This is a genomic window from Rhodococcus zopfii NBRC 100606 = JCM 9919, from assembly GCF_001895025.1.
In the GTDB taxonomy this organism is placed as follows: domain Bacteria; phylum Actinomycetota; class Actinomycetes; order Mycobacteriales; family Mycobacteriaceae; genus Rhodococcus; species Rhodococcus zopfii.
Genome location: NZ_BCXI01000011.1, coordinates 1 through 57,155 on the forward strand (window position 1 = coordinate 1; position 57,155 = coordinate 57,155).

56 protein-coding genes and 2 pseudogenes (1 of these 58 running past the window's edge) are annotated in these 57,155 nt (G+C 68.5%); 35 read left to right on the plus strand and 23 right to left on the minus strand.

Going from position 1 to position 57,155, the window contains the following annotated elements; all coding sequences use genetic code 11:
* The first annotated feature begins 137 nt into the window (after positions 1-137).
* A complete protein-coding gene (locus RZ1_RS07680; RefSeq protein ID WP_072810701.1) occupies positions 138-1,478 on the plus strand; it encodes an ammonium transporter in 1,341 nt (446 codons plus the stop codon).
* Positions 1,479-1,591: 113 nt separating this feature from the next.
* Positions 1,592-2,440, plus strand: a complete 849-nt coding sequence (locus RZ1_RS07685; protein ID WP_072810703.1) for an SDR family oxidoreductase — start codon at positions 1,592-1,594, stop codon at positions 2,438-2,440.
* A 14-nt stretch (positions 2,441-2,454) separates the two neighbouring features.
* Here the strand turns inward: RZ1_RS07685 and RZ1_RS07690 are convergent, their stop codons facing one another.
* From RZ1_RS07690 to glnT, 5 genes are all read right to left on the minus strand, one after another.
* Positions 2,455-3,102, minus strand: coding sequence for a helix-turn-helix domain-containing protein (locus RZ1_RS07690; protein ID WP_072810705.1), 648 nt, complete (start codon positions 3,100-3,102; stop codon positions 2,455-2,457).
* A 182-nt stretch (positions 3,103-3,284) separates the two neighbouring features.
* Positions 3,285-4,616 (minus strand): FMN-binding glutamate synthase family protein, encoded by a 1,332-nt coding sequence (locus RZ1_RS07695; RefSeq protein ID WP_072810707.1) that lies wholly within the window; start codon positions 4,614-4,616, stop codon positions 3,285-3,287.
* A 14-nt stretch (positions 4,617-4,630) separates the two neighbouring features.
* Complete coding sequence (locus RZ1_RS07700) at positions 4,631-5,341, minus strand: GltB/FmdC/FwdC-like GXGXG domain-containing protein (RefSeq protein ID WP_072810984.1); 711 nt, start codon at positions 5,339-5,341, stop codon at positions 4,631-4,633.
* Positions 5,342-5,376: 35 nt separating this feature from the next.
* Positions 5,377-6,264 carry a class II glutamine amidotransferase domain-containing protein gene (locus RZ1_RS07705; RefSeq protein WP_072810709.1) on the minus strand — a complete coding sequence of 296 codons (888 nt, stop codon included), beginning with the start codon at positions 6,262-6,264 and terminating at the stop codon, positions 5,377-5,379.
* 49 nt (positions 6,265-6,313) lie between these two features.
* Positions 6,314-7,675, minus strand: a complete 1,362-nt coding sequence (gene glnT / locus RZ1_RS07710; RefSeq protein ID WP_072810711.1) for a type III glutamate--ammonia ligase — start codon at positions 7,673-7,675, stop codon at positions 6,314-6,316.
* Between the two features lie 313 nt (positions 7,676-7,988).
* On the opposite strand from glnT, the gene RZ1_RS07715 reads away from it, so the two are divergent.
* From RZ1_RS07715 to RZ1_RS07740, 6 genes are read left to right on the plus strand one after another with little or no spacing between them, the layout of a single operon-like run.
* Positions 7,989-8,366 carry a cupin domain-containing protein gene (locus tag RZ1_RS07715; RefSeq protein ID WP_072810713.1) on the plus strand — a complete coding sequence of 126 codons (378 nt, stop codon included), beginning with the start codon at positions 7,989-7,991 and terminating at the stop codon, positions 8,364-8,366.
* A 9-nt stretch (positions 8,367-8,375) separates the two neighbouring features.
* Positions 8,376-8,888 carry a dimethylamine monooxygenase subunit DmmA family protein gene (locus tag RZ1_RS07720; RefSeq protein ID WP_238071905.1) on the plus strand — a complete coding sequence of 171 codons (513 nt, stop codon included), beginning with the start codon at positions 8,376-8,378 and terminating at the stop codon, positions 8,886-8,888.
* Complete coding sequence (locus RZ1_RS07725) at positions 8,888-9,880, plus strand: PDR/VanB family oxidoreductase (RefSeq protein ID WP_072810717.1); 993 nt, start codon at positions 8,888-8,890, stop codon at positions 9,878-9,880. The genes RZ1_RS07720 and RZ1_RS07725 overlap by 1 nt, the downstream gene beginning before the upstream one ends.
* Positions 9,877-10,884, plus strand: a complete 1,008-nt coding sequence (locus tag RZ1_RS07730; protein ID WP_072810718.1) for a heme-dependent oxidative N-demethylase family protein — start codon at positions 9,877-9,879, stop codon at positions 10,882-10,884. The genes RZ1_RS07725 and RZ1_RS07730 overlap by 4 nt, the downstream gene beginning before the upstream one ends.
* On the plus strand, positions 10,881-11,357 hold the full coding sequence (locus RZ1_RS07735; protein WP_072810986.1) for a dimethylamine monooxygenase subunit DmmA family protein: 477 nt from the start codon (positions 10,881-10,883) through the stop codon (positions 11,355-11,357). The genes RZ1_RS07730 and RZ1_RS07735 overlap by 4 nt, the downstream gene beginning before the upstream one ends.
* Before the next feature lie 24 nt (positions 11,358-11,381).
* The gene (locus tag RZ1_RS07740; protein ID WP_072810720.1) at positions 11,382-12,371 is read left to right on the plus strand and encodes a heme-dependent oxidative N-demethylase family protein; all 990 of its coding nucleotides are present in this window, start codon (positions 11,382-11,384) and stop codon (positions 12,369-12,371) included.
* A 59-nt stretch (positions 12,372-12,430) separates the two neighbouring features.
* Here the strand turns inward: RZ1_RS07740 and RZ1_RS07745 are convergent, their stop codons facing one another.
* From RZ1_RS07745 to RZ1_RS07765, 5 genes and pseudogenes are all read right to left on the minus strand, one after another.
* Complete coding sequence (locus RZ1_RS07745; RefSeq protein ID WP_072810722.1) at positions 12,431-13,621, minus strand: NAD(P)/FAD-dependent oxidoreductase; 1,191 nt, start codon at positions 13,619-13,621, stop codon at positions 12,431-12,433.
* Between the two features lie 269 nt (positions 13,622-13,890).
* Complete coding sequence (locus tag RZ1_RS31185) at positions 13,891-14,178, minus strand: SDR family NAD(P)-dependent oxidoreductase (protein WP_238071911.1); 288 nt, start codon at positions 14,176-14,178, stop codon at positions 13,891-13,893.
* Positions 14,158-14,520 (minus strand): annotated as a pseudogene (locus RZ1_RS31190) (cytochrome P450); the annotation flags it as partial. The gene RZ1_RS31185 and the pseudogene RZ1_RS31190, both read right to left, overlap by 21 nt.
* Positions 14,521-14,572: 52 nt before the next feature.
* Positions 14,573-14,764, minus strand: a complete 192-nt coding sequence (locus RZ1_RS07760; RefSeq protein ID WP_072810723.1) for a ferredoxin — start codon at positions 14,762-14,764, stop codon at positions 14,573-14,575.
* Between the two features lie 547 nt (positions 14,765-15,311).
* Positions 15,312-15,941, minus strand: coding sequence for a TetR/AcrR family transcriptional regulator (locus tag RZ1_RS07765; RefSeq protein WP_218020448.1), 630 nt, complete (start codon positions 15,939-15,941; stop codon positions 15,312-15,314).
* Between the two features lie 50 nt (positions 15,942-15,991).
* On the opposite strand from RZ1_RS07765, the gene RZ1_RS07770 reads away from it, so the two are divergent.
* From RZ1_RS07770 to RZ1_RS31200, 6 genes are all read left to right on the plus strand, one after another.
* Positions 15,992-17,530 (plus strand): class I adenylate-forming enzyme family protein, encoded by a 1,539-nt coding sequence (locus RZ1_RS07770; RefSeq protein ID WP_072810725.1) that lies wholly within the window; start codon positions 15,992-15,994, stop codon positions 17,528-17,530.
* On the plus strand, positions 17,527-18,303 hold the full coding sequence (locus RZ1_RS07775) for a crotonase/enoyl-CoA hydratase family protein (RefSeq protein ID WP_072810726.1): 777 nt from the start codon (positions 17,527-17,529) through the stop codon (positions 18,301-18,303). Before RZ1_RS07770 ends, RZ1_RS07775 begins: the two co-directional genes overlap by 4 nt.
* Positions 18,304-18,488: 185 nt before the next feature.
* A complete protein-coding gene (locus tag RZ1_RS07780; protein WP_238071906.1) occupies positions 18,489-19,052 on the plus strand; it encodes a hypothetical protein in 564 nt (187 codons plus the stop codon).
* Positions 19,053-19,075: 23 nt separating this feature from the next.
* Positions 19,076-19,336 carry a hypothetical protein gene (locus tag RZ1_RS07785; RefSeq protein ID WP_238071907.1) on the plus strand — a complete coding sequence of 87 codons (261 nt, stop codon included), beginning with the start codon at positions 19,076-19,078 and terminating at the stop codon, positions 19,334-19,336.
* A 117-nt stretch (positions 19,337-19,453) separates the two neighbouring features.
* The gene (locus tag RZ1_RS31195) at positions 19,454-19,600 is read left to right on the plus strand and encodes a hypothetical protein (RefSeq protein WP_238071908.1); all 147 of its coding nucleotides are present in this window, start codon (positions 19,454-19,456) and stop codon (positions 19,598-19,600) included.
* A 17-nt stretch (positions 19,601-19,617) separates the two neighbouring features.
* On the plus strand, positions 19,618-19,782 hold the full coding sequence (locus RZ1_RS31200) for a hypothetical protein (protein WP_238071909.1): 165 nt from the start codon (positions 19,618-19,620) through the stop codon (positions 19,780-19,782).
* A gap of 575 nt (positions 19,783-20,357) precedes the next feature.
* Here the strand turns inward: RZ1_RS31200 and RZ1_RS07800 are convergent.
* Positions 20,358-21,584, minus strand: a complete 1,227-nt coding sequence (locus RZ1_RS07800; protein ID WP_238071912.1) for a globin domain-containing protein — start codon at positions 21,582-21,584, stop codon at positions 20,358-20,360.
* Positions 21,585-21,853: 269 nt separating this feature from the next.
* Between RZ1_RS07800 and RZ1_RS30450 the strand changes: the two genes are divergently transcribed.
* Together RZ1_RS30450 and RZ1_RS07805 are read left to right on the plus strand one after the other, a co-directional pair.
* The gene (locus tag RZ1_RS30450) at positions 21,854-22,030 is read left to right on the plus strand and encodes a hypothetical protein (protein WP_169917884.1); all 177 of its coding nucleotides are present in this window, start codon (positions 21,854-21,856) and stop codon (positions 22,028-22,030) included.
* 335 nt (positions 22,031-22,365) lie between these two features.
* A pseudogene (locus RZ1_RS07805) lies at positions 22,366-22,685 on the plus strand (zinc ribbon domain-containing protein); the annotation flags it as partial.
* A 45-nt stretch (positions 22,686-22,730) separates the two neighbouring features.
* On the opposite strand, the gene thiD reads toward RZ1_RS07805, so the two are convergent.
* On the minus strand, positions 22,731-23,522 hold the full coding sequence (gene thiD, locus RZ1_RS07810) for a bifunctional hydroxymethylpyrimidine kinase/phosphomethylpyrimidine kinase (RefSeq protein ID WP_072810991.1): 792 nt from the start codon (positions 23,520-23,522) through the stop codon (positions 22,731-22,733).
* A gap of 99 nt (positions 23,523-23,621) precedes the next feature.
* Between thiD and RZ1_RS07815 the strand changes: the two genes are divergently transcribed.
* Positions 23,622-25,613, plus strand: a complete 1,992-nt coding sequence (locus tag RZ1_RS07815; RefSeq protein WP_072810992.1) for a S9 family peptidase — start codon at positions 23,622-23,624, stop codon at positions 25,611-25,613.
* Between the two features lie 28 nt (positions 25,614-25,641).
* Here the strand turns inward: RZ1_RS07815 and RZ1_RS07820 are convergent, their stop codons facing one another.
* Together RZ1_RS07820 and RZ1_RS07825 are read right to left on the minus strand one after the other, a co-directional pair.
* Entirely contained in the window at positions 25,642-25,884 is a 243-nt protein-coding gene (locus RZ1_RS07820; protein ID WP_138999133.1) for a hypothetical protein, read from the minus strand.
* Between the two features lie 124 nt (positions 25,885-26,008).
* Entirely contained in the window at positions 26,009-26,449 is a 441-nt protein-coding gene (locus RZ1_RS07825; RefSeq protein WP_072810734.1) for a MarR family winged helix-turn-helix transcriptional regulator, read from the minus strand.
* A 74-nt stretch (positions 26,450-26,523) separates the two neighbouring features.
* On the opposite strand from RZ1_RS07825, the gene RZ1_RS07830 reads away from it, so the two are divergent.
* From RZ1_RS07830 to proB, 11 genes are all read left to right on the plus strand, one after another.
* Positions 26,524-26,892, plus strand: a complete 369-nt coding sequence (locus RZ1_RS07830; RefSeq protein ID WP_072810736.1) for a cupin domain-containing protein — start codon at positions 26,524-26,526, stop codon at positions 26,890-26,892.
* Between the two features lie 39 nt (positions 26,893-26,931).
* Positions 26,932-27,507, plus strand: a complete 576-nt coding sequence (locus tag RZ1_RS07835) for a hypothetical protein (protein ID WP_072810737.1) — start codon at positions 26,932-26,934, stop codon at positions 27,505-27,507.
* Between the two features lie 70 nt (positions 27,508-27,577).
* Positions 27,578-30,235 carry a valine--tRNA ligase gene (locus RZ1_RS07840; RefSeq protein ID WP_174565176.1) on the plus strand — a complete coding sequence of 886 codons (2,658 nt, stop codon included), beginning with the start codon at positions 27,578-27,580 and terminating at the stop codon, positions 30,233-30,235.
* Positions 30,232-31,653: a bifunctional tetrahydrofolate synthase/dihydrofolate synthase gene (gene folC / locus RZ1_RS07845; RefSeq protein ID WP_072810740.1), complete on the plus strand. Its 1,422-nt coding sequence runs from the start codon at positions 30,232-30,234 to the stop codon at positions 31,651-31,653. Before RZ1_RS07840 ends, folC begins: the two co-directional genes overlap by 4 nt.
* A 77-nt stretch (positions 31,654-31,730) precedes the next feature.
* Complete coding sequence (locus tag RZ1_RS07850; RefSeq protein WP_083583587.1) at positions 31,731-32,060, plus strand: DUF4233 domain-containing protein; 330 nt, start codon at positions 31,731-31,733, stop codon at positions 32,058-32,060.
* Between the two features lie 18 nt (positions 32,061-32,078).
* Positions 32,079-32,498 (plus strand): nucleoside-diphosphate kinase, encoded by a 420-nt coding sequence (gene ndk, locus RZ1_RS07855; protein ID WP_072810744.1) that lies wholly within the window; start codon positions 32,079-32,081, stop codon positions 32,496-32,498.
* Positions 32,499-32,886: 388 nt separating this feature from the next.
* Positions 32,887-36,054: a translation initiation factor IF-2 N-terminal domain-containing protein gene (locus tag RZ1_RS07860; RefSeq protein WP_072810745.1), complete on the plus strand. Its 3,168-nt coding sequence runs from the start codon at positions 32,887-32,889 to the stop codon at positions 36,052-36,054.
* A gap of 299 nt (positions 36,055-36,353) precedes the next feature.
* Positions 36,354-36,665: a 50S ribosomal protein L21 gene (rplU, locus tag RZ1_RS07865; protein ID WP_072810747.1), complete on the plus strand. Its 312-nt coding sequence runs from the start codon at positions 36,354-36,356 to the stop codon at positions 36,663-36,665.
* A 36-nt stretch (positions 36,666-36,701) separates the two neighbouring features.
* The gene (rpmA, locus tag RZ1_RS07870; protein ID WP_072810748.1) at positions 36,702-36,965 is read left to right on the plus strand and encodes a 50S ribosomal protein L27; all 264 of its coding nucleotides are present in this window, start codon (positions 36,702-36,704) and stop codon (positions 36,963-36,965) included.
* Between the two features lie 153 nt (positions 36,966-37,118).
* The gene (gene obgE / locus RZ1_RS07875; protein WP_072810750.1) at positions 37,119-38,576 is read left to right on the plus strand and encodes a GTPase ObgE; all 1,458 of its coding nucleotides are present in this window, start codon (positions 37,119-37,121) and stop codon (positions 38,574-38,576) included.
* Between the two features lie 35 nt (positions 38,577-38,611).
* The gene (proB, locus tag RZ1_RS07880; RefSeq protein WP_072810751.1) at positions 38,612-39,712 is read left to right on the plus strand and encodes a glutamate 5-kinase; all 1,101 of its coding nucleotides are present in this window, start codon (positions 38,612-38,614) and stop codon (positions 39,710-39,712) included.
* 22 nt (positions 39,713-39,734) lie between these two features.
* Here the strand turns inward: proB and RZ1_RS07885 are convergent, their stop codons facing one another.
* Positions 39,735-40,562, minus strand: a complete 828-nt coding sequence (locus RZ1_RS07885) for an NAD-dependent protein deacetylase (protein WP_072810994.1) — start codon at positions 40,560-40,562, stop codon at positions 39,735-39,737.
* 72 nt (positions 40,563-40,634) lie between these two features.
* Between RZ1_RS07885 and ligD the strand changes: the two genes are divergently transcribed.
* Positions 40,635-41,597 (plus strand): non-homologous end-joining DNA ligase, encoded by a 963-nt coding sequence (ligD, locus tag RZ1_RS07890; protein WP_072810753.1) that lies wholly within the window; start codon positions 40,635-40,637, stop codon positions 41,595-41,597.
* Here ligD and RZ1_RS07895 read toward each other — a convergent pair.
* From RZ1_RS07895 to RZ1_RS07915, 5 genes are all read right to left on the minus strand, one after another.
* Positions 41,591-42,526 (minus strand): D-isomer specific 2-hydroxyacid dehydrogenase family protein, encoded by a 936-nt coding sequence (locus tag RZ1_RS07895; RefSeq protein WP_072810755.1) that lies wholly within the window; start codon positions 42,524-42,526, stop codon positions 41,591-41,593. The genes ligD and RZ1_RS07895 overlap by 7 nt on opposite strands.
* A gap of 50 nt (positions 42,527-42,576) precedes the next feature.
* The gene (locus RZ1_RS07900) at positions 42,577-42,972 is read right to left on the minus strand and encodes an ectoine synthase (RefSeq protein ID WP_072810757.1); all 396 of its coding nucleotides are present in this window, start codon (positions 42,970-42,972) and stop codon (positions 42,577-42,579) included.
* A gap of 55 nt (positions 42,973-43,027) precedes the next feature.
* Positions 43,028-44,305, minus strand: a complete 1,278-nt coding sequence (gene ectB, locus RZ1_RS07905; protein ID WP_072810759.1) for a diaminobutyrate--2-oxoglutarate transaminase — start codon at positions 44,303-44,305, stop codon at positions 43,028-43,030.
* Positions 44,306-44,349: 44 nt separating this feature from the next.
* Entirely contained in the window at positions 44,350-44,868 is a 519-nt protein-coding gene (gene ectA, locus RZ1_RS07910) for a diaminobutyrate acetyltransferase (RefSeq protein WP_072810761.1), read from the minus strand.
* Between the two features lie 141 nt (positions 44,869-45,009).
* Positions 45,010-47,112: a RecQ family ATP-dependent DNA helicase gene (locus RZ1_RS07915; protein ID WP_072810996.1), complete on the minus strand. Its 2,103-nt coding sequence runs from the start codon at positions 47,110-47,112 to the stop codon at positions 45,010-45,012.
* A 329-nt stretch (positions 47,113-47,441) separates the two neighbouring features.
* On the opposite strand from RZ1_RS07915, the gene scpC reads away from it, so the two are divergent.
* Positions 47,442-48,992: a succinyl-CoA:acetate CoA-transferase ScpC gene (gene scpC / locus RZ1_RS07920; RefSeq protein WP_072810762.1), complete on the plus strand. Its 1,551-nt coding sequence runs from the start codon at positions 47,442-47,444 to the stop codon at positions 48,990-48,992.
* A gap of 25 nt (positions 48,993-49,017) precedes the next feature.
* Here the strand turns inward: scpC and RZ1_RS07925 are convergent, their stop codons facing one another.
* Positions 49,018-49,644, minus strand: a complete 627-nt coding sequence (locus tag RZ1_RS07925) for a DUF3515 domain-containing protein (protein WP_072810997.1) — start codon at positions 49,642-49,644, stop codon at positions 49,018-49,020.
* A gap of 115 nt (positions 49,645-49,759) precedes the next feature.
* On the opposite strand from RZ1_RS07925, the gene RZ1_RS07930 reads away from it, so the two are divergent.
* The 3 genes from RZ1_RS07930 to RZ1_RS07940 are packed head-to-tail and all read left to right on the plus strand — an operon-like array spanning position 49,760 to position 51,971.
* The gene (locus tag RZ1_RS07930) at positions 49,760-50,719 is read left to right on the plus strand and encodes a thiamine-phosphate kinase (protein WP_072810764.1); all 960 of its coding nucleotides are present in this window, start codon (positions 49,760-49,762) and stop codon (positions 50,717-50,719) included.
* Between the two features lie 10 nt (positions 50,720-50,729).
* Positions 50,730-51,251 carry a gamma carbonic anhydrase family protein gene (locus tag RZ1_RS07935; RefSeq protein ID WP_072810766.1) on the plus strand — a complete coding sequence of 174 codons (522 nt, stop codon included), beginning with the start codon at positions 50,730-50,732 and terminating at the stop codon, positions 51,249-51,251.
* A 9-nt stretch (positions 51,252-51,260) separates the two neighbouring features.
* Complete coding sequence (locus tag RZ1_RS07940; RefSeq protein ID WP_072810768.1) at positions 51,261-51,971, plus strand: uracil-DNA glycosylase; 711 nt, start codon at positions 51,261-51,263, stop codon at positions 51,969-51,971.
* Positions 51,972-52,007: 36 nt separating this feature from the next.
* On the opposite strand, the gene RZ1_RS07945 is transcribed toward RZ1_RS07940, so the two are convergent.
* Positions 52,008-52,820, minus strand: a complete 813-nt coding sequence (locus RZ1_RS07945) for an enoyl-CoA hydratase/isomerase family protein (RefSeq protein ID WP_072810999.1) — start codon at positions 52,818-52,820, stop codon at positions 52,008-52,010.
* Positions 52,821-52,937: 117 nt separating this feature from the next.
* Complete coding sequence (gene rpmB / locus RZ1_RS07950) at positions 52,938-53,129, minus strand: 50S ribosomal protein L28 (protein WP_003939060.1); 192 nt, start codon at positions 53,127-53,129, stop codon at positions 52,938-52,940.
* 194 nt (positions 53,130-53,323) lie between these two features.
* Here rpmB and fakA point away from each other — a divergent pair, with 194 nt between their 5' ends.
* Both fakA and recG read left to right on the plus strand, forming a co-directional pair.
* On the plus strand, positions 53,324-55,003 hold the full coding sequence (gene fakA, locus RZ1_RS07955; RefSeq protein ID WP_072810770.1) for a DAK2 domain-containing protein: 1,680 nt from the start codon (positions 53,324-53,326) through the stop codon (positions 55,001-55,003).
* Between the two features lie 41 nt (positions 55,004-55,044).
* Positions 55,045-57,155 carry the 5' portion of an ATP-dependent DNA helicase RecG gene (recG, locus tag RZ1_RS07960; protein WP_072810771.1) on the plus strand. The gene runs 238 nt beyond the window's last position, so the window shows 2,111 of its 2,349 coding nt (coding positions 1-2,111); its start codon is at positions 55,045-55,047; the stop codon falls past the right edge of the window.

Here is a 57,155-nt window from a genome sequence, read left to right on the forward strand (position 1 = left end):
AACGAGATGTTCACCGCGGGCGCGGCCGTGTTTTACACGGACCGTTCACTCTCGGGGAACGGTGATGAACGACATAAGACAGTCGCCGATAGGTGTTCGAGGGACTTCGCCCTCAGGACTGAACAAGGTGGACACGTATGGAAGAGGCAATCGCTGCCGCCGACACTGCCTGGGTTCTCGCGGCATTCACGGCGGTCGCCCTCATGGTCCCGGGACTCGCGCTGTTCTACGGCGGCATGCTCGGGGTCAAGAGCGCGCTCAACATGATCATGATGGTTCTCGGGGGCTTCGCCGTCGCCGGAGTGGTGTGGGTGTTCTTCGGCCCGGCCGCGGTGCTCGGCGACAGCGTCGGCGGTCTCGGGCTCATCGGCAATCCCTTCGCCGACATCGGCCTCGGGTCGCTGCTCGAACCCGACCCCGCAGGCGGGATACCGGCCGCGCTCGTCGCGGCGTTCCACCTGCTCTTCGCGGGGATCACGGTCGCAATCATCGCCGGCGGCGTGGCCGACCGCATGAAGTTCTCCGCATGGATGGCGTTCGCCGCGATCTGGGTCGTGCTGGTGTACTTCCCCATCGCGCACTGGGTGTTCGCGTTCGACGACGAGGAGGCCGGAACCAAGGGCGGTTGGATCGCCAACGTGCTCGGAGCCCAGGATTTCGCCGGCGGTACCGCCGTGCACATGAACGCGGGCGTCGCCGCGCTGGCGCTGGCGATCGCACTGGGCAAGCGCCGCGGCTTCCCTCACGTCGCGCGCCCGCACAGCCTGCCGCTCGTCGTGCTCGGTGGCGGCATCCTGATGTTCGGCTGGTTCGGCTTCAACGGCGGCTCGGCGGGCGGCGCCAACCACACCGCCGGGGTCGTCGTGCTCAACACGATGGTCGCCGCGGTGGCGGGCCTGCTCGGCTGGCTGCTCGTCGAACGCATCCGGGAGAAGCACGCGACCACTCTCGGCGCGATCTCCGGGATGATCGCCGCGCTCGTCGGCATCACTCCCGCGGCCAGCCTGGTCTCGCCGCTCGGCGCGCTGCTCATCGGCTTCACTGCCGGCGCCGTGTGCTTCCTGACCGTCAGCCTGAAATTCAAGCTCGGATACGACGATTCGCTCGACGTCGTCGCCATCCACCTCATGGGTGGGGTCGTCGGCACCCTGCTCATCGCATTCGTCGCAACCGGCGCGGCCCCCGCTGGTATCGACGGCCTGTTCTTCGGCGGCGGCATCGACCTGCTGGGCCGCCAGCTCCTGGCCATGGCCGCGGTGTTCGCCTACAGCTTCGCGGTGACCTGGCTGATCGCCAAGGCCCTCGACAAGACCATGGGTCTGCGCGTCGACAAGGAAACCGAGATCACCGGCATCGACGTCCCGATTCACGGCGAAACCGCTTACGTGATGGACAGTTTCGGTACCAGCGCACCCTCGAAGATGCGTCCGGAGGAGTTCGCTGCGGACCGGGAGGTGGTCGTTCCCGCGGTCAAGTGACACCGTTCCGGGACCCGTCCTGCCGCAACCGTGGCGGGACGGGTCCCGCCGTTTCCGGCACGAGGTCGGTGCGTGAGCGCGCATAATCGGACAGCAGTCGACGAGGAGCTCACATGACTGCACCGGACGCGAAGCCACTGGCCGGAAGAACCATGATCATGTCGGGAGGCAGCCGGGGTATCGGCCTGGCGATCGCCCTCCGCGCGGCGCAGGACGGCGCGAACATCACGCTGATCGCCAAGACCGACACTCCGAACCCGAGGCTGCCCGGCACCATCCACACCGCCGCCGCCGAACTCGAGGAAGCGGGCGGCCGGGTGCTGCCGTTCGTGGGGGACGTGCGCGACGATGACGCGGTCGCCGAGGCCGTGCGCCGGACCGTCGAGCAGTTCGGCGGTATCGACATCGTCGTGAACAACGCGTCCGCGATCGACCTGTCGCCGACCGACCGGATCTCGATGAAGAAGTACGACCTCATGCAGGACATCAACTGTCGCGGAACATTCCTGCTCTCGAAACTGGCGATCCCGTCGCTGCGCCGGTCCGCGAGCGCGGGCCGCAACCCGCACATCCTGACGCTCTCACCACCGCTGAACCTGTCGCCGAAGTGGGCGGGCGGCGCGCTCGCATACACCATCGCGAAATACGGCATGAGCCTGACGACACTCGGCCTCGCCGAGGAACTGAAGGGCGACGGTATCGGTGTGAATTCGCTGTGGCCGCGCACCACCATCGCGACCGCCGCGGTACGCAACCTGCTCGGCGGCGACCAGATGGTCAATTCGTCCAGGACACCGGAGATCTACGCGGATGCCGCGTATCTCGTGCTCACGTCGCCGAGTGCGGAGGCGACCGGAAACTTCTACATCGACGACGAGGTGCTCGCCGCGGCCGGGATCACGGACCTCGACCGGTACCGGGCCGGCGACGGCGAACTGCAGCTCGATCTGTTCCTGGACTGAACCCCCGCGCGGCGTCAATCCTGGTGATTGTCGGGGTACGCGGTCACCGCGAGGAACCGGATGGGAAGGGACACCAGCTCGTTCGGACCGTGGAGGCCCTCACCGTCGAGCAGCAGCGCGTCACCCGGTCGGAGGCGGTACTCGGATTCGCCGTGCCCGTAGAGCATCTCGCCCTCGAGCATGTACAGCAATTCGGTACCCGGATGCTGGAACAGCGGGAACACCTCGCTCGCATCGGTCAGCGTCACCAGCACCGGCTCGAGCCGCTTGTGCTGCCCGCGCAGGCCGCCCAGGAGTTCGTAGTGGTGGCCGACGCGGGTGCCGCGGCCGACGATCTCGGCGCCGGTGCCGGCCTTGACGAACACGGCCTCACGGTGTGTGTCGGCGCCGCGGAACAACGACGTCACCGGCACGTCGAGACCGGCGGCAAGTCGCGCGAGGGTGGACAGGCTGCACGAGGTCTGGGCATTCTCGATCTTCGAGAGCATGGCCTTGGAGATGCCGATCCTGGCGGCCATGTCGCCGACGGACAGGCCGATGGCGAGCCGCAACTTGCGGACCTGGCCGGCGATGGCACGCTCGAGGTCGCCACCGGTGGGGGTATCGCGAGGTACTTCGCGTCCGGAGTTGTCGTGCAGGACGGGCCGATCGGGGCTGCTCATGGCGCTCAGCCTAAACCGTCCGTCCACCGGCAGTGGACGGACGGGCGCGGCCGTATCAGCGGGTGGGCGCAGCCGTATCCGAGCGAATGTACCGCTCACTCGGTTGAAGGAGACGGGCGATACATTCGCTCGGAACGCGGGAGGGCACAGGGAAAGGGAACCAGCGGCGAGGTGCGGCGTGGTCAGAAGGTTGCGCGGCCGGGGATCCATTCGGTGCCGGCGAGCGGCACGCGGGCCATTGCCGCCGATTCGATGGTCAACGCCACCAGATCCTGCGGTTCGAGGTTGCGCAGGTGCGACTTGCCGCATGCGCGGGCGATGGTCTGGGCCTCCATCGTGAGCACCCGAAGGTAGTTCGCGAGGCGGCGGCCGCCCTCGATCGGATCGAAACGGGCCTGCAGCTCCGGGTCTTGAGTCGTGATTCCCGCCGGGTCCTTTCCGTCCTGGAAATCGTCGTAGAAGCCGGCGGCCGATCCGAGTTTCGCGTACTCGGCCTGATACTTCGGGTCGTTGTCGCCCAGCGCGATCAGGGCTGCGGTGCCGATCGCGACCGCGTCGGCGCCGAGGGCCATGGCCTTGGCGACATCGGCGCCGGACCGGATGCCGCCGGAGACGATGAGCTGCACCCCGCCCGGGGTGCGGTGAACACCCATTTCCTGCAGGGCCTGCACCGCCTGGGGCAACGCGGCGAGCGTCGGGATACCGACGTGTTCGATGAACACATCCTGCGTCGCGGCGGTGCCCCCCTGCATGCCGTCGACGACGACCACATCGGCGCCGGCCTTCACCGCCAGCTTGACGTCGTAATAGGTGCGGGTCGCGCCGACCTTGACGTAGATCGGCTTCTCCCGGCCGGTGATCTCCCGCAGCTCGATGATCTTGATGGCGAGGTCGTCGGGACCGGTCCAGTCGGGGTGGCGGCACGCCGAGCGTTGGTCGATGCCGACCGGGAGGGTGCGCATCCCGGCGACACGCTCGGTGATCTTCTGCCCCAGCAGCATTCCGCCGCCGCCCGGCTTGGCGCCCTGGCCGAGAACGATCTCGATTGCGTCGGCCTTGCGCAGGTCGTCCGGATTCATGCCGTACCGAGACGGAAGATACTGGTAGACAAGGCTCTTGGACTGGCCACGCTCTTCGGTCGTCATGCCGCCGTCGCCGGTGGTCGTCGAGGTGCCGACCTCGCTCGCGCCACGCCCCAGCGCCTCCTTCGCCCGGCCCGACAGCGCACCGAAGCTCATGCCGGCAATGGTGACCGGAATATCCAGGTGCAGAGGATACTTTGCGTGCCGATCACCGAGGACGACATCCGTCTCGCACTTCTCCCGGTATCCCTCGAGCGGGTAGCGGGACATCGACGAGCCGAGGAACAGCAGATCGTCGAAGTGTGGGAGCCTGCGTTTGGCGCCCCAGCCGCGGATGTCGTAGATGCCGGTCTCCGCGGCGCGCTGGATCTCGTGGATGACGTTGCGATCGAACGTGGCCGACTCGCGAAGCCCGGGCTGGAACGTGGTCATGATGGTCTCCTCGATCAGTAGGACGACGCGTTGTCGACGTGGAAGTGGTAGAGAGTGCGGGCCGAGCCGTAGCGGGTGAACTCCGCCGGATCGGCGTCGAGACCCGCCTGTGCGAGCAGGTCCGCGAGTTCTGCGAGGTGCTCGGCCCGCATCTCCTTCTTCACGCAGTCGGCGCCGAGGGAGGCGACCGTGCCACGCACGTAGATGCGCACCTCGTAGAGGGAGTCGCCGAGAGCCTCGCCGGCGTCGCCGAGTACGACGAGACGTCCGGCCTGACCCATGAACGCGCTCATGTGGCCGATGTCGCCGCCGACGACGATGTCGATGCCCTTCATCGAGATGCCGCAGCGAGCCGCGGCGTTGCCCTCGATCACCAGCAGCCCGCCGTGTGCGGTGGCGCCGGCGGATTGCGACGCGTCGCCGGTGACGCGCACGGTGCCGGACATCATGTTCTCCGCGACGCCCACACCGGCATTGCCTTCGATCGTGACGTTCGCGTGCTTGTTCATGCCGGCGGCGTAGTAGCCGACGTGGCCCTCGACGGTCACGTCGATGGGCCGGTCGAGTCCGCAGGCGACCGCGTGCTTGCCCTGCGGGTTCGTGACGGTCACGGTCGCGGGCGTCTCGGTGGCGTGCAGCGCGGCGTTGACCTCGCGGGTCGAGGTGGTGTCCAGGTCGTAGACGGTGGCGGTCGCAACGTCCGGTGTCGTCGCTTCGAGTGTCATGGGGTTCTCCTCGGTCGTGGGGGCGTCGGTGGTCGTCAGCGGTGCCACACGTAGACCTGTTCGGGTTCGGGTTCGAAGATGCGGGCGCCGGCGATCCCGGGCAGTCCCGCGAGGGCACGGAACTCCGAAGCCATCGCGACGTACCCGTCGGCCTCGGCGACGATCGCGGGCTTGCATGCGATCGGGTCGCGGACCACGGCGAACGAGTCGGAGGTGGACACCAGCAGCGTGTAGAAGCCGTCGAGGCGTTCCCCGAGAAGCCGCAGGGCCTTCTCCAGATCGGCGCCCTCGGCGAGGTGCTTGGCGACGAACCGCGCGCCCACCTCGGTGTCGTTCTCGCTGTCGAACTGCACACCCTCGGCTTCGAGTTCGCGCTTGACGGACAGGTGGTTGGAGAACGAGCCGTTGTGCACGAGGCACTGGTCGGGCCCGACCGCGAACGGATGCGACCCGGCTGCCGTCACCGCGGACTCGGTGGCCATCCGCGTGTGCCCGACGCCCTGCCAGCCGCTCGCGGCCGGAACCCCGAAGCCCTCGGCCAGTGCGACAGGATCGCCCATGCCCTTGAGCACGGTGACGTCGTCGCCGAAGCCGATGAGCGTGGCGCCGGGATCGACGGCCCGGACCGTGTCGGCGAGCAGTCCGGCGGACACCGGGGCGTGGACGATCGTGGTGGGCGGCAGATCGATGACGCTCACCCGGACATCGAGCGCCTTCTCGAGAGCGCCGGCGAGATCGTCGGCGGCGCCGAGCAACGACACCGATGCGTGGCCGGCGGGGGAGAACGTGGGGTCGCCGTAGAGGGCCACACCGGCGGAATCCGGTCCGCGGTCGACCATCTGGCCGAGCATGCCGGTGAGCAGGCTCCCCAGGTGTGGGTGGAGGGAGGCGTCACGGAGGTGAAGCCCGACGATTCCGCACATATGTCGGTCCCTTTCGAATCGGTTCGGTCGCCGTAGCGGGCGTGGTGGGTCAGAAGGCGGTGAGATAGCTGTCGATCTCCCACGGCGTCACGGTGTTGTGCCAGTGGAAGAACTCCTCGCGCTTGAGGTTCGTGAAGTAGTCGGCGACGCCGGGGCCGGCGGAGTCGAGGGCGCCGGTGACGACCGGATCGGCGGCGAGTGCGTCCATCGCGTGCAGCAGCGTCATCGGCAGTGCGTCATCGGTCGCGCCGTTGCCCGGCTCGCCGGGATCGAGGTTGCGCCGCACGCCGTCGAGGCCCGCGGCGACGGTGGCGGCGGTGGCAAGGTAGGGATTCGCGGAGCCGTCGCCGCCGCGCAGTTCGACGCGGTTGCCGTCGGGTACGCGCAGGTAGTGGGTGCGGTCGTTGCCGCCGTAGGTGGCGTGGCGCGGCGACCAGGTGGCGCCGGAACTCGTCGCGGTCGCTCCCGTGCGCTTGTACGAGTTGACGGTCGGGGCGATGACGCCTTGCAGTGCGCACGCATGGTCGAGGATGCCGGCGATGAACGAATAGGCGGTCGTCGACAGGCCGAGGCCGCGGGGATCGGACGTGTCGGGGAACGTCGAGTTGCCGTCGCTCCACAGCGACAGGTGCATGTGCATGCCGGACCCGGTGCGGTCGGCGAAGGGTTTGGGCATGAACGTCGCGGTCATGCCCCGCTGCTCGGCGAGCACCGAGATGAGATAGCGCAACGTGACGACGCGGTCCGCGGTGGTCAGGGCGTCCGCGTAGTTGAAGTTCTGCTCGAACTGGCCGTTGCCGTCCTCGTGGTCGTTGGCGTAGTTGCCCCAGCCGAGTCGGTTCATCGCCGCCGAAATGGAGGTGAGGTGCTCGTACATGCGGGTGACGTCGCGGGCGTCATAACAGGGCTGGCGGGAGGTGTCGAGGGCGTCTGCGGTGCGCAGCGATCCGTTCTCGTCCTTGTTGACGAGGAAGTACTCGATCTCGGCGCCGACGTTGATCTCGAGTCCCATTTCCGCCGCCTCCGCCAGCACCGACTTGAGGATCACGCGCGGCGCGTACGGCCAGGGTTTGCCCTCGACGTGCGGGTCGCAGTGCACGAGCGCCAGTCCCGGACGGACGAAGGGGATCGGGGTGAAGGAGGAGGCATCGGGGACGGCAACGAGGTCGGGATCCTTCGGGACCTGACCCATCGAGCCGGCGGCATATCCGGCGAACCCGACGCCATCGTTCTGCAGTTCCTCGACGGCCTCGACGGGAACCAGCTTGGCACAAGGCTTTCCTGCGAGGTTGGTGAACACGGCGAGGATGAAGGTGGTGCCGCTGGCGCGGGCGAGGGCGGCGAGGTCGGTGGGCTCGGCGGCGGTGGACGGCAGGCGCATCACGGTGAGATCGGGTGCTTCGAGCGTCATGGGGGCTCCTCGGCTTCGGCTGCATGGTTTCACTAGGTGAACCGGTGTCGAATATAAGGAAACGTTGCTCGCATTGCCAACCCGTTACGCCGAGGTGAGATTGTCGTGAAGCCTCCCGCTTCCGGTTGCGGAACCGGTGTCGCGGTGGGATGCCTTGGCGCCGAGAGGTTTTCGTTACAGGAGTTAACCGGGCCGCAATCGCATCGGATGTTTCATAGCATTACAGTTCGTTTCACGACAGCGATCGGAACTGTCGCTCGTTCCTTCGTCCTTCTTCCGAAGTGGCCGTTCGGCCCCCTCCCGAGGAGTTTCCATGGCAGAGACCTTCATGGTTCCCGCGTTCCGCGTCACCGCAGACTTCTGGAAATCACTGCCGCAGATGCCGGTGGAGGAATTTCCCGGCACCCGCGGCTACATCGACGACGTGTACCCCAACCCCGAGGGGTCGGAGATGGCGGCCGGGTACTTCAAGCTCGAGCACACCGACGCGCCGCTGGACTACCTGTACGAATACGACGAGATGAAGGTCGTTCTCGACGGCGAGTTCCGGCTCGAGAACCTCGACACCGGGCAGGTCGAGATCGCCCGGGCCAGGGACGCGATCTTCTTCCCGAAGGGCTCGCGGATCCGGTTCACCACGCCCGAGGGTGCGCTTGCGTTCTACGTCGGCCAGCGCACGTTCGCCCCGTAAGGAGACTCGATGAGTGTCTGCATGGACACGACCAGCGTGCCGCGCTGGGCGGAGGAACGGGCGGTGTCCGCCGGTGGGCGGGTTATCACCGTGATGTCGTTCGGTGAGGCGGCCACCGAGCGGGCCCGCGCCGTGATCGCGTCCTTCGAAGGCCGCCGGGTGAGCTGGCTGCGTGTTCCCGTCACCTGGGGAGATGCGGCCGAGACGGCACTCGAGCGGCAGCTCGCCGCGGCTCGGGTCGGATGGCGCCTGGTGCTGATCGGCGACGAGGAACCCGTCCTCGCCGCTCGAGCGACGGCTGTCGCCGCGGGTGCGCTCGACGCGGAGATCCTGGCGGAGGTGCTCGGCACCGGGTATCGCCGGCTGTACTGCGCGCACTGCCTGGGCGTCCACACGACGGATGCGGGGATCGGCGAGACCAGCACCTGCCCGAACTGTGACACGGAACTGGTGGTCTACCACCATGTTTCGCGACGTCATGGCGCGTACTTCGGCTACATGATCGACGCGGAGGAGATCTGATGACCCTCGTATCCGATGCCGGCACCGGCATCCGGGGCGGCAGCGCGACCCTGTCCCTGACCGTCACCGACGTGGCCACCGTCGCTGCCGACGTCCGGCACGTACGCTTCGCCGACCCCAGCGGTGCGCCGTTGCCGTCGTTCACCCCCGGCAGTCACGTCGTGCTGTCCTGCGGCGACAACGACGGCAGGCCCCGCCACAACTCCTACTCGCTGACCGGCGCCGAGTTCGAACCGTCCAGCTATTCGATCTCCGTGCGGCTCGACGAGAACGGCCGGGGCGGTTCTCGCTGGGTTCACGACCTCGTGGTGGGCGACATCGTCGAGATCAGCACGCCGCGCAGTGCGTTCGCGCCGGTCCTGACCGCCCGGCACCACCTGCTCGTCGCCGGCGGCATCGGCATCACGCCGATCCTCTCCCACACCCGCGCGGCGGCGCAGTGGGGACGATCGTTCGAGGTGCACTACACCTTCCGCGAGGGCGACGGCCCGCACCTCGACGAGATGCGCGATCTGTGCGGGGACCGGCTGCACACCTACCGCGACCCCGGGGAGTTCTGGGCCGCGCTCGGTCCGGCCCTGCTCGATCGGCCGCTCGGCACCCACCTGTACGTGTGCGGACCGTCGGGTCTGATCGACGAACTCGCCGGTCGCGCCCGCGGTGCCGGCTGGCCGGACGCGCGGATCCACTACGAGCACTTCGGCGTCGGCGATCTCGACCCCGGATCACCGTTCACCGTGCACCTGCGCCACACCGGACTCGACATCGACGTCAAGTCCGGTGTGAGCCTGCTCGACGCGCTCGAGACCCGCGGCGTCGCGGTACCGAACCTGTGCAGGCAGGGGGTGTGCGGCGAATGCCGGATTCCGGTGGCCGACGGCGCGATCGAACACCGCGACCTGTATCTCACTGCCGCGGAGAAGGAGGCCGGCGACTGCATGATGCCGTGCGTCTCCCGAGCCGACGGTCCGCGATTGGAGCTGGAACTATGACCGCCGCAACCGAATCCACTGTCCTACCGGAACGTATCACGCGGTTCCCGTTTCCGTTTCCGCGCGACGTCTACCGGTACAGTACGAATGTCGAACCTGCGGGCACCCGCACCGAGACCGCCGCCGGCGGTTGGGGTGAGCATCCTGTCGACATCGACGGCTTCTACGTCGACGAACTCGCCGACCGCGCTCGCGTGCTCGCCGCCGACCCCGACCGATTCCAGGCGCTGCCGCACATGGACATCGCGCAGTGGGACGCGATGGTCACCCTCATGAGGATGCTCGCCGAGGCATACCCGCGGACGTTCGCGCTCGACCGTGACGGTGACGTCTGGCGATGGAGCAACGTTGCCCTCGATCTCGAGCAGGCCTTCGCCTACGGACAGGCCGCGACCCTGCCCGAACCACCCCTGCTCTACATCGGCCGGCAGATCCAGGAGGACGTCGTGCTGCTCGACCAGCGCGACGGTGCACTCTGGGGCGACGCGGGGCTGGTGACGTCCGCGGCGGACTGGTCGCTGCGCTTCGACGTGGGCATGAGCTTTCTGCAGATCCACGGTCCGGTGCCTCGCATCCACACCGAGGGTGTGATCGGACGGGCGCAGTCGTTCCTTCTGGGACTCCAAGCCGGACAACGTTATCGGCGTACCAACTGGACCCTCACCGTGGATCGACGGCTCGACACCGCGACCGAGACCTACCCCGAGTGGGGGCGCGACCGTCGCCTGCTCGCCGAGGGACCGCTCGACGACGTCGGCCACCGCCTGCATCTGCGGGTCGAGGTGCAGCACCTGATCCGGCTCGGGGCCTCCGGCGCGCTCATGTTCCTGATCCGCACCTACCTGCTGCCCTTCGACGAGATCGCGCTGGTGCCGGAGTGGGCCGACCGGCTCTACCGGGTCCTCGAGGAACTCCCCGAGGACATGGCCGACTACAAGGGCATCACGCGCACCCGCGAGCCCGGCCTGAAGTGGCTGCGTGAATACGGGGGTGTGTGCCCGTGAAGAATTCCGGAATCCTGAGCGGTGCCGTGCCGCCGATCGATCCCGCCGGACGGGTTCACCTGGTGTTCTGCGTCGGAGACTGTGCCGACGCGCGGGCCGCGGCCACGGCGTGGGCGGTCCAGGCGCTGGCCGCGGGCCGTGTCGCGACCGTGGTACCCGCCGCGACGGCCGCCGAGGTGGCACAGTTCGTGCGGCGGTCGTGCGCCGGCAGTCGCGTGCTGATCGCCGGGCCCAGGCGCGAGGCGATGGCCGCGGCCGCCGCGGCGCGCGTCGCCGGTGCCTTGCCGTGCGAGACGACAACTTATATCACTGCAGTGCAAGGGATCGCGTTGTTCTGTCCGCACTGCGGCGAGACCCGCGACGTCGACGCCGAGCCGGGTGCGGTCGTCGCCTGCGGTTCGTGCGGACTCGACCTCGAGATTCGCTCACACCTGTCGGGACATCACGGTACGTACCTCGGTGCCGTGGCCTGACCATTCACCGGAAAGGAAACCATCGTGACCGCTTCCGTCGCCAGCGATCTGTCCTGCCTGCCGTGGCCGTTCCCGGAGGGGGACAAGAACTTCCGCTACGGAGTGAACGTCGAACCAGCACCGCGCCGCACAGTCACCGCGGCCGGCGTGTGGGGTGAGCACATCGTCGACCTCGGTAAGAGCCACGCCGAGTACGCCGAGATGATGGCGCTGCGCCGCGCGATCCTCACCGCGGATCCGGCGCGGGTACAGGTGCTCCCGCACATGACACCGGCGTGCTGGGACCTGATGCTGTACTACATGCGCGAGATGGCGCATTCGTTTCCCGACGTCATGCACCTGGATGTCGACGGGTCCGGACATCGCTGGCGCAACGATGTTCTCGGGATCGATCAGCGTTTCGTCCTCGGCGACGTGACCACGTTGCCCGAGCATCCCCTGGTGTTCATCGGGTGCCAGCTGCCCGACGACGTGCTGCTGGTCACCGAACGGGACGGGCATCTGTGGTTCGACGCGGCCCTGGTCACCTCGTCCGCGGACTGGTCGGTCAAGTTCGACATCGGGATGAGCCTGCACGAGATCCACCGTCCGGTGCCGGGCCTGACCTCGGACGGTGTCACCGACCGCGCCGAGCAGTTCATGCGCAGGCTTACCAGCGACCAGGTGTACCGCCGGGTGAACTGGACGTTCTCGGCCGTCGGGTCGCGCCGCCGCGACACGAGCCTCGAAACGATGCCCGAGTGGATGGACGACATGCCGCGGCTGATCGCCGACGAGGATTGGGGCCGGATCCAGCTGCGGATCGAACTCGAGCACCTGATCCGGCTTCCCATGACCGGGGCGATCGTCTTCAACATCCGCACCTACATGGCGCCGCTGTCGGAGATCGCCCGGATCCCGGAGTGGGCCGAGCAACTCGCGGACATCGTCGAGGAACTTCCCACAGAGATCGCGCAGTACAAGGGCATCGACTCCTACCGCATGCCCGCAATGGCCTGGTTACGCGCCCACTGACCCTCGTGCGCGGTTTCGGTAGCGGTCGCTACCGAAACCGCGCACGGGGCGGGGGTCGGTCAGCGCATCTCGCCCGCACCGACGTAGGGATTCAGGCTCGCCAGTGGCTTGCCCTCGGCGAATCGGGAGTAGCGGAAGTCGTTGCCGTCGACCGCCGGATCGCTGGAAATGCCGTCGAGCAGCAGGTCCGCCGCGAGTCGGCCGACGGCGGGGGAGATCTTGTAGCCGTGCCCGCTGAACCCGACGAGCAGGAACAGCCCCGGCGCGGGGGAGGGGCCGATGATCGGGTTGTAGTCGGGGGTGATGTCGTAGCAACCCGCGTACGACGACGCCAGCCGCGGATCGGGCATGTTCGGCAACAGCCGTTCGAGTTTGCCGATGGCGACTTCGATGTAGTCGTCCTCGGCACGGTTGAGATAGGCGTCGGGATCGGCGATCTCGGGCGACGAGTGGTCGCTGTTGCCGACAAGCAGTTCGCCGTTGGGTTCGCGACGCACGTAGTGCAGGTTCACCAGATCCGAGAACGTCGGGACGTCGGGGGTGGGCCGGCCCTGGTCGACGAGGAGGATCGGTTCGCGCTGGGCCCGGATCGGCAGGTCGACGCCCACGGTCGCGCCGAGGCTCGGCGACCAGACACCGGTCGCGAGAACGACCGTGTCGGCATGGATCTCGGTGCCGTCGGCCAGCTTCACGCCGTACACGTCGCCGCCCTCGCGCTGCAGCAGCGTCGTCACCTCGGAGGACTGGCGGACCCGGACGCCGAGGCTGCGGGCCTTGGTGCCGTAGGCCATTCCGGTCATGTAGGCGTCGCCGTGCCCGCCGAGCGGTTCGTAGGCGAAGGCCGCGAAATCGTCGAGGGCGATCCCGGGCCACAGCCGGCGAACCTCGTCGGCGTCGATGCTCTCGACCGGAACACCGAGGTCGCGGTGCATCGCGACGTTCGCGGCGAGGGGAGCGGTGTTGTTCTCGCCGACCCCGACGATGTACCCGGTCTGCCGAAATCCGATGTCGGTGCCGAAGATCTCATCCGCGCTGCGGAAGACCTGGACTCCGTGCCAGGCCATCGCAGCGAGGGAGGGAACACCGTAGTGGCATCGGACGATACCGCTGGATTTCCCAGTCATGCCGGAGCACAGGGTTCCCCGTTCGAGGACGAGGACGTCGGACTCGCCGCGTTCGGCGAGGGACCATGCCGTGGCCAGTCCCTCGAGTCCGCCGCCGACGATTACTACACGGGCACTCTCTGTCATCGGTCATCCTCGCAGGTTGTTGTTTCTTATCAATCGACAGTGTTGCATGAAAAGAAACACAAGCAGATGACGAAGTGTGACGACGAGGTAAACCCTGTCCGGGGCGATCGCGACCGAGGGTCCGGCGCCACGCCCCACCCCATGGCGACGGTGACGACACCCCCGGGCCGGTCGCGATCCCGGTTAGCGGTGAGACTTCGAATACTCCGACCGCACCTGCATGATCCGCATCTTCGGGATCGGGCCGTAGCTCAACGAGTCCGACATGTTCAGCTGCTTCGCTGCCGCCGCGGCATGAACGTTGTCCTTGGCCGCCTGGGGGTCGCCCTCGAGTTCGTACAGCGTGACCGACGGGCCGCCGTCGGCGTCGGCCGGGCGGCCATGAACGCGCCGCTCGAGGACTGGTTCGCGATCTTGCCGTAACCGCGTTCCTTCATGTACGGCACCACGGCGCGCGTGCACAGAAGCGGACCGGTGAGATTCACGGCGACCGTCTCGAACGTCACATCGTCAATCAGTCCTGGACCGGGGTGAGCGGACAGATACGGATTGAGCACAGCCCGGAACTCGCGATGTTCGGGGTCGTCCATCTCCAGGATTCCGCCCCGGATACCCGATGCCCGGACGGCAATCGGGATCATGAACCCCTTGTGCCCGCGGCGAATCCCCTTGACGTCGTGATCGTTCGAGGTGTCGGCCGAGCGTGCGGGGGCGAATACCGCCTCGCCGCCCGCGGCGACCCAGTGGCCGCCGTGGGTGTCGGACCAGGCCACGGGGCACTTGGAGTGCATCTCCCCGGTGATCTCCGAGAAGTTGTCGCGGTAGTCCGGTGCGTGCCTGTCGAACTGGAAGACGGGTGTTCGGTGACTGGTATCGACGACGGCCTCGTCAGCGCTCACGGGATTGCCCTCTCGTACGTCCGGTAGTGGATGGTGGTGCGGCCGAGCGGTGTCACAGGACGGAGATCGCCTGTTCGGGACAACTGCGGATGGCCTCCCGCGCAGAGTCGGCGAGATGGGCGGGAATGTCGGTATCGACCGCTGTCGCGTGTCCGTCGATGTCGCTCAGCTCGAACAGTGTCGGGGCGGCCACGGCGCACAGTGTGTGTCCCTGGCAGCGTTGTGGATCCACTTCGGCTTTCATTCTGTCCTCCGGATCCTCCGAGCTCTCTTCTCTTGCAACGTATTCAAAGCTCAAGTGGTGACCGACCGAGATCGTCTCGATGCGGAGCGTCGGGTTCCACACCCTGGCGACGGCGCGAGGTTTGCGGCGGTGCAGGTCGCCTTCGACAGCAATGAGTTTCAGTCTCTATGATCAGAATCAACTTCTGGCACAGCAGAATGCCGTATTCTGCCGGTGCGTTGTCGGCAAGGGTCCGTGCATATCGGCCGCTGCGGGTCGTGAGGCCGACGCTGTGTCGGCACGTGTCGACGGCGATGAGAGCGGGGGCATCATCTACCGGTATCGCTGCGGGATCTCCCGACGCGCGAGGTGTCAGGAACGTCCTGAACTGGGAGAGCAGTGTCAGCGCATCGATGTCGCCGGTGCCGTAGCGGTCTGAGAGAGCCGTACCCACCTGTCGGGTGAAGTGCGCGCCAATGCGGGAGTGAACCCCTCGGAGGCCCGCGCAGGCGCAGGGCCGCCTTCCGGCCTTCTCGACGCCAAAAAGTTGGCTTGGCGTGTCGAGTCCCTATCCCTTCACCGACGGTTCGCTGACCTTTTCTGCTGTGTTGTCGGACCTGCCTCGCGCCTGGTCAGCCCACAGGTGGAGCAGGCGGAGCTCGAAACCGTCGTCCTCGCGAAGAATGTGCGTGACTGCCAACCCTCGGAAGAGGACAAAGAGGGATTCGAGGTCGTCCCGCGTTATCGGAGTTCCGTCACCGCCGATACCCGACTGTTGAAGGACGGCACGCATCTTGTGGCCGAATTCGCGTTCGGTGGGGGCGAGTGCGGCCCGAAGGGAGTCGTCGGTGCGGGCGGCGAGCCACAACTCGAGACCGGCAACGAACATGGGTCCGGACATGAAGCGATGGAGGATCTGAACGAGTTCGTCCGGACCTTGCTTCGGCGCCCGCTCCTTCAACAGGGTGGTGATCTGCTCGAGTTGCTCTTCGGCGACATGGTGGATCGCGGCCACCAGTAGGTCCTGCATGGACCCGAAGTGATGGGTCAACGTTCCGCGGGAGACACCGGCGTATGCCTGCACTCGCTGCATGGTGGTGCCCGCATATCCGTGTTCGACCAACGACTTCACGGTCGCTGCCATCAGCGTGGCGCGGGTGGCCTGCCACCGCAGCTGGCGCCTCTTGATTTCCGTCACGCCATACATTCTACTTAGACCGATCAATCGGTCTGTTTTGGAGGATGGCTATGACCCTGGCAGTTGACCTGATCCGACGGGGCGCTGCGCTCCACGCGGATCGCATCGCCGTGCGTTACGGAGACGATCGACTGACCTTCCGGGAGGTGAACGAAGCGGCCAACCGGTTCGCCGCTGTATTCGCCGAGCTGGGAATCGTCAAAGGCACGCACCTGGCGATCCTGTCGGGCAACGGTCTGTGGACCGTCGCGGTGGACTTCGCCTGCATGAAAGCCGGAATCGTGCGCGTGCCGCTCAACGCGCGACTGTCCGTCACCGAACACAAGCGCATGATCGACGGTACGAGAGCGCAGTTCCTGCTCCACGACGCCGCGCTCACCGAACCGGCCGAACAGCTACGCGGCCTTGTCGACGGCCTGATCGTGATCGGACTCGGCGCATCGGCAGCCGGCGGCGGCATCGACCTGCTCGACACCGCCGAGAATGCCTCCACGGACGAACCACACGTCGAGGTGGCGGCCGACGATCCGGTCCTGCTCCTGCATACCTCGGGCACTACCGGCGTGCTGAAGGCAGCGACTCACACCCAAGCTTCGTGGGCGGGGATCACCCGCAACATTCTGTCGAACCTGATTTCTCCGGCGCCGGATTCGGTGATGCTGCATGCGGCCTCGATGATCCATGCCAGCGGAACATTCGTGCTGCCCTATTGGGTACGTGGGGGGACAACAGCAATTCTCGACAAGTTCGAGCCCGAGGGCTTTCTGCAGGCCATCGAGCGGTACCGCGCCACCGAAATCAACCTGGTGCCGACGATGATCGGGATGCTGTTCGCCAGCCCCGCACTCGACTCGGCGGACGTCTCGTCGCTGCGGACTGTGATCTACGGGGCCAGCCCGATGCCCCGCCCTCTGATCCGCCAGGCCATGGACCGGTGGGGGTCGATCTTCGTGCAGTACTACGGTCAGACCGAGATTCCCCTGGCATTGACGGTCCTGACCAAAGAAGACCATCAGGATCCGAGCCTGCTCGGTTCCTGCGGACAGCCGTGCGTCGATGCCGACATCCGCCTCATCGGCGACGACGGCACACCGGTCGAGCCCGGCCAGATCGGCGAGTTCCAGGCTCGGATGCCTTCACGGATGCTCGGCTACCACAACGCTGCCGAGCTGAACGCCGAGATGATCACCGAGGACGGCTGGATCCGCACCCGCGATATGGCCTACGTCGACGAGCGCGGCTACTACCACCTGGTCGATCGCAGCAGTGACATGATCGTCTCCGGTGGTTACAACGTCTATCCACGTGAGGTGGAGGACGCACTGTCCGAGCATCCGGCGGTCGCCGAATGCGCCGTCGTCGGCGCTCCGGATCCCTTGTGGGTCGAGGCAGTGACCGCATTCGTCGCCTTCCGGCCCGGCATGCACGCCACCGAGAAAGAGCTGCAGCAGACAGTGCGCGGGCGCCTGGCCGGATACAAGGTGCCTAAACGCATCCACGTCACCGACACCATTCCCAAGTCCGCGGTGGGCAAGATTTTGCGGCGTGCGCTGCGGGAACCGCTGTGGAGCCGGGAGGTACAGGCATGACGATGCAGTACGGGTCAATTCAGGTCGAGACACGGGATCGCGTGACGACCGTGATCATGACTCGTCCCGAACGCCGCAACTCTGTCGACGGTCCGATGGCCGCGGAGCTCGCCCACGCCTTCAAAGCGTTCGACATCGATCCCGAGGCCGATGTCGCCGTGTTCTACGGCGAAGGCGGCACTTTCTGCGCAGGGGCAAACCTCAAAGCCGTGGGTACCGACGAAAGCAATGTTCTCAGCGAGGACGGCGACGGACCGATGGGGCCGACGCGACTGACCTTGTCCAAGCCCGTCATCGCCGCTGTGGAAGGCTACGCGGTCGCCGGCGGCCTGGAGATGGCCATCTGGTGCGATCTACGGGTCGCCGCATCCGATGCCGTGTTCGGGGTGTTCTGCCGGCGCTGGGGAGTGCCGCTCATCGACGGCGGCACCGTCCGGTTGCCGCGGTTGATCGGCGCCAGCCGAGCCCTGGACATGATTCTGACCGGCCGACCGGTCGGCGCAGCAGAAGCACTCGAGTTCGGCCTGGCCAACCGCGTCGTCGAACCGGGAACGACCCGCGAAACCGCCGAAAATCTGGCTCGGCAGATCGCTCAGTTCCCCCAAACGTGCATGCGCAACGACCGCCGATCGGTCTACGAACAGTCCGGCCGCTCCGAATCCGAGGCCATGGCAGCCGAGTACGCCATCGGCATGGAGTCCTACACCAGCGACGCCGTCGGCGGTGCTGCGCGCTTCGCCTCCGGCGAGGGCCGCCACGGCGCTTTTTCCTGACCCGACCGTCCCCTCGGGGCCGACATCGGTTGTTGAGATGCGGCGGAGACCGGCAAACCGATCCCCAGAGATCGACGACGATCCCTTCGAGTCGAATCCGCCGTCAACATTGGTTTCGGTGCAGTACCCGCGCTCTCCCGGCGCGGGACCGCCGCGCTGTCGGGCAGGCATGTCAAGATCACGCCGTGAACGCACAGACGAGCCCGATCCTGGAGTCGACGGTGGTGCTGGCGATGGACTACGGGCAGTTCTGCCTCGACGGCGGGCTCGGGGACATCGACAACGAGATGGATCTGCTCGAACAGGCCCAGGCGGAGCAGCCCAGCGCCGGCGACGGCAGCATGCTCGTGGTGCTGTGTCCGCACCAGAACAACTTCGAGATGAGCATTGACGTGCAGGTCTTCGCCTGTCGCCCCGCAGCCGACCGATCCGAATGGCAACAGGTCAGCGAAGGCCACCTCGAGATCGACGCGCCCGGGATCCTGAGTTTGTCGTCACCGACCACCGAACCGGTCACTGTCGCGGTGCCGCCGGGACAGTACGTGGTCGAGGTCTCGGGCCGCGGTTTCGTCAACTACGGCTGGCCCGGCTCGACCACCCCGGGGGATGTGTGGCGCCTGCGGTTGTGGCCCGGTGGCGACAGTGCACTCGAACCCGCGCAACTGTGGAACATGCCCGGATACGGCACACCGGAGAACACCGCGACCTCGACGGAAGTACCCGACGGCTCGGGTACGGACCTGTCGTGAACCCGCGGTCGAGGTCTGCGACGGTGACAGTGCTGGTGTTCACCGGTTTCGGATTTCTGTGCGGGATCGCTGGCGCTGCCGTGCTGTGGTGGTACGCCTCCCGCCCGTTCGACTTCTACACCGCCGGCTACCAACCGCTCGACTTTGCTTCGGCCCGCATCGATACTCCCTCCGCCTACGGCTACATGGCTGCTCTGGTTCTCGGTGGGGGCGCGTTGGGAGCACTGGTCGGTGCGCTCGTTCACCGCGCCGGGTGGCTTCTTACTCGGGCCGCATCCCGGTAGTGGATGTGGAAGACCACCTGTCCTCGTTCGGACACGGCCAGGCTTTCGGGACCACCTGCCTCTTGCACGGTGCGTCACTGTGGGCCGACCGCGGGTGCCGACACGGTCGATATCACCGTGGCGGGAACCTCGGAGTCGGTACATCTGCCCGCCGCTGCACTGGACGTGATCCGGGCGGTACTGGCGAACATGGCGGCAGGCCAAGGCGTGATCGTGGTCCCCGCGCATGCGGAGCTGACCACCAGCAGGCCGCTGGGCTGCTGAGTGTCACGCGCCCGCACGTGATCGAACTCCTCGATGCAGGTCTCATCCGGTACCGGCTGGTGGGCCGGCACCGCCGGATCCTGGCGGCGTCGCTGTTCGAATACCGTCGCACGCAGCAGGGCGGAGCCCGCGGCGCCGACGACGACCTCGCCGCCTTGTCCGAGGATTTCGGGGTGTACTGACGTGACCTTCACCGTGCTCCACGACGCGAATGTGCTGTACCCGGACGTGCTTCGGGACGTACTGATCCGCCTGGTCCACGCCGGGTTGGTGCATGCCCGATGGAGGAGGAGCCCTGAGAGGCCGCGATGAACGCAGGGGGATGGTTCACCGCGGCCATGGTTGGTGTCGGACACAACGGGCAGGGCGTTACACAGGTCGCTGTCGGCCGGTAGACACATCGCCGGCCTCAGCCGCAGGCAGAATGCGCCGGATCACTTCCGGACCGACGTCGCTACGACAATCGCGTACGGCTCGACATACCCGAGCGCGGCGCCTACGACCCGCAGGTCACCGCCGGTTGACCCTCGCCCGAACTCGAACGATGGCTGACCCTGGCCGTGGCCCGCTACCACGGCACCGCCGACACGGGACTTGGGCAGTCCCCGGCCGGCCGGTGGGGAGCAGGAAGTTTCCCTCGTCGGGGCGCCGGCGCTCGCGGCGAACCAGCCGGCGGGGCATCGAGCACCAGCGAGAGCGCGGACGAACTTCCGGCTGCGCAACCGGGCGGGTGTTGGTCACGCACGGCGGTCACCTCTCACCGTGGACGCCGTCGACTGTGCCGCGGCCCGTCGGCTCGATGTGAGGGTTGAACGGCCCATCTGATCTGTTCTCGTATGAGTTTCGGCGGTGGTGGGGGGTCTTCCAGGCCGAACCACGATCCCGGCGCGAATGCCTCGTAGTGGATGGTCTGGGGTGCGACACCGGTGGCGACGAGGTCGGATCGGATCGCACGCATGAATGGGATCGGTCCGCACACGTACGTCTGGGCGTTCGTGGGAAGCGGCAGCCCGGACAGCGGGGTCCGGCCGTCGCTGCGGATCTCGTCGTACTCGGTGTAGCGGACGTGCAGGCGCGCATTCGGGAGGGCGCCGACGAGAGAGCTGATCTCCGTGCGGTGGGGTTGCTCGTAGGGGGTCCGATCGATGTGGACCACGTCGATGCTGCGTGGATCGCGCCGGTCCAGCAGGTGACGCAGTGCCGCGATGGTCATGGTCACTCCCACCCCGGCGGAGACGAGCAGCAGCGGCTCGTCGCCGCCGTCGACCACCAGGACCCCGAACGGGGGGGAGACGACGAGGCGGTGGCCGGGGCGTACGCCGTCGCACAGCACGGGGGAGACGAACCCGCCGGGAATGCGTTTGACGGTGATCGCCCACTCGCCGCGGGTGCGGCCGGGGAAGACGGTGTACTGACGGATCTGCTCTCCTCCCTCGGGGAGCGGCACGCGCACGGAGATGTACTGCCCCGGAAGGAAGGCGGGCAGGGGAGAGCCGTCCTCCGAACGGAGGTACAGGGTCGCGGCGTGTGCACCGTCGTACTCGTGTTCGCTGACGATGGTCGTGCGCCAGACGTCGCCCGAAGTGACGCCGGCCCGCTGGTACAGCGCGGTCTCCTGCTCGACGAGCGAGTTGGCCATCAAGGTGTAGACCTCGTGCCAGGCCGCCGCCACCTCCGGCGTGACCGCTTCGCCGAGAACCTCGCCGATGGCGGCGAACAGGTGGGTTCGCACGATCTCGTAATGGGCGGCGCGAACTCCCAGCGAGGCGTGCTTGGCGGCGATGCGTGCCATGACTGCGTCGATGTCGACGGGATCGTCGGAGACGAGCAGGGAGGCGAAGGACGCCACCGATCCGGCGAGTGCTCGCTGCTGGTCGCCGTTGGCCTGGTTGGTCCGGTTGAAGGTGTCGATCAGCGACGGGACCGCGCGGAACAGTCGTTCGTAGAAGACCTGTGAGATGGTGCCGATGTGGGCGCCGACCACCGGCAACGTTGCCTCGACCACCGATCTCGACGTGCTCGGAAGAATGTCGACTCCTCTGCTCGGGGTGGCGGTGCCCGGGCGTGAGGGCGGAATGAAGCGACCGGCCCCGACCCGGTTGCCGATCATGATACGTGTGGGGCTCGTGGGATCTGTTCTGTTACTGCTCACGACCGGTTCGCGAGATGGCAGTGCGGGTGCAGGAGGGACTGCAGGTCAGTGCTGCCGATTCTGCGGTGTGGCCAGCCAGCAGTACGATCTTGGTTCCATCAGTGTGCAGGCTGCCGAAGCAGGTCGCCTTGCAGGTCGTCGTCGACAAGACGAACGATCTCTTCGGCGCCGAGTTGTTCACCGAGTCACAGCTCCCGGAGTCTGTGCAGGAACTTGCGCAGAGGTTGCTCGACTACCGGGACTTGGTCAACGAGACCATGATGAACTCGAAGAAGTAGGTCATGGAATCGCAGGACTTCCAAGCTGCGGTCACCGAGGCGGTCGTCGACAACCGGCCGGAACGATCACATCCGCCGAGTGGCTGATTCGACGACTACTTGCCGATGTCCTCGATCGGCTCGGAGACTTCCTTCCCGTACGGGGCGTTGAGACCGAGGCTTCGGACGCTCACCTGCTTGCCGTCGACGGTGAGCGAGCCGGGTCAGCGGGGGAACTTCCGCAGGTTGTCCGAGTACCACCCGCGTCCGCCCGCGGATACGAAACCGCCCTTGCGGGCGTCGTCCAATTGCGTGAGGCGTTCGCCTCGCCGACGTTTGGGTGAGTTCTCCCCCCCCAGCTCGACTACCAGACCATCTGGTACGGGTCCGTGCGTGTGTGGGCTGACCGGTGGTACCCAAGTTCGAAGACGTGTTCCGGCTGCGGTTCCGCGAAAGCCAAACCGACCCTGGCAGAACGCCTCTACGTCTGCGACAACAACGACTGCGGGTTGCAGATCGATCGTGATCTCAACGCCGCGGTCAATCTCGCGCGTTTGGCGCGGGCGGAGCAGAGTGCCTGCTTCGATGTGGTGGAGCCGACCGTAAGACGACCGCTCCGGCGGCGCTGGTGGCTGCGAAACCTGAAGGAAGCGCCTCGCCGCAAGGCGAGGCTGCCCGACGGAACAGAGCACGCTCACGTTTGCTCACCAGAAGGCAACGGTTACGCGCCCTGCCACACCGTGTCGAACGGGGTGTTCGCCGACACCCGGCCCTTGATGCCGCGGGTAACGAGGTCCTTCGCGATCCGGACGGCCCGGGCGACGTCGGTGCCCTTCGCGAGTTCGGCGGTGATCGCCGCGGCCAGCGTGCAACCGGCGCCGGAGACGCGCTCGCTGCCGACCTTCGGTGCGGACAGCAGTGTCATCTCGTTGCCGTCGAAGAAAACGTCGACTGCATCCTCGCCGGGCAGCTCCACGCCACCCTTCGCCACGACGTACTGCGGGCCGAGATCGTGGATGCGCTTGGCGGCCTCGGCCAGGTCGTCCACGGACTCGATGGCGTCCATGCCCGACAGCGTTTTCGCTTCGAACAGGTTCGGGGTCACGACCGTCGCGTGCGGCAGCACCTGGGTGCGCAGCGCGTTGTCCGTGTCCAGCGCGGCGCCCGGCTCCTGGCCCTTGCAGATCAGGACCGGATCGAGCACCACATGCCGCCAGGACTGCCGGCCCAGAGCCTCGGCGACCACATCGATCGTCGCGGGCGTGCCGAGCATTCCGATCTTCACGACAGCGAGGTCGTGCGCCGCGGTGGCTGCCTGGATCTGGTCGGCAATCACCTCGGCCGGCACCGGGAAGAACCGGTGCCCCCAATTGTTCTCCGGATCGAACGAGACGATGCAGGTCGTGGTACCCACGCCGTACACACCCAGCTGCTGGAACGTCTTCAGGTCGACCTGCAGGCCGGCGCCCCCGGTCGCTTCCGAACCGGCGATGACGAAGGCGAGGTCGACCACAGCAGTGTTCTCCGTTCGAGGTGGGGTCGTGGACGGCGGCCACGATCGCTCGGCAAACAGGTTAACAACCGGGCGGAAGCCGCCATTAGGGTGACGCCTATGACGGCGTTCGAAGACCTCGACGACTACCTCGCGCTGCCTCGTGTCACCGCGCTCGCGCTGTCCCCGGACGGCACGCGCGCGGTGATCGCGCAGTCCACACTCGACGAGAAGTCCACCGCCTACGTCGGCGCGCTGTGGGAACTCGACCCGGCCGGGCAGCGTCCGGCGCGCAGACTCACCCATGGTGCGAAAGGCGAATCGAACCCGGTGTTCACCGCATCGGGCGACCTGTTGTTCATTGCCTCGCGCGGCGGCGAAGACGATCCGGTCTCGCTGTGGCGGCTGCCCGCCGACGGGGGAGAGGCCGAGCAGATCGCGCAGCGCGCGGGCGGTGTCTCCGCGGTACACACCGCGGCCCGCGCCGACCGGATCGTTGTGACGGCAAATGTGCTGGGCCACAACGACAGTGACGACGAGCGCATCCGTACCGCTCGCAAGGACGCCAAGGTGTCCGCCGTCCTGCACACCGGCTATCCCGTCCGCTACTGGGATGCCGACCTCGGTCCCGACCGTCCGCATCTGATCTCCGTCGGTGCCGACGGGATCCTCGGCGACCTCACGCCCGGCATCCGCGGCTCGCTGCGCAACGCCGCACTCGACGTCGCAGCCGACGGCAGCTTCGCCGTCACCACATGGTCGGTGCCCGGCCCGCTCGCCTCCCGCCGGACAACGCTCGTGCGCGTCGATCTCGAGAGCGGCCTGCGCACCTCCCTCGTCGACGACGAGGGAGGCAACGCCACGTCGCCGCGGATCTCCCCGGACGGCACGCGCCTGGCGTTCCTCCACGAGACCGTCACCACTCCCGAGGACCCGCCGCGAATCACGTTGCGCATCTGCGAACTTGCCACCAAGGAGGCGAGGGGCGCGGCCCTCGGCTGGGACCGCTGGCCCACCTCGCTGGCCTGGCTGCCGGACGGCTCCGGCCTGTTGCTCACCGCCGACGACCACGGCCGCGCCCCGATCTTCGCGCTCACCCTCGGCGACGAGGTGCCCGTCCCGCTCACCACCGACGACGCCGCCTACACCGACGTGACGGTCGCGCCGGACGGCAGGTTCGCGTACGCGCTGCGCGCGTCCTACGAGGCGCCCCCGCATCCCGTGCGGATCGCCCTGACCGGCGACGACCGGGGTACCGTCGCCCCGCTGCGGGCGCCGAGCGAGCTGCCGGAGCTCCCCGGCCGGCTCACCGAGGTGCACGCGACCGCCGCCGACGGCACACCCGTGCGCGGCTGGCTGGCCCAGCCCGCCGCTGCCGCCGCGGATACACCGGTGCCGCTGCTGCTGTGGGTGCACGGCGGCCCGCTGAACTCGTGGAACACCTGGTCGTGGCGGTGGAACCCGTGGCTGCTCGTCGCCCGGGGATACGCGGTGCTGCTGCCCGACCCCGCCCTGTCCACCGGGTACGGACGTGACTTCGTGCAGCGCGGCTGGGGCCGCTGGGGCAAGGAGCCGTTCACCGATCTCATGGCGATCACCGACGCCGCCGAGACGCTGCCCGAGATCGACGCCGAGCGCACCGCCGTGATGGGCGGATCGTTCGGGGGCTACATGGCGAACTGGATCGCCGGGCACACCGACCGGTTCCGCGCGATCGTCACCCACGCGAGCCTGTGGGCGCTCGACCAGTTCGCGCCCACCACCGACGCCGCGTGGTATTGGCAGCGGGAGATGACCCCCGAGATGGCGGTGGAGAACTCGCCCCATCTGTACGTCGACAGCATCGTGACCCCGATGCTGGTCATCCACGGCGACAAGGACTATCGCGTCCCGATCGGGGAAGGGCTGCGCTTGTGGTACGAGCTGCTGTCCGAATCCGGTCTGCCCGCGGACGACGACGGCACCACCGTCCACCGCTTCCTGTACTTCCCGAGCGAGAACCACTGGGTGCTCAGCCCGCAGCACACCGCGATCTGGTACCGGACGGTCGAGGCGTTCCTGTCCGAGCACGTGCTCGGCCGACCGGTCGACCTGCCGGAGCTGCTGGGCTGAGATCGGCCGGCCGCCCCCGGCAGGAAGGTCAGGACTTGATGCCGGTGCGCTGGCCCGCCTTCTTCGCCAGTGCCCCGACTGTTTCCTGGACGTGGGGAACGGTCTCCTTGACGACCTTCGACGCCTCGCTCACCTTGTCCTGCACGCCCGCGTTGTGCCACAGGTCTGCGGACTGACCCATCATCTTCTTGTAGGTGCCTCTACCCGACTTCGAGCCGAGGGCGTACCCGGCCGCGGCCGCGCCCGCCGCCAGCATCAGTGCTCGCATCATCGTGGTCTCCCGTTCGTGTCGACCGGCTTCGGGTTTGCGGGGTACCCGGCCGGAGGCGGTTTCACACGCGGGCCGGGCACCGATACACACGGTCACCACGAAGGACGGTCACCACGAAGGGCGGTCACCACGAAGGGCGGAGGCCTCCCGGTGTGACCACCGTCCGCAGCGCGGTGCCCAGGGCTGCGTAGGTTGCAGGATCGAGCCGGAGCTCCCACTGCGCGACCGCCTCCCGCGCCGCGTCGTCCGCGGCCCGCGTGCACGCCCAGCCCCTGTCCGTCAGGCGAAGCAGGCGGGCCCGCGCGTCGGTGGGGTCCGCTTCACGGGTGACGTAGCCGCGCTCGACGAGCTGGTCGACGAGCTGACCGGCGGCCTGCTTGGTGACACCCAGATGTTCTGCGAGGTCGGATGCGGTGGCGTCGCCCGCGCTGATCCGGGCGAAGGCGAATCCGTGCGATGGCCGCACGTCGGTGAATCCGCGCGCGGCGACACCGTCCTGGATGGCGTCGACCAGTTGCGTCGCCGCGCGCAGCACGAGCGCCGGAAGATCCGGGAAGTCGGTCATCCTCCCATCTTGACAGAAAAGTCAAGTTGATTGACTATATAGTCAAGAACGTTGACTATATGAATGGAGCAGAGATGACGGTTCTCGGAATCACGGACACTGTCCGGTTCGACGCGCACGGCAGCACGTTCGCGTCCTATGTGGCATCACGGAACAGCGAGCAGCTGTGCGCCTGGAAGCTGACGGTGCCGCCGGGGTCGCGCGGCGTCGCCCATCGCCCGAGCCGTGACGAGGTGCTCCTCGTCCTCGACGGACTGCTGCACATCACCATCGACGGAACCCCCAGCCAGGTCGAACCCGGGAACGTCGCGCTGGTGCGGGCGGGCGCCGAGGTGGTCGTCGACGGCGGCCCGCAGGGGGCTGGCGTCTGGGTCACGACCACCCCGGGCCTGACCGCGACCCTGAACGACGGCACGCAGCTCACACCGCCCTGGGCGCAGTGATCGCGACAGGGCGGGGCCGCGCATGCTAAGCACGGTGCCGTGACGACGAATGCGCGCGAACGCGACGCCACCCCCCGCTGGTGGCGGATCGTGGTCGGCGTGGTGCTGCCGATTCTGGTGACCATCGCGTGCGCGGCCCTGCTGCTCGCGGCGCTGCAACCGATCGCGTCGTTCGTCCTCGTGATCATCGCCGGCTACGCCCTCGTCGGTCTCGGTGCGGTCTGGACGGCGCTCGCGGGGGTCCGGCTCTGGCGCTTCCGGCCCGACCGTCGCATCTGGATCGCTCCCACGATCGTCGCCGTGACGGTCACCCTGGCCGTCCTCGGCGTACCCGGACGGATCGGATGGCAACTGTCGAAGGGTGACCTCGCGCGCTACGCCGAGGACTGCCCGGCCACATACGGGGACATGCGCCTCGGCGTGTACGAGGTGTACATGGTGACGCCGCGGCCCGGCGGCTGCCACTTCTACACCGAAGGCGGGCTGTTCGACGCCGTCGGGGTCGCGCACCTGCCCGGCGGCACCGACGACATCGGTGACCCGGTGCAGGAGGGAGATATCGGATACCGGCATCTCGACGGCGACTGGTACCGCTTCACCGAGATCGTTTTCTGATCCCGGACGCGACTGCGCCGACGGGCGGCGGGGGCTGTCCAGGCGATTTGTGCCAGGCCCTTAGGATTACCTGGTGACCAGTGCGCCAGAGAACCCGCAGAATCCCGCCGACGCCCTCCCCAAGAGCTGGGACCCCAGCGCTGTCGAGGCCGATCTCTACCAGGGCTGGGTAGATGCCGGGTACTTCCGTGCCGATCCGACGAGCGACAAGCCCGGCTATTCCATCGTGCTGCCGCCGCCGAATGTCACCGGCAGCCTGCACATGGGCCACGCGCTCGATCACACCCTGATGGACGCGTTGACCCGCCGCAAGCGCATGCAGGGGTTCGAGACGCTGTGGCTGCCCGGCATGGACCACGCCGGCATCGCCACCCAGACCGTCGTCGAGAAGCAGCTCGCGGTGGACGGGAAGGCGAAGGAAGACTTCGGCCGCGAACTGTTCATCGACAAGGTGTGGGACTGGAAGCGCGAGTCCGGCGGCACCATCCAGGGCCAGATGCGCCGCATCGGCGACGGCGTCGACTGGTCCCGCGACCGCTTCACCATGGACGAGGGCCTGTCCCGCGCCGTGCAGACCATCTTCAAGCGGATGTACGACGACGGCCTCATCTACCGCGCCGAGCGCCTCGTGAACTGGTCGCCGGTGCTGCAGACCGCGATCTCCGACATCGAGGTCAAGTTCGAGGAGGTCGAGGGTGAACTCGTCTCTCTGCGCTACGGCTCCCTGAACGACGACGAACCGCACGTTGTCGTCGCGACCACCCGTGTCGAGACGATGCTCGGCGACACCGCCGTCGCGGTGCACCCCGACGACGAGCGGTACAAGCACCTCGTCGGAACCACGATCTACCACCCGATCACCGAGCGGCAGATCCCGGTCATCGCCGACGATTACGTCGACCCCACGTTCGGGACCGGCGCCGTGAAGATCACTCCGGCGCACGATCCCAACGACTTCGAGATGGGTCTGCGGCACAACCTGCCGATGCCCACCATCATGGACAAGGCCGGCAAGATCGCCGACAGCGGAACGCGTTTCGACGGTATGGACCGCTTCGAGGCCCGGGTGAAGATCCGCGAAGCTCTCGCCGAGCAGGGTCGCGTCGTCGCCGAGAAGCGTCCCTACCTGCACAGCGTCGGCCATTCCGAACGCTCCGGTGAGACCATCGAGCCCCGCCTGTCGATGCAGTGGTGGGTCAAGGTCGAATCGCTCGCGAAGGCCGCTGGCGACGCGGTTCGCAACGGCGACATGGTGATTCACCCCGCCAGCCAGGAACCGCGCTGGTTTGCGTGGGTCGACCACATGCACGACTGGTGCATCTCCCGGCAGCTGTGGTGGGGGCATCGCATCCCGATCTGGTACGGCCCCGACGGTCAGGTCGAGTGCTTCGGGCCGGACGAGACCGCCCCCGAGGGCTGGGAGCAGGACCCCGACGTGCTCGACACATGGTTCTCCTCGGGCCTGTGGCCGTTCTCCACGATGGGCTGGCCGGAGAAGACCCCCGAGCTCGAAAAGTTCTATCCCACCAGCGTTCTCGTCACCGGGTACGACATCCTGTTCTTCTGGGTCGCCCGGATGATGATGTTCGGTACCTACGTCTCCGGCGACGAGGGGCTGGGCAAGGTCCCGTTCACCGACCTGTTCCTGCACGGACTGGTCCGGGACCAGTTCGGCAAGAAGATGTCGAAGTCCCGCGGCAACGGCATCGACCCGCTCGACTGGGTGGACCGCTTCGGCGCCGACGCCCTGCGCTTCACCCTCGCGCGCGGTGCGAACCCGGGTAGCGACCTCGCGGTCGGGGAGGACCACGCCCAGTCCTCGCGCAACTTCGCCAACAAGTTGTTCAACGCGACCAAGTTCGCGCTGATGAACGGTGCCGTCGTGGCGGAGCTGCCCGCGCGCGGCGACCTCACCGACGCCGATCGCTGGGTCCTGGACCGGCTCGAGCAGGTTCGCGCGGAGGTCGACGAGGCGTTCGAGAAGTTCGAGTTCTCCAAGGCGTGCGAGGCCCTGTACCACTTCGCGTGGGACGAGGTGTGCGACTGGTACCTCGAGCTCGCCAAGGTGCAGTTCGCCGAGGACGGCGACCGTCCCGCACACACCCGTGCCGTGCTCGGCGCCGTGCTGGATTCGCTGTTGCGCCTGCTGCATCCGGTGATCCCGTTCGTCACCGAGACCCTGTGGAAGGTGCTCACCGGCGGGGCGTCGCTGGTCGTCGCGTCGTGGCCCACGGCGAGCGGGGTGGCAGCCGACTCGGACGCGGCCCGCCGCATCGAGGACATGCAGAAGCTCGTCACCGAGATCCGCCGCTTCCGCAGCGACCAGGGGCTCAAGCCGTCGCAGAAGGTCGCCGCGCGCATCACCGAGATCGACGCCGCCGACCTCGCCTCGCAGATCCCGGCGGTGCGTTCGCTGGCCCGCCTCACCGACCCCGAGGACGATTTCGCCGCGACCGCGTCCGTCGAGGTGCGCCTGTCCCGCGCGACCGTCACGGTCGAGCTCGACACCTCCGGCACCATCGACGTCGCCGCCGAGATCGCGCGCCTGCGCAAGGATCTCGCGGTGGCCGAGAAGGAACTGGCCGGCACATCCGCGAAGCTCGGCAACGAGGCGTTCCTGGCGAAGGCCCCCGCACCGGTGGTCGAGAAGATCACCGCGCGCAAGCAGATCGCCGAGGAGGAGATCGCCCGCTTCACCGCTCGGCTCGCGGAGCTGGGGCAGGCGTGAGCACCGAACGTCCCGGGGAACCGTCCCCGGTGGATCTCGCGGAGCTGGCGCTGGTCGAGGCCGAACTCGACCAGCGCTGGCCCGAGACGAAGATCGAGCCGTCGCTGACCCGGATCGCCGCGCTCATGGACCTGCTCGGGTCCCCGCAGCACAGCTATCCGGTCATCCACGTCGCCGGCACCAACGGCAAGACGTCGGTGACCCGGATGATCGACGCGCTGCTGACCCGCATGCACCGGCGCACGGGCCGCACGACCAGCCCGCACCTGCAGTTGGCGACCGAGCGGATCAGCATCGACGGCGTGCCGGTCTCGCCGCGCACGTACGTCGACACCTACCGCGACATCGAGCCGTATGTGCGGATGATCGACCAGCAGTCCGAGGCGGTGGGCGGTCCCCGGATGAGCAAGTTCGAGGTCACCACCGCGATGGCGTTCGCCGCGTTCGCCGACGCTCCGGTCGACGTTGCGGTCGTCGAGGTCGGTCTCGGCGGCCGCTGGGACGCTACCAACGTCGTGGAGAGCCAGGTCGCGGTGATCACGCCCGTCGGCATCGATCACACCGGCTACCTCGGCGACACCCTCAACGAGATCGCGGCGGAGAAGGCCGGGATCATCAAGCCGGCCCGCCCCGACGACCTGGCGCCGCGCGAGACGGTCGCGATCATCGCGCAGCAGGAACCCGAGGCGATGGAGGTACTGCTGCGCCAGGCGGTCGAGTCCGACGCCGCCGTGGCGCGGCAGGGTTCGGAGTTCACCGTGCTGCAGCGGCAGGTCGCCATCGGCGGCCAGCAACTCGAGCTGCAGGGACTCGGCGGTGTGTACAGCGACATCTTCCTGCCGCTGCACGGCGAGCACCAGGCGTTCAACGCATCGCTGGCGCTCGCCGCGGTCGAAGCGTTCTTCGGTGCCGGACCGGACCGGCAGCTCGACGTCGACGCCGTGCGCGAGGCGTTCGCGTCGGTGGTGAATCCCGGCCGGCTGGAGCGGGTGCGCAGCGCGCCGACGGTGTTCCTCGACGCCGCCCACAACCCGCACGGCGCGCAGGCGCTCGCCGCCGCGTTGGCCGCCGAGTTCGACTTCCGCAAGCTTGTCGGTGTGGTCTCGGTCATGGCCGACAAGGACGTCCGGGGTCTGCTCGAGGCTCTCGAACCGGTGTTCGACGAGATCGTGGTCACCCACAACGGGTCGCCGCGCGCCATGGACGTCGACGACCTCGCTGACCTCGCCGTCGCCCGGTTCGGCGACGAGCGAGTGGTGACGGCCGCGACACTGCCCGACGCGATCGAGACGGCGATCGCGATCGCCGAGGAGGTCGCCGAGCCCGGTGAGGCAGTATCGGGAGCAGGCGTCGTGGTGACCGGATCGGTGGTCACTGCCGGTGCCGCCCGCAGTCTGTTCGGAAAGGACCCCGCGTGAGCAACGAAAACCCGGACGGGCAGGACCCCGAGATCCGGCCCCCGGTGAAGGACCCGTGGAAGGGCTTCCGCGGGGTCATGGCCGGCACCCTGGTGCTCGAGGCGATCGTCGTGCTGCTCGTACTGCCGGTCGTCGCCGCCGTCGGCGGGGGCCTGACCGCGTTCTCCGGTACCTACATCGTCGTGCTGGCCGTGCTGATGTTCCTCGGCGCGGGCGTGCAGGGTCGCTCGTGGGCGATCCCGTTCAACCTGGGTCTGCAGGTGCTGACGCTGCTCGGCTTCCTCATCGACCCGGCGCTCGGGGCCGTGGGCGTACTGTTCTCGGTGGTCTGGGCGTACCTGCTCTACCTGCGCAAAGACATCAAGGAGCGAGAGGCGCGGGGTCTGCTCCCGGGGCAGCGCGACTGAACCTCTACGCTGTTCGGCGTGACTGAACGGACACTGGTACTGATCAAGCCCGACGGCGTCGCACGCCGTCATGTCGGAGAGATCCTCTCGCGTATCGAGCGCAAGGGCCTCAGCATCGTGGCGTTGCAGATGCGCACCGCGACCGAAGAGGTCGCCGGGGCACACTACGCCGAACACGAGGGTAAGCCCTTCTACCCGGGGCTGATCGAGTTCATCACCGGTGGCCCGCTGGTCGCGGCGGTGCTCGAGGGGCCGCGCGCGATCGCGGCATTCCGGCAGCTCGCCGGCGGCACCGACCCGGTCGAGAAGGCCGTTCCCGGCTCGATCCGCGGCGACCTCGGCCTCGACGCGGGAGAGAACCTCGTGCACGGCTCCGACTCGGTCGAATCCGCCGAGCGCGAGATCGCACTGTGGTTCCCGGAGCTCGCGAACGCCTAGTCACTCAACGAGGTGACACGAGTCGACGGCGCCCTTCGGGGCGCCGTTGGCGTATCCCGGCATCCCCATGTGGGATACTGGGCAAGGTTGCTCCGGACGAACGAGTGCGGAACAGCCGACGACATCACGGATCGATGCCCGACATCGCTGTGGCCGAGAAACGCAGGAGACACCTCGCTCGGCGACATGCTGGATGTTCCGGCGCTCGACTCGCGATCAAGCCAGGCATCGCTCGACCGTGCAGTGAAAACGGGCACCGGACGGCCGCGTGATGCGAGACCGGAGATCTCGCGCCAGAGGGCGCGAGCACACAAGCTGCGCCCCCGCGTGGCCGCGTCACATCGCCGACTACGGCGATGGACGCGCCCGGGGGTCTTAGGAGACTTACGTGGCAGATCAAGTGCCGCCGGACAACAATTCCACCGAAGCCGCAGCGGAGCTGCCCGCGAAGATTCGCGTGCACGCCCTCGCCAAGCTGCTCGGATTGACGAGCAAGCAGGTCATCGCGAAGGCGGCCGAGTTCGGCCACGAGTTGCGCAGCGCACACTCGACCCTTCACCGTGACGCTGCCGAACAGATACGGGACGCGCTGGTCGCACCGGTGTCGGCGACCGAGGAGACCGCGCCTGCCGCGCAGCCTGAACCCGAGCCTGCGCCGGAAGCACCCGCCGAGCCCGAAGCCGCGCCGGAAGCACCGGCCGAGCCCGAAGCCGCGCCGGAAGCACCCGCCGAGCCCGAAGCCGCGCCGGAAGCGCCGGCCGAGCCCGAATCACAGGTAGAGGCGGCCCCCGAACCGCAGCTCGCCGGTCCCGGTTCCCTGTTCACCGCTCCCGTGCAGGACACGCCGCTGTTCGACGTTCCGCAGCCGGCGGCCGCGGCCGAACCGGTCTTCGAAGCCCCGCTGTTCCTGCAGCCCGAGCTGGCACCCCCCGCCGAGAGCACCCCGCGTCGTCGCCGCACCCGTCGCGGCGCCGAGATGCCGGCCGAACCGGTCGCCGAGACCGAAGAGACCGAAGAGACCCTCGTCGAGGGAGAGCCCGCCGAGGTCACCGACGAGAGCGACGAGGAACATCCCCGTCGTCGGCGGCGTGGACGTCGTGGCCGCGGTCGCGGTCGCGGTGAGACCGCCGAGGGCGAATCCACCGAGGACACCGAAGCCGGCGAGGCGCCGGCCGAGTCGGAGCCGGCGGCAGAGGCAACCGAGACCCCGGCCGCCGAGAGCGACACGACCGCCGAGGCCGAGGAGGAGTCCGCCGAATCGGAGGAGAGCGCGGCCGAAGACGAGCAGGGTGAGGGCACCTCGCGGCGCCGTCGCCGTCGCCGTCGCCGCAAGGGCAGCGAGACCGCGGACACCGCCGAGGACGATTCCGTCCCCACCGTCATCCACGAGCGTGAACCGCGTAGCAAGACCCGTGCCGTCAAGGACGAGGTCCAGGGCATCAGCGGATCGACGCGACTGGAAGCGAAGCGGCAGCGTCGCCGCGACGGCCGGGAGGCCGGACGCCGGCGCCCGCCGATCCTCACCGAATCCGAGTTCCTCGCCCGCCGCGAATCGGTCGACCGCGTCATGGTCGTGCGGGAGCGGACCGACGGTGCGCACGCCGGCATGACCCAGGTCGCGGTACTCGAGGACGGCATCCTCGTCGAGCACTTCGTGACCAGCGCCAATTCGGCCTCCATGGTGGGCAATGTCTACCTGGGTCGCGTGCAGAACGTGCTCCCCTCAATGGAAGCCGCGTTCATCGACATCGGCCGGGGACGCAACGGCGTCCTGTACGCCGGTGAGGTCAACTGGGACGCCGCGGGTCTCGGCGGCAACTCCCGCAAGATCGAGCAGGCGCTCAAGCCCGGCGACCAGGTCGTCGTGCAGGTCAGCAAGGACCCGGTGGGACACAAGGGTGCCCGCCTGACCACACAGATCAGCCTCGCGGGTCGATTCCTGGTGTACGTGCCGGGCGGTTCGTCGACCGGCATCAGCCGCAAGCTGCCGGACACCGAACGCAAGCGTCTCAAGGAGATCCTGCGTGAGATCGTCCCCGCCGAGGCCGGGGTCATCATCCGCACCGCCGCCGAGGGCGTCAGCGAGGAAGAGCTCTCGCGTGACGTGACCCGGCTGCAGACGCAGTGGGCCGCCGTCGAGGAGCAGGCGGCGAAGGCGAAATCGGAGTCGTCCGGCCAGCCCAAGACGCTGTACGAGGAGCCGGACCTGCTCGTCAAGGTCGTCCGCGACCTGTTCAACGAGGATTTCTCCAAGCTCGTCATCGAGGGCGACAAGTCCTGGCGCACCGTCGAGAACTACATCCGCACCGTGGCATCGGATCTTCTGCCGCGCGTGGAGCAGTACAGCAACTCGGGCAGCGTCGACGTGTTCGGCGCCCACCGCATCGACGAACAGCTCGCCAAGGCCCTCGACCGCAAGGTGTGGCTGCCGTCGGGCGGCACGCTGGTCATCGACCGCACCGAAGCCATGACGGTCGTCGACGTCAACACCGGTAAGTTCACCGGTGCCGGCGGCAACCTCGAGGAGACGGTCACCCGCAACAACCTGGAGGCGGCCGAGGAGATCGTGCGGCAGATGCGGCTGCGCGACATCGGCGGCATGATCGTCGTCGACTTCATCGATATGGTGCTCGAATCGAACCGCGACCTGGTGCTGCGTCGCCTCACCGAGGCGCTCGGACGCGATCGCACCCGTCATCAGGTGTCCGAGGTCACGTCGCTGGGTCTGGTCCAGATGACCCGCAAGCGGCTCGGTACCGGCCTGGTCGAGGCATTCTCGACCACGTGTGAGCACTGCCACGGGCGCGGCCTCATCGTTCATTCCGACCCGATCGAATCGAAGCCGGCCGAGGATTCGGGCCGCTCGAAGAGCGAGGGCAGCGGCTCACGTCGCAAGCGCAGCCGTGATCGCGGGGCCGGCCAGGAGCTGCAGCAGCCACCAGAGCACCAGCCGGCGGCGGAACCCGAGGCTCAGCACCATCCGACACCGGAAGAGGCCGCCGCCCGCCGGGCGCACCCGGTCGCGCTGGCGATGGCCGCCCACCATGCCACCGAGGAAGACGCCGGGCACGTTGCCGAGGCGGACGGCGAGCATGCTGCCGAGGCGGGCGCCGCGCACACGCCGGAACCGGCGGTCGCCGAGGAGTCGGTCGCTGCCGACTCGGCGCCGGTTGCCGGCACGGAGACGACGGCCGAGCCTGTCGCCGGGGCCGTGGTGGACGCGGAGCCGGCCGAGCAGGTCGGGGTGGCCGAAAGCGGGCGGGCAGCGCACGAGCCGGAAACCCGGCAACAGGATGCCCAGCAGCCTGAGCCGCCGCGCCGGCGTCGCGCCCGCCGGGTTTCCCGCGCCGCTGCCGCGCCGACCGGGGACAGCGAAAGCGCCGGCACCGTGTTCGTCATTCCGACGCCTACGGTCGCCGAGGCACCCGCGGCAGCACCCGCACCGGCCGCCGCAGCCGGCGACGGGGACGCCGCGACCGCGGTCGTGGAACGCCGGCCTCGCCGACGCCGCGCCGCCGGCCGGCCCGCGGGTCCGCCGGTCGACGCCGAAGCATGAGGGATCGGTCACCGGCCTGCCGTGTGCGGGCCGGTGACCGGTGTCTGCCGGAGGCCGTGCAGGGTCCGCGGTAGGCGTCGGGGGGTGTCCGACACAGTCGGTGTCGCCGGTTTGACCCTGGCAGTCACCTTCCCGTAATCTTGCACAGTCGCTACTCGCGATACAGCCCAGCTGCGCCTGGATTCCGGGAAACCGAGAAATCGGGCAAGACTGCGGGCTCCGAGTCAGCAACCACACAGACCAGTCGCGCTGCACACCGTGGCGCGAGCACGTTCGAATTAGCAAGGGGTAGCCGTCCGATGGCAACGTACGCGATCGTCAAGACCGGCGGTAAGCAGTACAAGGTCGCTGAGGGCGACCTCGTCAAGGTCGAGAAGATCGAGGGTGAGCCCGGCACGGCTGTCTCGCTTGCTCCGGTCCTCGTCGTCGACGGGTCCGCGCTGACCACCGACGCCGACAAGCTGGCGAAGGTCTCGGTCACCGGTGAGATCGTCGAGCACACCAAGGGCCCGAAGATCCGCATCCACAAGTTCAAGAACAAGACCGGTTACCACAAGCGCCAGGGCCACCGTCAGAAGCTGACGGTCGTCAAGGTCACCGGCATCAAGTAACTCGAACTTCCAGCTTCAACCCCAGGAGGGTTCGTCATGGCACACAAGAAGGGTGCATCCAGCTCCCGTAACGGTCGCGATTCGAACGCGCAGCGACTCGGCGTCAAGCGTTTCGGCGGCCAGGCCGTCAACGCCGGCGAGATCCTCGTGCGTCAGCGTGGCACCCATTTCCACCCCGGTGTGAACGTGGGACGCGGCGGCGACGACACGCTGTTCGCCCTGGCTACCGGCTCGGTCGAGTTCGGTACCAAGCGCGGTCGTAAGACCGTGAACATCGTTCCGGTCGCGGCAGACGCCTGATCTGCCGTCCGATTCGGACTCTGCGAGGTCTTCCTCGCGACATACTCCCAGTAGGGGCGGACCAGGGTCGTATACCCCGGTCCGCCCCTACTGTTTTCGTTTCACCCCGATTTCGAATGTCACCGGTTTTTCCGGACGGAGAGAGGTCCACCCATGTCCCGCTTCATCGACCGGGTGGTGCTGCACGTCAGCGCCGGCAAGGGCGGCAACGGTTGCGCCTCCGTCCATCGAGAGAAGTTCAAGCCGCTGGGCGGCCCCGACGGCGGTAACGGAGGCAACGGCGGCGACGTGATCCTCGAAGTGGATGGCAACGTGCACACGCTGCTCGACTTCCACTTCCATCAGCACGCCAAAGCCACCAACGGGGCACAGGGCGCGGGCAGCAACCGCGACGGCGCCAACGGCGGCGACCTCGTGCTCAAGGTGCCCGACGGCACCGTCGTCCTCGACTCCGACGGCAAGGTGCTCGCCGATCTCATCGGCGTCGGCAACCGGTTCGTCGCGGCGCAGGGCGGCCGCGGTGGTCTCGGCAACGCCGCGCTCGCGTCGAAGGCCCGCAAGGCCCCCGGCTTCGCCCTGCTCGGCGAGGAAGGCGAGGAACGCGACCTCGTCCTCGAACTCAAATCGGTCGCCGACGTGGGCCTCGTCGGATTCCCGTCTGCGGGCAAGTCGTCGCTGGTGTCGGTGCTGTCCGCGGCGAAGCCGAAGATCGCCGACTACCCGTTCACCACGCTGGTGCCGAACCTCGGGGTCGTGCAGTCGGGCGACACCACCTTCACCGTCGCGGACGTACCCGGTCTGATACCGGGCGCGAGCGAAGGCCGCGGCCTGGGCCTGGACTTCCTGCGGCACATCGAACGCTGCGCGGTGCTCGCGCACGTCGTCGACTGTGCGACCCTCGAGCCGGGCCGCGACCCGATCTCCGACATCGACGCCCTCGAAGCGGAACTCTCCGCCTACCAGCCGGCGCTGTCGGGGGACAGCAGCCTCGGTGACCTCGCCGACCGGCCCCGCATCGTCATCCTGAACAAGGCCGACGTGCCCGACGCCGCGGAACTCGCCGAATTCGTCACCCCGGAACTCGAAGCCCGCGGGTGGCCCGTGTTCACCATCTCCGCGGTCAGCCGCGACGGTCTGCGTCCGCTGACGTTCGCGTTGGCCCGGATGGTCGAGGACTACCGGGCCGCGCATCCGGCGGCTGCGCCGAAGCGCCCGGTCATCCGGCCCGTCGCCCGCGACGAATCCGGCTTCAGCGTCATCGCCGACCCGGAGACCCCCGGCGGCTTCATCGTCCGCGGCACCCGGCCGGAACGGTGGGTGCGGCAGACCGCGTTCGACAACGACGAGGCCGTCGGCTACCTCGCCGACCGGCTCGCGCGTCTCGGCGTCGAGGACGAACTGGTCAAGCAGGGCGCCGAACCGGGCTGCTACGTCACCATCGGCGACGTCAGCTTCGAATGGGAACCGCAGACGCAGGCCGGTGTCGACATCGTGCCGACCGGCCGCGGCACCGATGCCCGCCTCGACCAGGTCGACCGCGTCGGCGCATCCGAGCGTCGCCACGCGAAGAAGGTGCGTCGTGGTCTCGCCACCGACGACGACGAGTTCTAGATCGGCGCACACCCGAAAGGCAGGCCAGATCCACCGTGAGCGACACCCGTGAGGTCATCGCTTCAGCACGTCGCGTAGTCGTCAAGATCGGCTCGTCGGCCATCACCAGCGTCGTCGGTGGCCTCGACCGTGACCGCCTCGATCGGCTCGTCGACGCGATCGAGGCCCGCATGCGGGCCGGGTCCGACGTCACGGTCGTGTCCTCCGGCGCGGTCGGGGCCGGTCTCGCCCCGCTCGGGCTGACCAGCCGTCCCCGCGACCTGGCCACCAAGCAGGCCGCGGCCAGCGTCGGCCAGCTTGCGCTCGCCCACGCGTGGGGCACGTCCTTCGCCCGCTACGGACGGACCGTCGGCCAGGTGCTGCTCACCGCCGACGACATCGCCCGCCGCACCCAGCACCGCAACGCGCAGCGCACCCTGGACCGGCTGCGCGCCCTGCACGCCGTTCCGGTCGTCAACGAGAACGACACGGTCGCGACCACGGAACTGCGGTTCGGCGACAACGACCGGCTCGCCGCGCTCGTCTCGCATCTCGTGGGTGCCGACGCGCTGATCCTGCTCTCGGACGTGGACGGTCTCTACGACGGCGATCCCCGCAAAGGCAACGCCACGCTGATCCCCGAGGTCACCAGCCCCGAGGACCTCGACGGGGTGGTCGCCGGATCCGGTGGCGCGCTCGGCACCGGGGGGATGGCATCGAAACTGTCCGCGGCCCGACTGGCGGCCGACTCGGGTGTGCCGGTGCTGCTCACCGCCGCGGCTCGGGCCGATCGGGCACTCACCGCCGCGGATGTCGGCACCGCGTTCTCGGCCCGCCCGAATCGCATGTCCGCCCGCACGTTCTGGGTGCGGCACGCCGCCGACACCCACGGCGAACTGCACCTGGACGCCGGGGCGGTCCGCGCCGTCGTCGAACGCCGGCGGTCGCTGCTGCCCGCGGGCGTCACAGGGATGAGCGGATCGTTCCACGCCGGGGACGTCGTCGGGCTGGTCGGGCCGGACGGTCGGACCGTGGCGCGCGGCGTCGTCGCGTACGACGCGAGCGAACTGGATTTCATGATCGGTTTCTCGACGCAGCAGCTCCCGCCGGATCTGCAGCGGCCCGTGGTGCACGCCGACGACCTGGCGCGCCTCTAGGGTCCCGTTCGGGACTGTCCGTTCAGGACGCGGCCCGTAGCGGTGTCGCGGCCAGGGCGGCGAGGGTTTCCGAACAGCCGGCGTCGACCCGCATGTCCGCGAAGCGGTCGCCGCGGGTCTGCCCGCGGTTGACGATCACGATCGGTTTACCATCCGCGGCGGCCTTCCACACAAAACGCAGCCCGGACTGCACCGCAAGAGAACTGCCCGCCACGAGCAGCGCGTCGGCCTCCTCGACGAGCGCGAAGGCCCGCTCGACGCGGTCGCCGGGCACGAACTCGCCGAAGTACACGATGTCGGGTTTGAGCATGCCACCACACTGCACACAGTCGACGACCCGGAACTCGTCGGTGTTCGCGACCACCGCGTCGGCGTCCGGTGCGACCTCCGAACCCGTTGTCGCCCGGACATGTTCGAGAAATCCGGGGTTGGCCTCGGTGAGGAGTTCGGAGAGGGTGAACCGTGAGATGCGATGGTCGCAGGCCAGGCAGCGCACTTGCGCATAGGTGCCGTGCAGGTCCACGACGCGGCGGCTGCCGGCCTTGGTGTGCAGCAGATCCACGTTCTGGGTGATCACTCCGAGCACCGTGCCGCGGTGCTCGAGTGCGGCGAGCGCGCGATGCCCGTCGTTGGGGCGGGCGGCGTCCATGTGGCGCCAGCCGACGTGATTGCGCGCCCAATAGCGGCGGCGGAACACCGGATCGCCGACGAACTGCTGGAATGTCATCGGGTTACGCGGGGGAGAGGCCGGGCTCCGATAATCCGGGATGCCGGAATCGGTGCTGAGCCCGGCGCCGGTGAGAACCGCGACCCGACGCCCGGCCAGCAGCGAGTGCAATTCGTCGATCACGCCGTCCACGGTAGCGCGACCCGATCCGCGCGTTCCGTCCCGCGCGCCGCCGACAGTGAACACAATGGACCGATGGCACCGACCGGCAAGTCGTCCGACGCCGTCGAACTGGTCGTCGGCGACCGCACCGTGCGCCTGTCCCATCCGGACCGCGTGTACTTTCCGCAGACGGGCGCGACGAAGCTGGACCTGGCCCGCTACTACCTGGCGGTCGGCGACGGCATCGTGCGGGCGCTGCGGGAGCGGCCGTGCATGCTGCACCGCTTCCCGGACGGGCTCGCCGGCGACAAGGTGCACCAGAAGCGGCTGCCGCGCGGCGCTCCCGACTGGGTGCAGACCGTGCAGGTCCACTTCCCGCGCTACGACCGGTACGCCGACGAACTGTGCGTCACCCACCTCGCGGACGTGGTGTGGGCAGTGCAGATGTCCACGGTCGAGTTCCATCCGTGGAACTCGCGCCGTGCGGACGTCGAACGTCCCGACGAGTGGCGCATCGATCTGGATCCGATGCCGCAGTGCGATTTCGGCACCGTGCGGCGTGTCGCGGGTGTCGTGCACGAGGTGCTCGACGAGCTGGGGGCGACCGGGTGGCCGAAGACATCCGGTGGTCAGGGCCTGCACGTGTATGTGCGGATCGACCCGCGGTGGGAGTTCGGGGACGTGCGCCGGGCCGCGCTCGCGTTCGCGCGGGAAGTCGAACGGCGTGTCCCGGAGGACGTCACCACCACGTGGTGGCGCAAGGACCGGGACCCCACGAAGCTGTTCGTCGACTACAACCAGAACGCCCGCGACCACACGATCGCCGCGGCCTACTCGGTCCGCGGGGTTCCGGAGGCGACGGTCTCGACACCGGTCACGTGGGACGAGATCGACCACGTCGACCCTCGCGACCTCACGATCCGCACGGTCCCGGACCGGTTCGCGGAACTGGGCGATCTGCACGCGGGGATCGACGACGCGGTGTTCGCGCTCGATCCGCTGCTGGAGTGGGCGGAACGGGACGAGGCTGCCGGTCTCGCCGAACCGGGTCAGTAACCCGCGCTGGAATCGATGATCGCGGCGAGTTCGGCGCCGGACGCGAAGCGGGTGACATTTTCGACGACATGTTCGGCGAAGGCGGGCACCCGCAGGGCGGGCGGGTTCGAATCGTGCGGGGTGATGATCACGTTCGGCAGCGACCACAGGGGATGGCCGTCCGGGAGGGGTTCGGGATCGGTGACGTCGAGACCTGCACCGGCGATCGCGCCGGTGGAGAGCGCGTCGACGAGCGCGTCGGTGTCCACGAGTGATCCGCGGGCGACGTTGATCACCCATGCCGTGGGCTTCATCGCCGCGAACTGGCGGGCACCGACGAGTCGCACGGTTTTCGCGGTCGCAGGCGCGGCGACCACGAAATGATCTGCGGCGGACCAGAGTTCGTCGATCCGGTCGACGGGGAGGGTTTCGGCGGCGCCCGGTACCGGGCGGCCGGCGCGGGTCACCGCCAGCGACTGCGCGCCGATCCCGGCCAGCATCGGGATCAGGGCCCGGCCGATGCCGCCGGCGCCGATGATGCCGACGACCGCGCCACGCAGCGTGCCGAGCTTGGGGTAGAACTCCGTCGGCGTCCACGACGACGCGGCCAGGTGGGCGGGCAGCGCCCGCACCCCGGCCAGGAGCAGCGCCAGAGCATGCTCGGCGACCGTCGCGGCATAGGCGCCGGCCGCGGAGGTCCAGGTCACCTGCGGATGCGCCTTCACGGTCCCGGCCGCGAACCACTCCTCGACGCCCGCAGCGGGCAACTGCACCCAGCGCACCGACTCGGGCAGCAGTTCCGGAAACCCGGCGGGACCGCCGGTCCACACCAGCGCGTCCGGTTGCTCGTCGAGCCGACACGGCACGCCGCCGCCCCGCACGACCGCCCGGTCGAACAATTCGTCCGGATCGGGGCCGACGGCGATGCGGGGCGGACGCGTGAAGGTCATGGTCTCGACTCTATTCGCGCGCCCGCCCCGGGTCATCTCGTGCCGGGTGCTCAGACGACCTCGACGAGCGGGTAGACGCCGTTCTCGTCGTGGACTTCCCGTCCGGTGACGGGCGGATTGAACACGCACAGCATCCGCATCCGGGTATCCGGCTCGACGCGATGCCGCTCGTGACCGTTCAGCAGGTACATCGTGCCCGGCGCCAGCGGGTACACGCTGCCGGTCTCGAGATCGGTGAGCGTGCCCGTGCCCTCGACGAGCCACACCGCCTCGACGTGGTTCGCGTAGTGGAATTCGTTGACGGTGCCCGCTTCGATGGTCGTTTCGTGGAACGAGAACCCGACGCGGTCACCGCCGAGCACGATGCGCTTGCTGCGCCAGTTCCCGTTCTCGGCCTCGACGTCGCGTTCGGTGCCGGTGATCCCCTCGGTGGTGCGTACGATCATGAAATATCCTCTGCTGTAAAGAGTTGCGCGGAGAAGCCGCGCGGGCGGGACGCGATCAGGCGCAGACCTTCGCGGTGGCCTCGGCGATGATGTTGAGCCCGTACTCGAGTTCGTCGTCGGTGATGGTCAGCGGCGGCAGCAGCTTGACGACCTCGTCGGACGGTCCCGCGGTCTCCGCGAGCAGTCCCTCCTCGAAGGCGAACGCGCACACCTTCTGCGCGTCGCTCGGGTCGTCGAACACCAGGCCCTGGACGAGGCCGCGACCGCGGGTGGACACACCGTCGAACATCGTCGCCAGGTTCATGAACGTCTGACGGATCCGCTCGCCCTTGCGCAGGGTGTCGCGCTCGAGGCGATCGTCGGACCAGTAGTGGTCGAACGCGGCCCGCGCGGTCACGAACGCGGGATTGTTGCCGCGGAACGTGCCGTTGTGCTCACCGGGACCCCACACGTCCAGTTCGCGCCTGAACAGGGTGAGTGCCAGCGGAAGTCCATAGCCGCCGATCGACTTCGACAGGGTCACGATGTCCGGCGTGATGCCCGCGGCCTCGAAGGAGAAGAACGGGCCGGTACGGCCGCAGCCCATCTGCACGTCGTCGACGATGAGCAGGATGCCGCGCTCGGTGCACAGGTCGGCGAGCGCGCGCAGCCACTCCGGGCGTGCGACGTTGACGCCGCCCTCGCCCTGCACGGTCTCCACAATCACCGCGGCCGGCCGGTTCAGACCGCTGCCCGAATCGTCGAGGACGCGCGAGAACCAGTGGAAGTCCTCGGTGGAGCCGTCGAAGTAGCCGTCGAACGGCATCGGGGTCGCGTGGACCAGCGGCACGCCCGCGCCCGCGCGTTTCATCGAGTTGCCCGTCACCGACAGGGCACCGAGAGTCATGCCGTGAAAAGCGTTGGTGAAGTTGATGATCGATTCACGGCCGGTCACCTTGCGGGCCAGTTTCAACGCGGCTTCGACGGTGTTCGTTCCGGTCGGGCCGGGGAACTGCACCTTGTAGTCCAGCCCGCGCGGTTCGAGGATGGTGCGCTCGAACGATTCGAGCAACTCCCGCTTGGCGACGGTGTGCATGTCCAGGCTGTGGGTGATGCCGTCGTTCATGATGTAGTCCACGAGCGCGGTCTTGAGTACCGGGTTGTTGTGCCCGTAGTTCAGGGCACCGGCACCGGCGAAGAAGTCGAGATAGTCCTTGCCGTTCTCGTCGCGCAGCCACGATCCGGATGCCGTTTCGAAAACGGCCGGCCAGGAGCGGCTGTAGCTGCGGACTTCGGATTCGAGAGTCTCGAAAATGCTGGTCCGAGAAATATCAGGCTGTTCCAGGACGGTCATTCTGTGTGCTCCTCCTGTTTTGAATTGTGATCGGGACCGGAATTTCAGTCGCCGATTGTGTAGAGATCTTCGGCCAGGTGTGAATCAGGGAAATCGTCCGGCACGAACAGATCGGTGCGGGTGATATGGGTGTCGCGCTGCTGCGCGAGGGCTGTGAACAACGCGATCGACGCCGTGTTGTCCGGACTGATAGTGGTCTCGAGGCGGGTCACGCCGCAGGGACGGAGCCGGTCCAGGAGCGTGTGGAGCATCCTGACCGCCACACCGCGTCCCCGCTGATCCTCGTCGACGGCGACCTGCCACACGAACAACGTGCCGGGTGACTCGGGCCGGCGGTAACCGGTGACGAACCCGACGGGCCGGTCGAACTCGTCGGCCGCGACGACGGAGGTCGCCGCGTAATCGCGGCACCAGAGCACATATGCGTAACCGGAATTGACGTCGAGCACCTGGGAATCGCGGGCGATCTCCCACATCCGAATTCCGTCTGCGATCCGAGGTGTCCTGAACTGCAATTCGGCCGGTGCGAGGGTCGGGGTACTTCTCTCTGTAACGGGCGTCATAAGTAATGGCAACGTAACAACCCTCCGTGCCGAAATCACGTGCGTCGCCGAAATCGGACTTCGGAACCCCTGATTACACGCAGGTAAGGACACTCGAGTGAGATGGGCCACATCGTGTAGCGATCGGGGTGACCCGCCCGATTATTTCGGGCTCGCCAGCGCGAACGGCAGCACCGCGTCGGCGCCGGCCGCGCGCAGCGTCCGCGCCGCCATCGTCAGCGTCCACCCCGTGTCGGTCACCGCGTCGACCAGCAGCACCGGACCGTGCACCCCCTCGAGGTCCGGTGGGATCCACGCATCGACGAGCGCGGCGATGCGGTAGGCCGAGTTCGCCGCGGTCACCGGAGGCCGTCCCGGCCGGGACCGCAAGGTGCCCAGATCCTGCAGTCGGCCGACGCGGGCCAGGCCCGCCGCCAGCGAGCCGACCAGCAGCGGATGGGACTCCGACTCCACGGCCATCACCGCGGCCGGGCGCTGCGCCCAGTCCCACGCCGCGAGCACCGAGATCGCGGCCCGCATGAGTTCCTCCGGGGCCGCGGCGTCCGGACCGTCCAGCAGCGCCCGCAACCGCGGCCCCCACCCGAGATCCGACAAACGGCCAAGTACCCGTCCGGGTTCGGGTCCGTCGGTGATCCTCCCGGACAGCGACACACCCAGTTTCGCCATTCCCGTCGGCCACTGCTTGCGCGGCGCCAGATCGACACCCGGCCGGTCCAGGCGCGCCACGGTCTGCGCGACACCGGCTTCGTCGACGTCGGTGCTCCAGCGGCTACCGCAGCAGTTGTCGCACCGGCCGCAGCCCTCGGTGGTGGCCGTGAGTTCCGGATCGTCCAGCTGCCGGCGCAGGAACAGCATCCGGCACTCGGTCGTGCGTTCGTACTCGAGCATCGCGGCCTGCTCGGCGGCGCGGGCCTCCTCGAGCCGGGCATAGCGCGGCGCGTCGTAGTGCCACGGCTGCCCGGTCGCGACCCAGCCGCCCTTGACGCGGCGCACCGCGCCGTCGACGTCGAGCACCTTCAGCACCATTTCGAGCCGCGACCTGTTCAGATCGACCAGCGGCTCGATCGCCGGCGTCGACTGCGGACGATCGACGTCGAGCACCCCGATGACCCGTCGCACCAGCGACTCGCTCGGGAACGCGACCGACGCGAACCACTTCCAGATCTGCTGGTCTTCGCGGCCCGGCAGGAGCACGACCTCGGCGCGGTCGGTGGACCGGCCTGCGCGGCCGACCTGCTGGTAGTAGGAGATGGGGGAGGACGGCGCCCCGAGATGCACCACGAAACCGAGATCCGGTTTGTCGAAGCCCATCCCCAGCGCCGACGTGGCCACCAGCGCCTTGACCCGGTTGTTCAGCAGATCCGCCTCGAGCTGCTCGCGTTCGGCGGTGTCCGTCTGCCCGGTGTAGGCGGCGACCGCGTAGCCTCGCTCGGCGAGCAACGCCGCCAGATCCTGCGCCGCCGACACGGTCAGCGCGTAGACGATGCCCGAACCCGGCAGTTCGCCGAGATGCTCGGCCAGCCACGCCGCGCGCCGGGCGGGCTCGACGATCCGGACCACCGACAGATGCAGCGACGGCCGGTCCAGGCCGCCGCGCAGCACGAGCGTCTCCCCGGTGCCCTCGCCGACACCCAGTTGGGCCGCCACATCGGCCACGACCCGGTCGTTCGCGGTCGCGGTCGTGGCCAGTACCGGGATACCTTCACCGAGTTCGGCGACGAGCGTGCGGATCCGCCGGTAGTCCGGGCGGAAGTCGTGGCCCCAGTCGGACACGCAGTGCGCCTCGTCGACGACGACGAGCCCGGCGTCGCGGGCGAGTGCGGGCAGCACCTGGTCGCGGAAATCCGGATTGTTCAACCGTTCCGGGCTCACCAGCAGCACGTCGATGTCGCCGGACGCGATGCGCTCGTGGATCTCGTCCCACTCGGTGACATTGCCGGAGTTGATCGTCGCGGCACGCACCCCGGCGCGTTCGGCGGAATCCACCTGGTTGCGCATGAGCGCCAGCAGCGGCGAGACGATCACCGTCGGGCCGTGCCCGTGCGCCCGCAACAGTTTCGCGGAGATGAAATACACCGCGGACTTGCCCCAGCCGGTGCGCTGCACCACCAGCGCGCGGCGTCGCTGCACGACCAGTGCCTCGATTGCCGTCCACTGGTCCTCGCGCAGGCGCGCGTGCGGGCCGGCGAGTTCTTGCAGCAGTCGTTCGGCCTCGTCGCGCAGATTCGTCGTCGCGGTACTCATGCCGACCATCGTGCCGGAACGGGGTGACACGCAAACGCCGGTCGCCGATTCCGCGGGTGGGTCGACGGGGGCCGCGTCGAGCGTGCCGTCCGGCGCGGCGAACGGTTGCATCGATGCGACGAGCGCGTGGGAAGCCGCGGTCGCGGTGCCGAGGCGCGAGCCCTCCGGGCACCGCCGCGGCACCGAGTGTCAAGCGTCATAAGTTATTGCACGGCACAAGTTTACGCGGGTTCGGCTGTTGTCCGGTCGTGACCCTCCACCAGTGGTGTGTGTCCCTCGGGACGGAAGAATGTGACGGGCCTTTCTTCGCGGCGGTTAATCTGAGTGGCATGAACGTGCACCACCTCCTTTCCGATGTCGCGTCGGAGTCGAACCGAATTCACCACTCCGCGTTTCGGAACAAGATCGTCTCCGCCGAGGAGGCAGTGCAGCACATCCACGCCGGTGACACCGTCGCAATCAGTGGCTTCGCGAGCGCGGGCACCCCGAAGGCGGTGACCCCGGCGCTCGCCGATCGCATCCGCCGGTCCCGTGCCTCCGGCGCGGACTTCGCGGTGAATCTGCTCACCGGTGCCTCGGTGGCGTCCGACACCGAACGGATGCTCGCGGAGGTCGACGGCATCTCCCTGCGCATGCCCTATCAGGCCGAGCCGACGGCCCGCCGCAGCATCAACGCGGGCAGCATGGATTACGTCGACATCCATCTGTCGCACGTCGCCCAGCAGGTGTGGGAGGGCTACTACGGTCACGTCGACATCGCGGTCGTCGAGGTCTCCGGCATCACCGAGACCGGAGAACTGATCCCCTCCGCTTCGATCGGCAACAACAAGACCTGGCTCGACGTCGCCGAGAAGATCATCCTCGAGGTGAACTCGTGGGTACCGACCGCGATGGCCGGGATCCACGACGTGTACTACGGCACCGCACTGCCCCCGCACCGCAAGCCCATCATGCTCACCGCTGTCGAGGACCGGATCGGGCAGACCACCTTCCGGGTGGACCCGGACAAGGTCGTCGCGGTCGTCGAGACGAACGCCCGCGACAGCGCCAGCGGGCTGACCCCGCCGGACGCCGTCAGCCAGGCGATCGCCTCGCACGTGCTGGACTTCTTCGAGCACGAGGTCTCCCGCGGCCGACTGCCCGCCGATTCGCTGCTGCCGCTGCAGTCGGGCATCGGAAATGTCGCGAACGCCGTGCTTCAGGGTCTCGACGCCGGACCGCACAAGGGCCTGACCTGCTATTCGGAGGTCATCCAGGACGGCATGCTGCACCTGATCAAGCACGGCACCGTTCGGTTCGCGTCGGCGACGTCGCTCGCGCTGAGCGAGGCCGGTATCGACGAACTGGTCTCCAACATCGATTTCTACCGCGAGCACATCGTGCTGCGCCCCCAGGAGATCAGCAACCACCCGGAGGTCGTGCGGCGCCTGGGCATCATCGCGATGAACGGCATGCTCGAGGCCGACATCTACGGCAACGTGAACTCGACCCACGTCATGGGCACGAAGATCATGAACGGTATCGGTGGTTCCGGCGACTTCGCCCGCAACGGCTACCTGTCGATGTTTCTGAGTCCGTCCACCGCGAAGGGCGGCAGCATCTCCTCGATCGTGCCGATGGTGCCGCACGTCGACCACACCGAGCACGACACCCAGGTGCTGGTCACCGAACAGGGCCTTGCCGATCTGCGCGGGCTGTCGCCGCGGCGCCGCTCGCGAGTGGTCATCGACAAGTGCGCGCATCCCGACTACCGCGACGCACTGCACGACTACGTCGCGCGTGCCGAGTCGGTGGCCGACGCCGGCCACACCCCGCACCTGCTCGGCGACGCCCTGTCGTTCCACCAGCGGTTCCTGGATACCGGATCCATGCGCCTGTGATCGTGCCCGGCGCCGGTCGGTGAGATCAGTTCCCGCTCACCGGCGCCGGATCGATCTGCTGCTGCGGCAACGCCTCGGTGAGCGCGGCCGAGACCTCCTGCAACGGTGACGGCCCGGACCCGTTCGGCACCGTCAGCGCGACATACACGGGCCGGTCCACCGCGAACCACGTGCTCGCGGCGATGCCCTCGGCTGCGCCGGACACCTCGAACCACTGCACGCCGTCGACGACCTGCAGCGCCGCCGCCGCGTCGAACTCGCCGGGCCGATCCAGGCCGCACCGCAGCACGACCGGTTCCGCCTCGTCGATCTGCCAGGCCGCGGTACCGGCCGGGACCGGTTCGACGAGTTCGGCACGCGTGTAGTCGCCGAGCTTCTCGGGCAGCGCTGTGAGCAGATCCGCGCATTCGGCGGACTCGGCGTTCGGTGCAGGCACCGGCCCCAGGGCCAGCGGGCCCAGTACGGGCTTGCGGTCGATGAGCACCGCGGCGACGACGATTCCGATGAGCAGCGCGACCGGCAGTGCGATGGCCGTGGCGAGGAGTGCGGGATGGCGGCGCTCCTCGTCGGGCGCCTGCTCCGTATCGGTCGCGTCGGTGTCGGGGATGTCGGCAGTGCCGTCGGGTTCGGGAGAAGAATCGGATTCGATCATCAGGTCCATTTTCGGGGGCGGTAGCGTGACCCGAACCTATCAAGTCCGACGAGACCATCCGTGCACACCGAGGCGTCGGCCGCTGGGTCGGAGCCGGAAGGAGACACCTGTCACCGTGCCCGACCGCACCGGCCCCACCGTCGCCGAACTCGGCGAATTTCCCGTCATCGACCGCGCGACCGCCGGCCGTAGCCAGCCCGCGACGACCCTCGTCGGGCCGGGGCACGACGCGGCGCTCGTCGCCGCTTCCGACGGCCGGGTCGCGATCTCGACGGACATGCTCGTCGAGGGCAGGCACTTCCGGCTGGACTGGTCCAGTCCGCAGCAGGTAGGACGCAAGGCGGCTGCGCAGAACGGCGCGGACGTCGCTGCGCTCGGTGCCCGTCCGACCGCGTTCGTCGTCGCTCTCGGGTGTCCGCCCGGTACGCCCGTCGACGTGCTCGAAGGGATCTCCACGGGTCTCGGGGAGGCAGCGGAGGCGATGGGGGCAGGTGTCGTCGGCGGAGATCTCGTGCAGGCCGATCAGGTCATCGTCTCGGTGACGGTGCTCGGCGACCTGGAGGGCCGGACACCGTTGTTGCGGACCGAGGCCCGTCCCGGCGACGTGGTGGCGCTGTCCGGCACCGTCGGGCGTTCCGCCGCGGGGCTGGCGTTGCTGCTGGCCGGTCACACCGGACACGCCGATCTGGTCGAGGCGCACCGCGTCCCCAACCCGCCGTACCGCGCCGGGGTCGCGGCGGCGCGGGCCGGTGCGCGCGCCGGTACCGACATCTCCGACGGTCTGCTCGCCGACCTCGGACATATCGCGTCCGCGTCCGCGGTCGCGATCGATATCGACTCGGGGCTGCTGGAACCGGGCCAGGACCTGCGTGCCGCCGCCGCAGACCTGGGCACGGATCCGTGGGAGTGGGTGCTGACCGGGGGAGAGGACCACGCGCTCGCCGCGTGCTTCCCGCCGGACGTGGCGCTTCCCGAGGGTTGGTACCGCATCGGCGCGGTGCGTGCCGGATCGGGTGTCACCGTCGACGGCCGCGACCACACGGGCCCCGGTGGGTGGCAGAGCTTCTCGAGATAGGTTTTCGACCATGGCTGTTTATGCGCTCGGCGATCGTGTTCCCGATATCCACCCCGAGGCGTGGGTACATCCCGATGCCGTGGTGATCGGCAACGTGACCCTCGGCGCGCGCGCGTCCGTCTGGCCGACGGCCGTGCTCCGCGGCGACTACGGTTACATCGCCGTCGGCGACGAGACCAACATCCAGGACGGCACGATCATCCACTGCACCGCCATCCAGGCCACGATCATCGGCGCCCGGTGCGTGGTCGGCCACAACGCGCACATCGAGAGTTCGACCATCGGCGACGGCTGCCTCATCGGTTCCGGCTCGCTGGTGCTCAACGGATCGGTCATCGGCGACGGAGCGCAGGTCGCGGCCGGTGCGCTGATCCCGCCGCGATTCGAGCTTCCGGCGCGGCGCATGGCGATGGGGGTGCCTGCCAAGGTCCGCGACGGCTTCGAGGTTCCCGAGGGAAGCTTCGACGCGAACGCCAAGATGTACGCGGCGAATGCCGAGTACTACCGCACCGCGCTGCGCCGCATCGACTAAGGGGAATCCGTGACGGACCAACTCACCGATCCGGACACACCGGCCGGGCCGCGACCGCTCGCCGAGGTCGTCGAGGCGGGCTGGGCGCGGGCCCTCGCGCCCGTCGCCGACGACATCGCCGCGATGGGACAGTTCCTGCGTACCGAGAACGCCGCCGGGCGTGGCTACCTGCCCGCCGGCAGCAACGTGCTGCGTGCGTTCACCCAGCCGTTCGACCGGGTACGCGTGCTGATCGTCGGACAGGACCCCTACCCGACGCCGGGGCATGCGGTGGGCCTGAGCTTCTCCGTCGCACCCGACGTGCGACCCGTACCGCGCAGCCTGGTCAACATCTACCGCGAATACACCGAGGACCTCGGTCTGCCGGTGCCCGCGAACGGCGACCTCACGCCGTGGGCGGAGCAGGGCGTGCTGCTGCTCAACAGGGTGCTCACCGTGCAACCGGGTCAACCCGCCTCGCATCGCGGCAAAGGATGGGAGGCCGTCACCGAACAGGCTATCCGGGCGCTCGTCGCGCGCGGCACACCGCTGGTGGCGATCCTGTGGGGGCGTGACGCCGCGACGCTGAAGCCGATGCTCGGCAGTGTGCCCACCGTCGAGTCGGCGCATCCGTCGCCGCTGTCTGCATCCCGCGGATTCTTCGGGTCGCGGCCGTTCAGCCGTGCGAACGCCCTTCTCGAACAGCAAGGTGGCGGGCCGGTGGACTGGCGTCTGGCCTGACCACCGGCCCCGCACCGGGCCGGCTCTCGCTGCGGCTCAGTCCCGTTCGAGGGACGTGAAATCGGGTCGGCGCTTCTCCACGAACGCGTTCGCACCTTCGATGCCGGTCGGTGACACCGCCGCCGACGAGATCGACTCCAGTTCGGCGTCGAGTTGTTCCGCGAGTGTCCGGTGCTGGGAATCCCCCACCAGCCGGCGGATTCCGGCGTAGGCCGCGGTGGGACCGTTGGCGAGGGTCCGCGCGATGCGCACCGCTTCGCTCTCGATCTCGTCGTCGGCCACGAGCCGGCTCAGCACTCCGAGGCGAACCGCCTCGTCCGCACCGAGCACCGTGTCGGTGAGGATCATCTCGCGGGCCCGGGCGATCCCGACGACTCGCGGCAGCGTCCAGGACATGCCACCGTCCGGCGTGTATCCGATGGACGGGTAGGCGGGGCGCAGCTTCGTCGACGGACCGCCGAGCGCGATGTCGGCGTGCAGCACGATGCTCATCCCAGCGCCCGCGGCCCAGCCGTGTACCGCGGCGACGATGGGGACACCCACGGCGTCGAGGGCCAGCACGAACTCGTGGAAGCGGCGGGCGATGTCGCCGACATGCGCACGGCGGTCGTCGGCGCCGGCGAATCCGCGCACGTTTCCACCCGCGCAGAAGTTGGAGCCTTCACCCACCAGCAGGACAGCGCGGATCTCGGGTCCGGCGGCGCGCAAGGCGGCGGTGCCCTGATCGACTCCGGCAGGGGAAAGGGAAGTGCCGTTCTCGGCTGTCGCCACGGCGATGCGCAGGACCCCGTCGATCACGCTGACGTGCGACGGGGAGGCCGCGGACGCACCGGTGCCAGGCGCGGAGATGTCGGTCACAGGAGTTTCGGTCACCTTCGGCACATTAGCCGCCGCGGCGCATCCGGCAAAACGGAAGTACCCCCGGCGTCGGAACGCCGGGGGTACTTCCGATCGGTCTCTACTCGATCAGCCGCGAACGACCTTGCCTGCCTTCAGGCAGGAGGTGCACACGTTGACCTTGCGGGTATTGCCCGGGGCAACCTGGGCGCGCACGCTCTGGATGTTCGGGTTCCAGCGACGATTGGTACGCCGGTGCGAGTGCGAGACCGACTTCCCGAAGCCGGGGCCCTTGGCGCATACGTCGCAGACGGCAGCCATGTCGCGAACTCCTTGTTATGTAGTGGATATTGTCATGCTTGTCCTGCGAACACGAGGAACTGTCGCTACCCGTGCGAGGCAACCCTGCAAGAGTAGCGAATGTGACGGCCGATGACCAAACCGGCCGCGTCCAGGCTCCGCGGTTACCCTTTCGGCATCGGAAATCGGCGGGTTGCGGAAAGAGGAGTCCACAGTTGTTCGAAGCGGGGGACGTGGTGGACGCACCGGCGCTGCGCCGCTGGGCGGAACTGGGACTGAAGGCCATCGAGGAGCGCCGCGACGAGATCAACGTCCTCAACGTCTTCCCCGTCCCGGATGGTGACACCGGCACGAACCTGCTGATCACGGTGCGATCCGCGGTGGACTGGCTCCACTCCTCGGGCACGTCGCAGACGGCCGCCGATGTCCTCGACGCTCTCGCGCGAGGGGCGTTCACCGGAGCACGCGGCAACTCCGGCGTGATCCTCGCGCAGATGTTGCGCGGCATGGCCGACGCCACCGCGACCGCGGAACATCTCGACGCGGCCGGGATCGCGCGCGCGCTGGACCGCGCGGCCGTCGAGGTGATGCGCGCGCTCAGCACTCCCGCCGACGGAACCATCGTCAGCGTCTTGCGCGCCGCTGCTGCCGGCGCGTCCCGGCTCGGTGCGGGCGCGACACCCGCGGATGTGGCGCTCGCTGCCGCCGACGCCGCGGCGGCTGCCCTGCAGCACACGGTCACCCAGCTCGACGTTCTCGCCGAGGCCGGCGTCGTCGATGCGGGCGGCCTCGGCCTGATGATCCTCCTCGACGTGTTCGTGGAGGTCGTGACCGGCGAACGACCCGACCGGCGCCTCACCCTCACCACCCGGCCTGTTCCGCCGGTGCGGTCCGCGGCGCGGCACGACGACACACCCGCACGCAATGATGCTGCCGCTCACGGCGGCACCGTCACCCACGCCGTGCAGGACTACGAGGTCATGTACTTCGTGAGCGGCTCCGACGACAAGCGCATGGAGACGCTGCGGACGCGGCTCGACACACTCGGCGACTCCGTCGCGGTGGTCGGCGACGGCGCCAGAACCTGGTCCGTGCACGTGCACTGCTGCGTGCCCGGTGCCGCAGTCGAAGCGGGGCTGGCGGCGGGAAGTCTCCACCGCATCGAGATCACCTGCTTCGCGCTCGACGCGGTGCATCGGGACAACTGCGACAGCGAGCTTCGGCAACGTCCCGCCTCGGCGGGCCGGGCCGTGCTCGCGGTCGTCGAGGGCGACGGCGCGGCGCAGCTTTTCGAAGCCGAGGGAGCCGTCGTCGTCCGGGCCGACCGGCCGATGACGATCCCGGGGTTGCTCGACGCGATCCGCGCGGTCGACGCTCCCGAGGTGCTGGTGCTGCCCAACGGGTCGCTCAGCGAGCAGAATCTCGTCGCCGTCGGGGCCGCGGCCCGCGACGACCATCGGGCGGTGATGTTCCTGCCCAGCTGGTCGATGGTGCAGGGGCTCGCGTCGCTCGCCGTGCACGACGCCGAGCGGGAATCCGTCGACGACGCGTTCACCATGACCGAGGCCGCTGCGACCACCCGGTGGGGCTCGCTGCGCATCGCGCAGGAACGCGCCCTGACCTGGGTGGGAACGTGCGAGCCCGGGAACAGCCTGGGTCTGGCCGGTCACGATGTCGTAGTCATCGAGCATGATCTGGTCGCAGCGGGCGCGTCGCTTCTCGACAAGATCCTCGCCGCGGGCGGCGAGCTCGTGACGATGCTGGTCGGATCCGGCGCTCCCGACGGCCTCGCCGAGCAGCTGACCGCCCACCTCGATGCGCACCACCCCGAGGTGGAGGTCGTGGTGTATCACGGGGGACAGGGCAGCGACCTGCTGCAACTCGGTGTCGAGTAGAAGCCGCACCGAGCAGAAGCGGACACGGCGAAAGGACGGCAGTGGCGACACTCGCGGACCGACTCGATCATCTTCTCGGACGCAAGACCGCCGACGCCCTGCTCGACGCGTTCGGCATGTCCACCGTCGAGGATCTGCTGCGCCACTATCCCCACCGCTACGCGACACAGGGCGCCGAACTCGGCGACGCGCAGCCGGAAGAAGGCCAGCACGTCACGATCATCGCGCGAGTCGAGAAGGCCGACGAGGTACGGATGAAGAGCCGGCCCGGGACCCGGCTCGCGGTGGTGCTGGTGTCGGATCGGCAGAAGATCGACGTGACCTTCTTCAACCCGCACAAGGTCAAATACAACATCAAGCCCGGCGTGCGCGGCATGTTCTCCGGCACCGTCAAGTACTTCCGGGACAAGTGGAGCCTGGCTCATCCCAGCTACGTCATCCTCCCCGAGCCGCGCGACGCGGAGGTCGGGGGAGCGACACCCGCACCGGCCCGGGTCCGCGGCGCCGGCGCGCTGGCGGGGATGGCCCGCAGCGCGCAGAGCGGTGACGGCATCGACATGTCCATCTTCGACCGGGCGCTGATCCCCATGTACCCGGCGACCCGCGACGTCGAATCGTGGACGGTGATGCGCTGTGTGCGGCAGATCCTCGACCAGCTCGAGGTCGTCGACGACCCGTTGCCGGAGTGGGTACGCCGCGAGCACAACCTGATCGGGCTGGACGAGGCGCTGCGCACCATCCACCTCCCCGACACGAAGGAACAGGTGACGGCCGCACGGGCGCGGCTGCGCTTCGACGAGGCCACCGCACTCCAACTGGTGCTCGCGCGTCGCCGGCACGACGTCGCCGTCCGTACCGCGCCGGTCTGCGCGCGGCGCGAGGACGGCATCGCCGCGGAATTCGACCGGCGGTTGCCGTTCGAGCTGACTGCGGGACAGCTCGCCGTCGCCGACGAGATCGCCGCCGACCTGTCGGTGTCGCACCCGATGAACCGGCTGCTGCAGGGTGAGGTCGGTTCCGGCAAGACCATCGTGGCGTTGCGGGCGATGTTGCAGGTCATCGACTCCGGGCACCAGTGCGCGCTGCTCGCGCCGACGGAGGTGCTCGCTGCGCAGCACGCCCGGTCGCTGACGTCGATGCTGGGGGATCTGGCCGCCGCCGGTGAGCTCGGCGCCCACGAACTCGCGACCAAGGTGACACTGGTGACCGGGTCGATGCCGGCGGCCCGCAAGAAGCAGGCGCTGCTCGACACCGTCAACGGCGACGCCGGCATCGTCATCGGCACCCACGCGCTGATCCAGCAGGGCGTCAATTTCCTCGACCTCGGTCTCGTCGTGATCGACGAACAGCACCGCTTCGGTGTCGAACAGCGCGACGCGCTGCGCAACCGCGGTCGGGACGGCGCGAGTCCGCACGTGCTGGTGATGACCGCGACCCCGATTCCGCGGACGATCGCGATGACCGTCCTCGGCGACCTCGAGGTCTCGACCCTGACCGAACTGCCGCGCGGGCGATCACCGATCGTGAGCCGCGTCGTGCCGGCGAGGGTGCATCCGGGCTGGGTTGATCGTGCCTGGGAACGGATCGGCGAGGAGGTCGCGCAAGGGCGGCAGGCCTATGTGGTGTGCTCCCGCATCGGGGACGGCGACGCGGACGAGGACGCCGACGCCGACTTCTTCGTTCTCGAGGACTCCGAACCGGCACGCGGCACCCCCAAGGGGCGCGGTGCAGCAAAGGGCGGCGCAGGAAAGGGCGGGCGGGCCGGCGTCGAGCCGCCGGAGACCAAGTCGGTGCTGCAGCAGTACGAGGAGCTGTCCACCGGGCCGCTGAGTCACCTGCGCGTCGGGTTGCTGCACGGCCGGTTGCCCTCGGACGAGAAGGACGCCGTGATGCGCGACTTCGGTGCCGGGAAGATCGACGTGCTGGTGTGCACGACCGTCGTCGAGGTCGGTGTGGACGTGCCCAACGCGACGGTGATGGTGATCGTCGACGCCGACCGGTTCGGTGTCAGCCAGCTGCATCAGCTGCGCGGTCGCGTCGGGCGCGGGGGGCATCAGGGCCTGTGCCTGCTCGTCACCGACAGCCGGCCCGGATCGCAGGCGATGATGCGTCTCGACGCCGTCGCCGGGAACACCGACGGGTTCGCGCTTGC

Coding starts and splice junctions, on each gene's coding strand:
- RZ1_RS07715 (WP_072810713.1), top strand. CDS start 7,989: ATGGCAGAGACCTTCATGGTTCCCGCGTTCCGCGTCACCGCAGACTTC.
- RZ1_RS07925 (WP_072810997.1), bottom strand. CDS start 49,644: ATGATCGAATCCGATTCTTCTCCCGAACCCGACGGCACTGCCGACATC.
- ectB (WP_072810759.1), bottom strand. CDS start 44,305: ATGACCGTCCTGGAACAGCCTGATATTTCTCGGACCAGCATTTTCGAG.
- rpmA (WP_072810748.1), top strand. CDS start 36,702: ATGGCACACAAGAAGGGTGCATCCAGCTCCCGTAACGGTCGCGATTCG.
- ectA (WP_072810761.1), bottom strand. CDS start 44,868: ATGACGCCCGTTACAGAGAGAAGTACCCCGACCCTCGCACCGGCCGAA.
- RZ1_RS07935 (WP_072810766.1), top strand. CDS start 50,730: ATGGCTGTTTATGCGCTCGGCGATCGTGTTCCCGATATCCACCCCGAG.
- RZ1_RS07915 (WP_072810996.1), bottom strand. CDS start 47,112: ATGAGTACCGCGACGACGAATCTGCGCGACGAGGCCGAACGACTGCTG.
- RZ1_RS07820 (WP_138999133.1), bottom strand. CDS start 25,884: ATGATGCGAGCACTGATGCTGGCGGCGGGCGCGGCCGCGGCCGGGTAC.
- RZ1_RS07770 (WP_072810725.1), top strand. CDS start 15,992: ATGACCCTGGCAGTTGACCTGATCCGACGGGGCGCTGCGCTCCACGCG.
- RZ1_RS07725 (WP_072810717.1), top strand. CDS start 8,888: ATGACCCTCGTATCCGATGCCGGCACCGGCATCCGGGGCGGCAGCGCG.
- RZ1_RS07900 (WP_072810757.1), bottom strand. CDS start 42,972: ATGATCGTACGCACCACCGAGGGGATCACCGGCACCGAACGCGACGTC.
- RZ1_RS07775 (WP_072810726.1), top strand. CDS start 17,527: ATGACGATGCAGTACGGGTCAATTCAGGTCGAGACACGGGATCGCGTG.
- RZ1_RS07850 (WP_083583587.1), top strand. CDS start 31,731: ATGGCCGGCACCCTGGTGCTCGAGGCGATCGTCGTGCTGCTCGTACTG.
- RZ1_RS07745 (WP_072810722.1), bottom strand. CDS start 13,621: ATGACAGAGAGTGCCCGTGTAGTAATCGTCGGCGGCGGACTCGAGGGA.
- RZ1_RS07720 (WP_238071905.1), top strand. CDS start 8,376: ATGAGTGTCTGCATGGACACGACCAGCGTGCCGCGCTGGGCGGAGGAA.
- ligD (WP_072810753.1), top strand. CDS start 40,635: ATGGCACCGACCGGCAAGTCGTCCGACGCCGTCGAACTGGTCGTCGGC.
- RZ1_RS07690 (WP_072810705.1), bottom strand. CDS start 3,102: ATGAGCAGCCCCGATCGGCCCGTCCTGCACGACAACTCCGGACGCGAA.
- RZ1_RS07730 (WP_072810718.1), top strand. CDS start 9,877: ATGACCGCCGCAACCGAATCCACTGTCCTACCGGAACGTATCACGCGG.
- rpmB (WP_003939060.1), bottom strand. CDS start 53,129: ATGGCTGCCGTCTGCGACGTATGCGCCAAGGGCCCCGGCTTCGGGAAG.
- RZ1_RS07705 (WP_072810709.1), bottom strand. CDS start 6,264: ATGTGCGGAATCGTCGGGCTTCACCTCCGTGACGCCTCCCTCCACCCA.
- rplU (WP_072810747.1), top strand. CDS start 36,354: ATGGCAACGTACGCGATCGTCAAGACCGGCGGTAAGCAGTACAAGGTC.
- RZ1_RS07680 (WP_072810701.1), top strand. CDS start 138: ATGGAAGAGGCAATCGCTGCCGCCGACACTGCCTGGGTTCTCGCGGCA.
- RZ1_RS07815 (WP_072810992.1), top strand. CDS start 23,622: ATGACGGCGTTCGAAGACCTCGACGACTACCTCGCGCTGCCTCGTGTC.
- RZ1_RS07685 (WP_072810703.1), top strand. CDS start 1,592: ATGACTGCACCGGACGCGAAGCCACTGGCCGGAAGAACCATGATCATG.
- RZ1_RS07695 (WP_072810707.1), bottom strand. CDS start 4,616: ATGACCACGTTCCAGCCCGGGCTTCGCGAGTCGGCCACGTTCGATCGC.
- RZ1_RS07760 (WP_072810723.1), bottom strand. CDS start 14,764: ATGAAAGCCGAAGTGGATCCACAACGCTGCCAGGGACACACACTGTGC.
- scpC (WP_072810762.1), top strand. CDS start 47,442: ATGAACGTGCACCACCTCCTTTCCGATGTCGCGTCGGAGTCGAACCGA.
- RZ1_RS07830 (WP_072810736.1), top strand. CDS start 26,524: ATGACGGTTCTCGGAATCACGGACACTGTCCGGTTCGACGCGCACGGC.
- RZ1_RS07700 (WP_072810984.1), bottom strand. CDS start 5,341: ATGACACTCGAAGCGACGACACCGGACGTTGCGACCGCCACCGTCTAC.
- RZ1_RS07825 (WP_072810734.1), bottom strand. CDS start 26,449: ATGACCGACTTCCCGGATCTTCCGGCGCTCGTGCTGCGCGCGGCGACG.
- obgE (WP_072810750.1), top strand. CDS start 37,119: ATGTCCCGCTTCATCGACCGGGTGGTGCTGCACGTCAGCGCCGGCAAG.
- glnT (WP_072810711.1), bottom strand. CDS start 7,675: ATGACGCTCGAAGCACCCGATCTCACCGTGATGCGCCTGCCGTCCACC.
- RZ1_RS07895 (WP_072810755.1), bottom strand. CDS start 42,526: ATGACCTTCACGCGTCCGCCCCGCATCGCCGTCGGCCCCGATCCGGAC.